Origin of the sequence: Pseudomonas sp. 30_B (assembly GCF_017491605.1) — a bacterium.
Taxonomy (GTDB): Bacteria; Pseudomonadota; Gammaproteobacteria; order Pseudomonadales; family Pseudomonadaceae; genus Pseudomonas.
Genome location: NZ_JAFGYY010000008.1, coordinates 57672 through 112979 on the forward strand (window position 1 = coordinate 57672; position 55308 = coordinate 112979).

At 65.5% G+C, this 55308-nt stretch carries 55 protein-coding genes (2 of these 55 running past the window's edge); 26 read left to right on the forward strand and 29 right to left on the reverse strand.

Features of this window, described 5'->3' with window-relative positions:
- On the forward strand, positions 1-1167 hold the 3' portion of the coding sequence (locus J5M67_RS10905) for an HlyD family type I secretion periplasmic adaptor subunit (RefSeq protein ID WP_207885328.1). The gene continues 186 nt to the left of window position 1, outside the view; the window shows 1167 of its 1353 coding nt (coding positions 187-1353); the start codon falls outside the window, past its left edge; the stop codon is at positions 1165-1167.
- 80 nt (positions 1168-1247) lie between these two features.
- Here the strand turns inward: J5M67_RS10905 and soxR are convergent, their stop codons facing one another.
- On the reverse strand, positions 1248-1709 hold the full coding sequence (soxR, locus tag J5M67_RS10910) for a redox-sensitive transcriptional activator SoxR (RefSeq protein ID WP_207885329.1): 462 nt from the start codon (positions 1707-1709) through the stop codon (positions 1248-1250).
- A 73-nt stretch (positions 1710-1782) separates the two neighbouring features.
- Here soxR and J5M67_RS10915 point away from each other — a divergent pair, with 73 nt between their 5' ends.
- Positions 1783-2139, forward strand: a complete 357-nt coding sequence (locus tag J5M67_RS10915; RefSeq protein ID WP_207885330.1) for an antibiotic biosynthesis monooxygenase — start codon at positions 1783-1785, stop codon at positions 2137-2139.
- Positions 2140-2292: 153 nt separating this feature from the next.
- Here the strand turns inward: J5M67_RS10915 and J5M67_RS10920 are convergent, their stop codons facing one another.
- The 4 genes from J5M67_RS10920 to J5M67_RS10935 form a co-directional block, all read right to left on the reverse strand.
- On the reverse strand, positions 2293-2739 hold the full coding sequence (locus tag J5M67_RS10920) for an acetyltransferase (RefSeq protein WP_207885331.1): 447 nt from the start codon (positions 2737-2739) through the stop codon (positions 2293-2295).
- 176 nt (positions 2740-2915) lie between these two features.
- Positions 2916-4526, reverse strand: a complete 1611-nt coding sequence (locus J5M67_RS10925) for an ABC-F family ATP-binding cassette domain-containing protein (protein WP_207885332.1) — start codon at positions 4524-4526, stop codon at positions 2916-2918.
- Positions 4527-4973: 447 nt separating this feature from the next.
- Complete coding sequence (locus J5M67_RS10930) at positions 4974-5573, reverse strand: tRNA-uridine aminocarboxypropyltransferase (RefSeq protein WP_207885333.1); 600 nt, start codon at positions 5571-5573, stop codon at positions 4974-4976.
- Positions 5570-6466 (reverse strand): LysR family transcriptional regulator, encoded by an 897-nt coding sequence (locus J5M67_RS10935; RefSeq protein ID WP_207885334.1) that lies wholly within the window; start codon positions 6464-6466, stop codon positions 5570-5572. Before J5M67_RS10935 ends, J5M67_RS10930 begins: the two co-directional genes overlap by 4 nt.
- Positions 6467-6753: 287 nt before the next feature.
- On the opposite strand from J5M67_RS10935, the gene speB reads away from it, so the two are divergent.
- From speB to J5M67_RS10965, 6 genes are all read left to right on the forward strand, one after another.
- Positions 6754-7713 (forward strand): agmatinase, encoded by a 960-nt coding sequence (gene speB, locus J5M67_RS10940; protein WP_207885335.1) that lies wholly within the window; start codon positions 6754-6756, stop codon positions 7711-7713.
- 16 nt (positions 7714-7729) lie between these two features.
- Positions 7730-8140 (forward strand): nuclear transport factor 2 family protein, encoded by a 411-nt coding sequence (locus J5M67_RS10945; protein ID WP_207885336.1) that lies wholly within the window; start codon positions 7730-7732, stop codon positions 8138-8140.
- A 25-nt stretch (positions 8141-8165) separates the two neighbouring features.
- Positions 8166-9680, forward strand: a complete 1515-nt coding sequence (locus J5M67_RS10950) for a cytosine permease (protein ID WP_207885337.1) — start codon at positions 8166-8168, stop codon at positions 9678-9680.
- A gap of 126 nt (positions 9681-9806) precedes the next feature.
- Positions 9807-11186, forward strand: a complete 1380-nt coding sequence (locus J5M67_RS10955; protein ID WP_207885338.1) for a sodium:solute symporter — start codon at positions 9807-9809, stop codon at positions 11184-11186.
- Between the two features lie 86 nt (positions 11187-11272).
- Entirely contained in the window at positions 11273-12874 is a 1602-nt protein-coding gene (locus tag J5M67_RS10960; protein WP_207885339.1) for a 5-guanidino-2-oxopentanoate decarboxylase, read from the forward strand.
- A 270-nt stretch (positions 12875-13144) separates the two neighbouring features.
- On the forward strand, positions 13145-13870 hold the full coding sequence (locus J5M67_RS10965; protein ID WP_207885340.1) for an MBL fold metallo-hydrolase: 726 nt from the start codon (positions 13145-13147) through the stop codon (positions 13868-13870).
- Between the two features lie 59 nt (positions 13871-13929).
- Here J5M67_RS10965 and J5M67_RS29760 read toward each other — a convergent pair whose 3' ends face one another.
- The 4 genes from J5M67_RS29760 to J5M67_RS10980 all read right to left on the reverse strand — a co-directional run bounded on the left by J5M67_RS29760 (position 13930) and on the right by J5M67_RS10980 (position 17572).
- Positions 13930-14064, reverse strand: a complete 135-nt coding sequence (locus tag J5M67_RS29760; RefSeq protein WP_279381562.1) for a PA1414 family protein — start codon at positions 14062-14064, stop codon at positions 13930-13932.
- Between the two features lie 176 nt (positions 14065-14240).
- Positions 14241-15161 (reverse strand): DMT family transporter, encoded by a 921-nt coding sequence (locus J5M67_RS10970; RefSeq protein WP_207885341.1) that lies wholly within the window; start codon positions 15159-15161, stop codon positions 14241-14243.
- A gap of 171 nt (positions 15162-15332) precedes the next feature.
- Positions 15333-16430: an extracellular solute-binding protein gene (locus J5M67_RS10975; protein WP_207885342.1), complete on the reverse strand. Its 1098-nt coding sequence runs from the start codon at positions 16428-16430 to the stop codon at positions 15333-15335.
- Positions 16431-16531: 101 nt separating this feature from the next.
- Positions 16532-17572 carry a histone deacetylase family protein gene (locus tag J5M67_RS10980; protein WP_207885343.1) on the reverse strand — a complete coding sequence of 347 codons (1041 nt, stop codon included), beginning with the start codon at positions 17570-17572 and terminating at the stop codon, positions 16532-16534.
- A gap of 252 nt (positions 17573-17824) precedes the next feature.
- Here J5M67_RS10980 and J5M67_RS10985 point away from each other — a divergent pair, with 252 nt between their 5' ends.
- The 3 genes from J5M67_RS10985 to J5M67_RS10995 all read left to right on the forward strand — a co-directional run bounded on the left by J5M67_RS10985 (position 17825) and on the right by J5M67_RS10995 (position 21454).
- Complete coding sequence (locus J5M67_RS10985; RefSeq protein ID WP_207885344.1) at positions 17825-20245, forward strand: DUF3772 domain-containing protein; 2421 nt, start codon at positions 17825-17827, stop codon at positions 20243-20245.
- Positions 20246-20399: 154 nt separating this feature from the next.
- The gene (locus J5M67_RS10990) at positions 20400-20966 is read left to right on the forward strand and encodes a hypothetical protein (RefSeq protein WP_207885345.1); all 567 of its coding nucleotides are present in this window, start codon (positions 20400-20402) and stop codon (positions 20964-20966) included.
- Positions 20967-21058: 92 nt separating this feature from the next.
- Positions 21059-21454 carry a VOC family protein gene (locus J5M67_RS10995; protein ID WP_207885346.1) on the forward strand — a complete coding sequence of 132 codons (396 nt, stop codon included), beginning with the start codon at positions 21059-21061 and terminating at the stop codon, positions 21452-21454.
- 4 nt (positions 21455-21458) lie between these two features.
- Here J5M67_RS10995 and J5M67_RS11000 read toward each other — a convergent pair whose 3' ends face one another.
- The 4 genes from J5M67_RS11000 to J5M67_RS11015 form a co-directional block, all read right to left on the reverse strand.
- Entirely contained in the window at positions 21459-21671 is a 213-nt protein-coding gene (locus J5M67_RS11000) for a DUF3079 domain-containing protein (RefSeq protein ID WP_207885347.1), read from the reverse strand.
- A gap of 92 nt (positions 21672-21763) precedes the next feature.
- Positions 21764-22783 (reverse strand): AraC family transcriptional regulator, encoded by a 1020-nt coding sequence (locus J5M67_RS11005; RefSeq protein ID WP_207885348.1) that lies wholly within the window; start codon positions 22781-22783, stop codon positions 21764-21766.
- Positions 22784-23008: 225 nt separating this feature from the next.
- Complete coding sequence (locus J5M67_RS11010; protein WP_207885349.1) at positions 23009-24190, reverse strand: VWA domain-containing protein; 1182 nt, start codon at positions 24188-24190, stop codon at positions 23009-23011.
- Between the two features lie 179 nt (positions 24191-24369).
- Positions 24370-25215, reverse strand: coding sequence for a MoxR family ATPase (locus tag J5M67_RS11015; RefSeq protein WP_015476360.1), 846 nt, complete (start codon positions 25213-25215; stop codon positions 24370-24372).
- A gap of 298 nt (positions 25216-25513) precedes the next feature.
- Between J5M67_RS11015 and cysK the strand changes: the two genes are divergently transcribed.
- The 3 genes from cysK (at position 25514) to J5M67_RS11030 (ending at position 29133) form a co-directional block, all read left to right on the forward strand.
- On the forward strand, positions 25514-26488 hold the full coding sequence (gene cysK / locus J5M67_RS11020) for a cysteine synthase A (RefSeq protein WP_207885350.1): 975 nt from the start codon (positions 25514-25516) through the stop codon (positions 26486-26488).
- A gap of 211 nt (positions 26489-26699) precedes the next feature.
- Positions 26700-27794, forward strand: a complete 1095-nt coding sequence (locus J5M67_RS11025) for a polyamine ABC transporter substrate-binding protein (protein ID WP_207885351.1) — start codon at positions 26700-26702, stop codon at positions 27792-27794.
- 436 nt (positions 27795-28230) lie between these two features.
- A complete protein-coding gene (locus J5M67_RS11030) occupies positions 28231-29133 on the forward strand; it encodes a DMT family transporter (protein WP_207885352.1) in 903 nt (300 codons plus the stop codon).
- Between the two features lie 51 nt (positions 29134-29184).
- Here J5M67_RS11030 and J5M67_RS11035 read toward each other — a convergent pair whose 3' ends face one another.
- On the reverse strand, positions 29185-30090 hold the full coding sequence (locus J5M67_RS11035) for a DMT family transporter (RefSeq protein ID WP_207885353.1): 906 nt from the start codon (positions 30088-30090) through the stop codon (positions 29185-29187).
- 85 nt (positions 30091-30175) lie between these two features.
- Entirely contained in the window at positions 30176-30673 is a 498-nt protein-coding gene (locus tag J5M67_RS11040; protein WP_207885354.1) for a GNAT family N-acetyltransferase, read from the reverse strand.
- Positions 30674-30823: 150 nt separating this feature from the next.
- Between J5M67_RS11040 and aceK the strand changes: the two genes are divergently transcribed.
- Positions 30824-32560 carry a bifunctional isocitrate dehydrogenase kinase/phosphatase gene (gene aceK / locus J5M67_RS11045; RefSeq protein WP_207885355.1) on the forward strand — a complete coding sequence of 579 codons (1737 nt, stop codon included), beginning with the start codon at positions 30824-30826 and terminating at the stop codon, positions 32558-32560.
- Between the two features lie 442 nt (positions 32561-33002).
- Here aceK and J5M67_RS11050 read toward each other — a convergent pair whose 3' ends face one another.
- From J5M67_RS11050 to J5M67_RS11065, 4 genes are all read right to left on the reverse strand, one after another.
- Positions 33003-33527: a DUF2937 family protein gene (locus J5M67_RS11050; RefSeq protein ID WP_207885356.1), complete on the reverse strand. Its 525-nt coding sequence runs from the start codon at positions 33525-33527 to the stop codon at positions 33003-33005.
- 113 nt (positions 33528-33640) lie between these two features.
- Positions 33641-34414, reverse strand: a complete 774-nt coding sequence (locus tag J5M67_RS11055) for a class II glutamine amidotransferase (RefSeq protein WP_207885357.1) — start codon at positions 34412-34414, stop codon at positions 33641-33643.
- Positions 34415-34417: 3 nt separating this feature from the next.
- Positions 34418-34864: an HIT family protein gene (locus tag J5M67_RS11060; protein WP_207885358.1), complete on the reverse strand. Its 447-nt coding sequence runs from the start codon at positions 34862-34864 to the stop codon at positions 34418-34420.
- Between the two features lie 66 nt (positions 34865-34930).
- On the reverse strand, positions 34931-35401 hold the full coding sequence (locus J5M67_RS11065; RefSeq protein ID WP_207885359.1) for an MFS transporter: 471 nt from the start codon (positions 35399-35401) through the stop codon (positions 34931-34933).
- 100 nt (positions 35402-35501) lie between these two features.
- Here J5M67_RS11065 and J5M67_RS11070 point away from each other — a divergent pair, with 100 nt between their 5' ends.
- Together J5M67_RS11070 and J5M67_RS11075 are read left to right on the forward strand one after the other, a co-directional pair.
- The gene (locus J5M67_RS11070; RefSeq protein WP_207885360.1) at positions 35502-37562 is read left to right on the forward strand and encodes a S9 family peptidase; all 2061 of its coding nucleotides are present in this window, start codon (positions 35502-35504) and stop codon (positions 37560-37562) included.
- Complete coding sequence (locus tag J5M67_RS11075) at positions 37562-37897, forward strand: CPCC family cysteine-rich protein (protein WP_207885361.1); 336 nt, start codon at positions 37562-37564, stop codon at positions 37895-37897. Before J5M67_RS11070 ends, J5M67_RS11075 begins: the two co-directional genes overlap by 1 nt.
- 18 nt (positions 37898-37915) lie before the next feature.
- Here the strand turns inward: J5M67_RS11075 and J5M67_RS11080 are convergent, their stop codons facing one another.
- A complete protein-coding gene (locus tag J5M67_RS11080) occupies positions 37916-38365 on the reverse strand; it encodes a YcgN family cysteine cluster protein (protein WP_207885362.1) in 450 nt (149 codons plus the stop codon).
- Between the two features lie 247 nt (positions 38366-38612).
- Here J5M67_RS11080 and J5M67_RS11085 point away from each other — a divergent pair, with 247 nt between their 5' ends.
- Positions 38613-39206 (forward strand): nitroreductase family protein, encoded by a 594-nt coding sequence (locus tag J5M67_RS11085; RefSeq protein ID WP_207885363.1) that lies wholly within the window; start codon positions 38613-38615, stop codon positions 39204-39206.
- A gap of 115 nt (positions 39207-39321) precedes the next feature.
- Here the strand turns inward: J5M67_RS11085 and J5M67_RS11090 are convergent, their stop codons facing one another.
- From J5M67_RS11090 to rnd, 3 genes are all read right to left on the reverse strand, one after another.
- On the reverse strand, positions 39322-40254 hold the full coding sequence (locus tag J5M67_RS11090) for a D-2-hydroxyacid dehydrogenase (protein ID WP_207885364.1): 933 nt from the start codon (positions 40252-40254) through the stop codon (positions 39322-39324).
- A 249-nt stretch (positions 40255-40503) separates the two neighbouring features.
- Positions 40504-40797, reverse strand: a complete 294-nt coding sequence (locus tag J5M67_RS11095; RefSeq protein WP_207885365.1) for a YcgL domain-containing protein — start codon at positions 40795-40797, stop codon at positions 40504-40506.
- Positions 40798-40812: 15 nt separating this feature from the next.
- Positions 40813-41946, reverse strand: a complete 1134-nt coding sequence (gene rnd / locus J5M67_RS11100) for a ribonuclease D (protein WP_207885366.1) — start codon at positions 41944-41946, stop codon at positions 40813-40815.
- A gap of 138 nt (positions 41947-42084) precedes the next feature.
- Here rnd and J5M67_RS11105 point away from each other — a divergent pair, with 138 nt between their 5' ends.
- Complete coding sequence (locus tag J5M67_RS11105; RefSeq protein ID WP_207885367.1) at positions 42085-43146, forward strand: SMP-30/gluconolactonase/LRE family protein; 1062 nt, start codon at positions 42085-42087, stop codon at positions 43144-43146.
- Between the two features lie 4 nt (positions 43147-43150).
- Here J5M67_RS11105 and J5M67_RS11110 read toward each other — a convergent pair whose 3' ends face one another.
- Positions 43151-43954: a 1-acyl-sn-glycerol-3-phosphate acyltransferase gene (locus J5M67_RS11110; protein ID WP_207885368.1), complete on the reverse strand. Its 804-nt coding sequence runs from the start codon at positions 43952-43954 to the stop codon at positions 43151-43153.
- A 78-nt stretch (positions 43955-44032) separates the two neighbouring features.
- On the opposite strand from J5M67_RS11110, the gene J5M67_RS11115 reads away from it, so the two are divergent.
- From J5M67_RS11115 to J5M67_RS11130, 4 genes are all read left to right on the forward strand, one after another.
- Entirely contained in the window at positions 44033-44887 is an 855-nt protein-coding gene (locus J5M67_RS11115) for a sulfurtransferase (RefSeq protein WP_207885369.1), read from the forward strand.
- Positions 44888-45001: 114 nt separating this feature from the next.
- Positions 45002-45655 carry a tetratricopeptide repeat protein gene (locus J5M67_RS11120; RefSeq protein WP_207885370.1) on the forward strand — a complete coding sequence of 218 codons (654 nt, stop codon included), beginning with the start codon at positions 45002-45004 and terminating at the stop codon, positions 45653-45655.
- A gap of 181 nt (positions 45656-45836) precedes the next feature.
- Positions 45837-46316, forward strand: a complete 480-nt coding sequence (locus J5M67_RS11125; protein WP_207885371.1) for a hypothetical protein — start codon at positions 45837-45839, stop codon at positions 46314-46316.
- 187 nt (positions 46317-46503) lie between these two features.
- Complete coding sequence (locus J5M67_RS11130; protein ID WP_207885372.1) at positions 46504-47781, forward strand: outer membrane protein transport protein; 1278 nt, start codon at positions 46504-46506, stop codon at positions 47779-47781.
- Between the two features lie 66 nt (positions 47782-47847).
- On the opposite strand, the gene J5M67_RS11135 is transcribed toward J5M67_RS11130, so the two are convergent.
- Complete coding sequence (locus tag J5M67_RS11135) at positions 47848-48417, reverse strand: MarR family winged helix-turn-helix transcriptional regulator (protein WP_207885373.1); 570 nt, start codon at positions 48415-48417, stop codon at positions 47848-47850.
- Between the two features lie 113 nt (positions 48418-48530).
- Here J5M67_RS11135 and J5M67_RS11140 point away from each other — a divergent pair, with 113 nt between their 5' ends.
- Positions 48531-48755 carry a thioredoxin family protein gene (locus tag J5M67_RS11140; protein ID WP_207885374.1) on the forward strand — a complete coding sequence of 75 codons (225 nt, stop codon included), beginning with the start codon at positions 48531-48533 and terminating at the stop codon, positions 48753-48755.
- Between the two features lie 16 nt (positions 48756-48771).
- Positions 48772-49050: a Rho-binding antiterminator gene (locus tag J5M67_RS11145; RefSeq protein WP_207885491.1), complete on the forward strand. Its 279-nt coding sequence runs from the start codon at positions 48772-48774 to the stop codon at positions 49048-49050.
- Between the two features lie 18 nt (positions 49051-49068).
- Here the strand turns inward: J5M67_RS11145 and J5M67_RS11150 are convergent, their stop codons facing one another.
- Positions 49069-49608 (reverse strand): DUF2058 domain-containing protein, encoded by a 540-nt coding sequence (locus tag J5M67_RS11150; protein WP_207885375.1) that lies wholly within the window; start codon positions 49606-49608, stop codon positions 49069-49071.
- Positions 49609-49758: 150 nt separating this feature from the next.
- Between J5M67_RS11150 and J5M67_RS11155 the strand changes: the two genes are divergently transcribed.
- The gene (locus tag J5M67_RS11155) at positions 49759-50691 is read left to right on the forward strand and encodes an aspartyl/asparaginyl beta-hydroxylase domain-containing protein (RefSeq protein ID WP_207885376.1); all 933 of its coding nucleotides are present in this window, start codon (positions 49759-49761) and stop codon (positions 50689-50691) included.
- A 149-nt stretch (positions 50692-50840) separates the two neighbouring features.
- On the opposite strand, the gene mazG is transcribed toward J5M67_RS11155, so the two are convergent.
- The 3 genes from mazG to rlmD all read right to left on the reverse strand — a co-directional run.
- Positions 50841-51674, reverse strand: coding sequence for a nucleoside triphosphate pyrophosphohydrolase (gene mazG / locus J5M67_RS11160; RefSeq protein WP_207885377.1), 834 nt, complete (start codon positions 51672-51674; stop codon positions 50841-50843).
- A complete protein-coding gene (gene relA, locus J5M67_RS11165) occupies positions 51667-53925 on the reverse strand; it encodes a GTP diphosphokinase (RefSeq protein WP_207885378.1) in 2259 nt (752 codons plus the stop codon). The genes mazG and relA overlap by 8 nt, the downstream gene beginning before the upstream one ends.
- 92 nt (positions 53926-54017) lie before the next feature.
- On the reverse strand, positions 54018-55308 hold the 3' portion of the coding sequence (gene rlmD, locus J5M67_RS11170) for a 23S rRNA (uracil(1939)-C(5))-methyltransferase RlmD (protein WP_207885379.1). 62 nt of this gene lie beyond the right edge of the window; 1291 of the gene's 1353 nt are visible here — the last part of the coding sequence; its start codon lies off the right edge, out of view — the gene reads right to left on this strand; its stop codon occupies positions 54018-54020.

Here is a 55308-nt window from a genome sequence, read left to right on the forward strand (position 1 = left end):
GTGACCAAGGGCGAAGGCAAGGCCATCCCCTCCTCCAAGGTGCAGACCATCCAGAACCTGGAAGGCGGCATCGTCTCGGAAATCTTCGTTCGCGAAGGCCAGGTGGTGAACAAGAACCAGCCGCTGCTGCGCCTGGACGACACCCGCTTCGTCTCCAACAAGGGCGAAACCGAAGCCGACCGCAACTCCCTCGAAGCCCGCGTCGAGCGCCTGAGCGCAGAAGCCGAAGGCCGCGAACCGGTGTTCACCGATGCGCTGAAGAAAGACGCTCCACAGGTGGTGGAAGACCAGCTGGCCCTCTACCAGACCCGCCAGCAGCGCCAGAACAGCGAGCAGAACATCCTCCAGGAACAGCTGCGGCAGAAGAGCCAGGAACTCCAGGAGTTCCGCGCCAAGCAACAGCAGTACCGCTCGAGCCTCGGCCTGGTGCAGCAGGAGATCAACATGTCCGAGCCGTTGGTGAAAAGCGGCGCCGTCTCTCCCGTGGAGCTGCTGCGCCTGCGCCGCAGCGCCGTGGAGATCAACGGCGACCTCAACGCCACCAGCCTGGCCATTCCCCGCGCGGAAGCGGCGGTGAACGAAATCCAGCGCAAGGTCGAGGAGTCGAAGCTGGGCTTTCGCAGCGACGCGCTGAAGGAGCTCAACGAAGTCCGTACCGACTTCAACAAACTCACCGCCACCAGCCGCGCCATCGACGACAAGGTCAATCGCACCCTGGTGGTCTCGCCCATGCGCGGCATCGTCAAGCAGCTCAAGGTCAACACCATCGGCGGCGTGGTGCAGCCGGGCAGCGACATGATCGAAATCGTCCCGCTGGAGGACAACCTGCTGGTGGAAGCGCGGGTGCGCCCGCAGGACATCGCCTTCCTCCACCCCGGGCAAAGCGCCACGGTGAAATTCACCGCCTACGACTACACCATCTACGGCGGGCTCAAGGCCAAGCTGGAGCTGATCAGCGCCGACACCATCACCGACGACAAGGGCAACAGCTTCTATCTGATCCAGGTGCGCACCGACAAGAACCACCTGGGCACCGACGCCAAGCCGCTGCTGATCATCCCCGGCATGGTGGCGACGGTGGACATCATCACCGGTGAGAAGAGCGTGCTCGATTACATCCTCAAGCCGGTGCTCAAGGCTCGGTGGGAAGCGTTGCGGGAGCGGTGAGACATACTTTCGCGAGCAAGCTCGCTCCTACATGAAGAGCACCGTCACCTGTAGGAGCGAGCTTGCTCGCGAACCCTCCATCACTCGTCCCCTCGCCAATGCGCTCCCGGTCCCTCCTCCGCCAGCCGATCCCCCGGATTGCGCAGCGGGCAAGCCTCCATCGACAGACAACCGCAGCCGATACAGCCGTCCAGCTGATCGCGCAACAACAGCAATTTCTCGATCCGCTCATTCAGATCATCCCGCCAGCGCGCCGACAATCGCGCCCAGTCCGCCGCCGTCGGGCTGTGGCCCCTGGGCAGTGAATCCAGCGCCGCGGCAATTTCCCCCAGGGGAATGCCAACCCTTTGCGCGACCTTGATCACCGCCACCCGCCGCAGCGTGTCGCGCGGATAACGACGCTGGTTGCCGGCATTGCGGCTGCTGCTGATCAGCCCCTTGGCCTCGTAGAAATGCAGGGCCGAAACCGCCACGCCAGCGCGCCTGGCCAGCTCGCCGACACTCAGCTCCCGATGGAGCGAACAGGAAGAAGATTCTTTCATGGGCTATTGACCTCAACTTAAGTTGAGGTTTTACCCTCGCCGGGCATTCGGTTCAAGACAGGAGCCAAGAACCATGACCCAGCCCAGCCTGACCCACACCTGCGTGGACAATCCGCATTTCGTCCTGCAGATCGAGATCGGCGTGACGCCGCAGCAGCGCGCACAGATCGCCGCGAAACTGGGTGACTACCTGGAGCATCTCCAGCAACTCTTCCACCAGCGCCCCGGCTACCTCACCAGCGAACTGCACGCCGAAGGCGAACCGCAACGCCTGGTCGGCCGCCTGCACTGGCGCCGCCGGGAAGACTGGGAAGCCGCCTGGGATTGCCGCAGCACCGCCAGTGACCTGTTCGCCGACAGCCTGCTCAAGCTCGGTGCGCGGAGTATTCGATTCGGCAGCGGGGAGACCGGGATGGAGCACCCGCTGTGAACAGCCGATAGCGGCGAAGGATTTCCGCCCTGCGCGCGGAATCGCTCCCACGGTACCGGGACCCGGCGGCGCATTTTTTGTAGGAGCGAGCTTGCTCGCGAACCGCCCGAACACCGAAATGGCCGGCGAATCCGTTCGCGAGCAAGCTCGCTCCTACACAGAGCCACCCGGCAGGCTCATGTGCAACAACGGGAACGGTCGCCCCTCCCCATCGGTGGGCGAACATCCGGTCTGCACGAAGCCGTAGTGCAGATAGAACCCCACCGCCTGCGGGTTCTGCTCATTGACGTCGACACTCAGCGAGTCGCGCGACTCGCGCAGGAAATCGAGCAGCCGGGTGCCGATGCCCTGGCCGCGCACCTTGGGATCGATGAAGAGCATTTCCACATGGTTCTCGTTGAGCCCGATGAAGCCCAGCGGCTGGTCGTCGCTGTCCACCGCCACCCACACCTCGACGGCGGGCAGGTACAGGTCGCGGACCTGCGGCAGCAGCGCGTCGATATCCGACGCCTGGAGGAAGTGATGGGTGGCGCGCACGGCGCGCAGCCAGATGTCGAGCAGGCGCGGATTGTCCGCGGCGATGCGTTGGCGAATGAGCATGAAATCATCCCGATTCAGCTGATCAACAAGGAATAGCACGCCAGCAGTGGGCGGCCGTAGGAGCGTCGGCAGCATGAATGCCCGCTTCGCGATTCAACGCCTGGGCGGAGCACGGCAGAGGCAGCCGGAAAAGAAGGGACGTCGATCCTAACCAGCCTTTCCCGGCGGGTAAAGCCTCACTCGCGGTGCCAGCGCCAGCCGTCTTCCCTGCACTCCAGGCGCGCCTCCAGTTCCAGCCGGGCAAGGAACGCGTCGTCGTGGGAGACCACCAGCAGCGCCCCCCTGTATTGCCGCAGCAGGGTCTCCAGCGCCTCGCGGGACGCCAGGTCCAGGTGGTTGTCCGGCTCGTCCAGCAACAGCAGCTGCGCCGGTTGTTCCGCGTAGATTTCGCACGCCAGCGCCGCCTTCAATCGCTCGCCGCCGCTCAGCACGCCGGCCGGCTGATCGACCCGCGCGGCGGGCAATCCCAGTTGCGCCAGTCGCGTGCGCAGCACGGACTGCCCCACCACTCGATTGCGCGCCTGCAGTTGCTCCAGCACCGAGCGCCCGGGCAGCAGCGCCGTCAGATGCTGATCCAGATAGGCACCGCGCACCTTCACCTCGCACGCACCGGACACGGGGCTCAGCTGGCCGGCCACAATCCTGAGCAAGGTCGACTTGCCGCTGCCATTGCCTCCGATCACCGCCACGCGGCGCGGCCCCATGAGTTGCAGATCCAGCGGCGCGGCATTGCCGAACGGCAAGCGTACCGCCTCCAGCGAGAGTACGCCGCGCTGCTCGGGCAGCTCGCAGTCCGGTGCGTTGAGCACCACCTCGACCGCCTCGCGCAGCTGCCCGAATGCCTCCCGCACCTCGCGCGCCAGCTGCTCGCGGCGATCGCCGTGCTGGGTGTTCAGGCGGGCGATGCTGGCCTGACTACGCTCCTTTTGCCGGTCGACGAGGATCTTCGCCTGGTTGGCCTCACGCGCTTCCTTCCGTCCTTTTGCCTGCCGATGTTCCTGGCGCTCGCGCTGCTCCTGCATCGCCCGTAGCTGCCGGTCGCGCTCCAGCTTGCGGTGCTGCAATTGGCGCTGCGCGTTGTCCTGCTCCTGCTGGCGAACGTCGCGATAGAAGCCGTAGCCGCCGGCGTAGCTGCGCAGCCCGGCGCAAGACAGTTCGACGATGCGCGGCAGGTCGTCCAGCAGCAGGCGGTCATGACTGATCAGTACCACCCCGCCGCGCCAGCGCTGCAACTGTTCACGAAGCGCTTCGCGCCCGGCACGGTCGAGGTGGTTGCTCGGCTCGTCGAGGATCAACCAGTCCGCTCCGCTGAGCCAGGCGCCGAGCAGCGCGACCCGCGTGCACTCGCCGCCGCTCAGTTGTGCGGCCGGCGTGTCGGGTCGCAGGTGCCCAAGTCCGCTGACTGCCAACTCGGCCTCCAGGCGCGCGCAGATATCCCAGCGCCCGTCGAGGCACTCGAAATCGGTGGGGTCGACGCCGCCTGCCTCGACCCGCGCCAGCGCATCCAGCAAGGGCTGTACGCCGGCAAGATCGGCCACGCTGCGAAACGCCTGCGGTTCGATGCGTTGTGGCAGGTAATGCGCAGGCCCCGAACGCAGGCAGCGCCCGCCGCTGGGCTGCAGCTGGCCGGCCATGATGCGCGCCAGCACGGACTTGCCCGCGCCATTACGCCCGACCAGCGCGGTGCGGCGATCGTCGAAGGTTTCGTTGAGGTCGCTCAGCAGCGGTTCGCCACTGGGCAGATGGAACGAGACGCCGTGCAGCGCCAGGGTGAGAGGGCTCGTCATATGCCATCCAGATTGATGCCGGAAATCCCCCAGGCAGAACCCGGGACGGAAACGGGCCGTGAAACCACGGCGGCATCAATTGCGCATCGGACGAACACCTCGCGAAGTGAAATGAGGGTGCAGTATAACAATCCTGCGCCCGTGGCAGGAACGCCGGCCTGCCGGCCGGTTCGCGGGCATGGCCCGCTCCTACGAGATCAAGAGCCCCTCACCCTAACCCTGGCTGCGCGCCCCGCTCCTCAAGCGGGAGAGGGGACCGTCCGGTGCAGGATGAAACCATGACGTCAGCTGGCACGATCTGCCCCCTCTCCCTCTGGGAGAGGGCTGGGGTGAGGGGGCGTGTCGGCACAGATTGTCCAGAAGAAGACAGTTGCTCCTGCAAGAGACGCGCGGTGCCAAATTGTAGGAGCGTGCCATGCACGCGATGGCGGACAAGGTCCGCCGTTGTCAGGATGAAGGACGCGGCCCGTGATTACGCTGGAAGATCTCCTCTCCCATCGCGGCAATCTGCCCTTCGATCAGCGCATCGAACGGACGCAGCAGTTCGGCATGGGACTGCGGCGCATCCAGCGCATCGAGGGCATGCACCACCGCCTCGATGGTCGACAGCGCGCCTTCGGCCGGCGCCTTGCGCAGGCGATAGCGCGAGGTCAGCCCCTCCGGCAGGACGACTCGCGGGAGCGCTGCAAGATCGGGGTTGAGGTGCAACAGCTTGCGCGCCTTGCGCCAGGTGCCGTCGGGCACCACCAGCAGGCGCGGTTTATCCACAGGCCGCGCCGCCACTTCGGCAAGCGTGACGGCAGACTCGCCAGGGAACAACAGCCAGGCATCCCAGCCCGACAGGTCCAACCCGCTGAAGTCCTCCCCCACCAGCAACTCCGCATTGGCCAGGCCGAGCGCCGCCAGCCGCGCGGTGTTCAGCGCATGGCCGACCTCGCTCGGGTGCTGCAGCAGGAGCACACGGGTGCGGTTGTCCAGATGCGGGATCAGCGCGCACAGACAGTGCGTCAAAGGGCGCTCGCAACGCGGGCAGCGGGCGCGGCTCATGGCGTGTTCGGCTGCGTACGCAGCAGGTCGCGGAAGTTCTGGATCAGCGGCTCGCGGGAGCGGCCGCGACGCAGGATCAGGGAGAACGGTGCCTGGTAGCCGAAGGTGGTCGGCAGCAAGGCCCGCAGGCGGCCCTGCTCCACCCAGGGGTGGGCGTAGTGCTCGGGCAGGTAGCCGATGTAGCCGCCGGAGAGGATCAGGATCAGCTGCGCCTCCATACTCTCCACGGTGCCGGCACTGTGCTTGAAGCCGTGCCGCGCCAGCTCCGCCTGGCTCCAATAGCCGCGGCCGACCATGCGCTGCTGGGTGATCAGCTCGGCGGGAATGCGCCGGCCATCGAACAGCGGGTGGCGGTCGCTGCAGTACAACCAGTGCTGCTCCCTATAGAGAGGCTGGTAGACCAGGCCGTTCATCCGGCTGAAGAAGGAGCCGATGGCCAGGTCCAGGCGGTTGTCCAATACCGCCAGCTGCAACTCGTAGGGGCTCTGCACCTGCAGGTGCAGGTGCACCGCCGGGTGCAGGCTGCTGAAAGAGCCGATGACGTCGGCCAGCGGCAACGCCGGGTCGCTCACGGTGGAGTCCAGCACGCCGAGGTTCAGGGTGCCACGCAGCTCACCTTTCAAGGTTGCCGCATAACGCTCGAAGCCTTCCAGTTCACCGAGGATGCGCAGGGTTTCCTGGTAGAACAGCTCGCCTTTGCTGGTCAGCCCGAAGCCGCCACGGCCGCGGTGGCAGAGCACGATGCCCAGCTGGTTCTCCAGCTGGCTCATGTAGGTGCTGATCGCCGAGGTCGACAGGTTCAGCTCCTGCTGGGCGGCGGCGAAGCCCTGGCTGCGCACCACGCAGGCAAAGATCCGCAGCAGCTTGATGTCAGGCAATGCACTGGCGGTCATGTGGACTCCGTAAAACGGCGGCAAAGCCGCTCTAGTTCAGTACTTTCTGCACCAGCGAAACGAACGATAGCAAGCTGCCTATCGATCCGCAGGTCAGGTCCCATGCGCCCGGCAACCCTACCCCTGCGACGAGGTGGCGCAGTCTAGCGCTCAGGGAAAGTTTAGAAAACTCTGAACTGATTATTTGTAGCCAGCGATTTTTCCCACTACCCAACCTGATGAGAATCCGACCTCAGTATCAACAAGCCTGTTTCCACGAAGACAGCGATCAGCCTGAGGCCCTCCCCATGGACAAGAAACTTCACCAGCCCCTGGGCGGTAACGAAATGCCGCGTTTCGGCGGCATCGCCACCATGATGCGCCTGCCGCATATCCAGTCCCCCGAAGAGCTCAACGAGCTCGATGCCGCCTTCGTCGGCGTGCCCCTGGACATCGGCACCTCCCTGCGCTCCGGCACTCGTTTCGGGCCGCGCGAAATCCGCGCCGAATCGGTGATGATCCGTCCGTACAACATGGCCACCGGCGCCGCGCCGTTCGACTCGCTGAACATCGCCGACATCGGTGACGTGGCGATCAACACCTTCAACCTGCTGGAAGCCGTGCGCATCATCGAGGAAGCCTACGACGGCATTCTCGACCGCGGCATCATCCCGCTGACCCTGGGTGGCGACCACACCATCACCCTGCCGATCCTGCGTGCCATCCACAAGAAGCACGGCAAGGTCGGCCTGGTGCACATCGACGCCCATGCGGACGTCAACGATCACATGTTCGGCGAGAAGATCGCCCACGGCACCACCTTCCGCCGCGCGGTGGAAGAAGGCCTGCTCGACTGCGACCGCGTGGTGCAGATCGGCCTGCGCGCCCAGGGCTATACCGCCGAAGACTTCAACTGGAGCCGCAAGCAGGGCTTCCGCGTGGTGCAGGCCGAAGAGTGCTGGCACAAGTCGCTGGCCCCGCTGATGGCTGAAGTACGCGAGAAAGTCGGCGGCGGCCCGGTTTACCTGTCCTTCGACATCGATGGTATCGACCCCGCCTGGGCGCCCGGTACCGGCACCCCGGAAATCGGTGGCCTGACCACCATCCAGGCCATGGAAATCGTGCGTGGCTGCCAGGGCCTGGACATCATCGGTTGCGACCTGGTGGAAGTCTCCCCGCCCTACGACACCACCGGCAACACCTCGCTGCTCGGCGCCAACCTGCTGTACGAAATGCTCTGCATCCTCCCGGGCGTAGAGCGCCGCTAAGCGCGCGAGACCACCGATGAACAACGATGCCTGCGTAGCACAGGTGTTGGAGGCTGCCCGCGATCTCGTGGCAGCCTTCGCGCGCACCGACACCGAGGCCTACTTCGCGGCCTTCAGCGAAGACGCCAGCTTCATCTTCCACACCTGGCCGCAGCCGCTGCTGTCGCGCGCGGCGTATCGCGAGGTGTGGGAAGGCTGGCTGCGTGACGATGGCTTCGAAGTCCTCGAATGCCAATCCAGCAATACCTTTGTCAGCCTGCAGAGTGACGATGTGGCCGTGTTCTGCCACGACGTCGCCACGCGGCTGCGCATCCAGGGAGAGGAAAGCCTGAACCACGAACGGGAGACCATCGTCTTCCGCCGTGATCCGAAACAAGGCCGCTGGCTGGCCACGCACGAGCACCTGTCACCGTCTCCGACGCCATAAAGACAGGGCATCCCGGGAGGAAGTCATGGATAACAAGAACAACGCACACGCCATTACAACGATCGAGACATTCGGGGTCGAGCAGATCCCGGATCACGAACGTAACGCCACGCCCACCGATCTGTTCCGCATGATCTTCGGCGGCGCCAACACCTTCGCCACCGCTGTGCTCGGCAGCTTCCCGGTTCTGTTCGGGCTGTCGTTCCAGGCGGGCGTCTGGGCCATCGTCCTCGGCGTGCTGGTCGGTTCGCTGATCCTCGCCCCCATGGGCCTGTTCGGCCCGCTCAACGGCACCAACAACGCGGTCTCCTCGGGCGCCCACTTCGGCGTGCACGGGCGGATCGTCGGCTCGTTCCTGTCGCTGCTCACCGCCGTGGCCTTCTTCTCCCTCTCCGTATGGAGCTCGGGCGATGCGCTGATCGGCGGCGCCAAGCGCCTGTTCGACCTGCCGGAAACCGACCTGACCCTGGGCCTGGCCTACGGTCTGTTCGCCGTGCTGGTGCTGATCGTCTGCATCTACGGCTTCCGCTTCATGCTGATGGTCAACAAGATCGCCGTGTGGGCCGCGAGCCTGCTGTTCCTGCTCGGCCTGTTCGCCTTCTCCGGTCCTTTCGATGCCAGCTACGCCGGCACCGTGCAGATGGGCGGCGAAGGTTTCTGGGCCGCCTTCATCGGCGCCGCCCTGCTGGCCATGAGCAACCCGGTGTCGTTCGGCGCCTTCCTCGGTGACTGGGCGCGCTACATCCCGCGCGAAACCTCGCAGAAGCGCATCATGCTGGCGGTGATCTGCGCCCAGCTGGCGACCCTGATCCCGTTCCTGTTCGGCCTGGCCACAGCCACCATCGTCGCGGTCAACGCCCCGGACTACATCGCGCAGAACAACTACGTCGGCGGCCTGCTGGCGGTATCGCCGAGCTGGTTCTTCCTGCCGGTGTGCCTGATCGCGGTGATCGGCGGCATGTCCACCGGCACCACCTCGCTGTACGGCACGGGCCTGGACATGTCCAGCGTGTTCCCGCGCCTGCTCAACCGCGTACAGGCCACCCTGCTGATCGGCGTGCTGTCCATCGCCTTCATCTTCATCGGTCGCTTCGCCGCGAACCTGGTGCAGAGCGTGTCCACCTTCGCCGTGCTGATCATCACCTGCACCAGCCCCTGGATGGTGATCATGATCCTCGGCCTGGTGATTCGCCGTGGCTTCTACCACGCCGACGACCTGCAGGTGTTCACCCGTGGCCAGGAAGGCGGCGCCTACTGGTTCCACAACGGCTGGAACTGGCGCGGCATGGGTGCGTGGATCCCGAGCGCGGCCCTGGGCCTGTGCTTCGTCAACCTGCCGGGCCAGTTCGTCGGTCCCCTGGGCAACCTGGCCGGCGGCATCGACATCAGCCTGCCGGTCACCCTCGGCATGGCCGCCCTGCTCTACATCGCCCTGCTGCGCACCTTCCCGGAATCCGCCGGCGTGTATGGCCCCAAAGGCCCGCGCTGGGTAGGCAGCCATGATCGTCCGGTACTGGACATCAGCGAGCCGGCAGCCTGATCGACCGCCCGCCCGAGGCGGAGCGATACCCCAAAGCCCCATCGGACCGACCTCCGTCGGTCCGGTGAATCACCGCACGCCACAAGCGTGCGGCAACAATGACAATGCAAGTGTGAGGAGCCGATCATGGCCTTGGATATATTCGTTGTTCTGATCTATGCCGCCGGCATGTTGGTCCTGGGCTGGTACGGCATGCGCCGCGCCAAGACCCATGAGGAGTTCCTGGTGGCCGGTCGGAACCTCGGCCCGTCCTTCTACATGGGCACCATGGCTGCCACCGTACTGGGTGGCGCGTCCACCGTGGGCACCGTGCGCCTGGGCTACGTCCACGGCATCTCCGGCTTCTGGCTGTGCGCGGCCCTCGGCGCCGGCATCATCGCGCTGAACCTGTTCCTGGCCAAGCCGCTGCTCAAGCTGCGCATCTTCACCGTCACCCAGGTCCTGGAGCGTCGCTACAACCCGATGGCCCGCCAGGCTTCGGCAGTGATCATGTTCGCCTACGCCCTGATGATCGGCGTGGTCTCCACCCTCGCCATCGGCACCGTCATGCAGGTGCTGTTCGGTCTGCCGTTCTGGGTCTCCGTCCTGCTGGGCGGCGGCGTGGTCGTGGTGTACTCCACCATCGGCGGCATGTGGTCGCTGACCCTGACCGACATCGTGCAGTTCATCATCAAGACCGTCGGCCTGATGTTCGTGCTGCTGCCGATCTGCCTGTACCGCGTGGGCGGCTGGGATGAGCTGGTGGCGAAACTGCCGGCCAGTGCCTTCAGCTTCCACACCATCGGCTACGACACCATCATCACCTACTTCCTGATCTACTTCTTCGGCATCCTGATCGGCCAGGACATCTGGCAGCGCGTGTTCACCGCCCGCGATGAGAACGTCGCCAAGTACGCCGGCACCACCGCGGGCGTGTACTGCGTGATCTACGGTCTGGTCGGCGCCCTGATCGGCATGTGCGCCAAGGTGCTGCTGCCTGACCTGGACAACGTCAACAACGCCTTCGCCGCCATCGTTCAGTCCGCCCTGCCGGATGGCATCCGTGGCCTGGTGATCGCTGCCGCCCTGGCCGCCATGATGTCCACCGCCAGCGCCGGCCTGCTCGCCGCCTCCACCACCATCACCGAAGACCTGCTGCCCAAGCTGCGCGGCGGCAAGGAATCGAGCCTGGGCACCAGCCGCCTGTTCACCGCCCTGACCGGTCTGGTGGTACTGGCCATCGCCCTGGTAGTGAATGACGTGATCAGCGCCCTGACCCTGGCCTACAACCTGCTGGTAGGCGGCATGCTGATCCCGCTGATCGGTGCCATCTACTGGAAGCGCGCCACCACCGCCGGCGCCATCACCAGCATGGCCCTGGGCTTCATCACCGCCCTGGTGTTCATGCTCAAGGATGGCTTCGACGCCAACACCCCGATCTACTACAGTCTGGCCGTCGGCCTGGTCAGCTTCATCGTCGTCAGCCTGCTCTCGCCCCGCCCGGTTGCGGTCGCCGACGCAGCCTGATCGAGCACCACACAAAGAATGGGGCGCGGCGAGTCGATCACCGCGCCCCGTTTCATTTCACGACCTCTCCCTGTAAGGAAACTGCCATGACCACCTGCGGCGAATTCCTCGTCAAGCAACTCGAAGCCTGGGGCGTCGACACCGTCTTCGGTATCCCCGGCGTGCACACCGTCGAGCTGTACCGTGGCCTGCCCCACAGCGATATCCGCCACATCACCCCGCGCCACGAACAGGGCGCCGGCTTCATGGCCGACGGCTATGCCCGCGTCACCGGCAAGCCGGGCGTGTGCTTCATCATCACCGGCCCGGGCATGACCAATATCCTCACCGCCATGGGCCAGGCCTACGCCGACTCCATCCCCATGCTGGTGATCTCGAGCGTCAACGAGCGCTCGCGCCTGGCCCACGGCAACGGCTACCTGCACGAGCTGCCGAACCAGCGCGCCATGGTCGCCGGCGTCAGCGCCTTCAGCCACACCCTGATGAGCGTCGACGAGCTGCCGGCCGTGCTGGCCCGCGCCTTCGCCGTGTTCGACAGCGAGCGTCCGCGTCCGGTGCACATCGAGCTGCCGCTGGACATCATCACGGCTCCGGCCGACCACATGCAGGTGCGCCCGCGCGTGCAACTGGCCCGCCCGGCCCCGGCGCGCTCGCCGCTGCACGAGGCCGCCGCCAAGCTGGCCAAGGCGCAGAAGCCGCTGCTGCTGCTCGGTGGCGGCTGCGTCGAAGCCCAGGCCGAAGCCCGCGCCCTGGCCATCGCCCTGGATGCGCCGACCGCACTGACCATCAATGCCAAGGGCCTGCTGCAGCCGGACCACCCGCTGCTGATCGGCAGCAACCAGTCGCTGATCCCGGTCCGTGAACTGGCGCTGGAGGCCGACGTGGTCCTCGCCATCGGCACCGAACTGGGCGAGACCGACTACGACGTGGTGTTCGACGGCAACTTCAAGATCGGCGGCGAGCTGATCCGCGTCGACATCGACCCGCAGCAGCTGATGCGCAACCAGACGCCGAAGATCGCCATCCACGCCGACGCCCGCACCGCCATGCGCGGCCTGCTGGAACTGCTGCCGGCCCGCGAAGCCGATACCAACAGCCCCGGCGCCCAGCGCGCGGCCAAGGTGCGTGCGCAACTGGCCGAGGACTTCAGCGGCTGGGAGCACTACCGCACCCTGTTCGCCAAGATCCTCGAAGTGCTGCCCGATGCCCGCTTCGTCGGCGACTCCACCCAGACCGTCTACAGCGGCAACCACCTGGTGGAACTGGACGGCGGCCGCCGCTGGTTCAACGCCTCCACCGGCTACGGCACCCTGGGCTACGGCCTGCCGGCGGCCATCGGTGCCAAGCTCGGCGAGCCGGGTCGCCCGGTGATCAGCCTGATGGGCGACGGCGGCCTGCAGTTCACCATGACCGAACTCGCCAGCGCCGTGGAAGCCAAGGTAGGCATCGTCGTGCTGCTGTGGAACAACTACGGCTACGGCGAGATCAAGCGCTACATGGAACGCCGCGACATCACCCCGCTGGGCGTGGACATCTACACTCCGGACTTCCTCGCCATCGCCAAGGGCTTCGGCTGCGCCGCCGAGCGCGCCCGCGACCATGACCACCTGCAGGAGCTGCTGCGCAACGCCCCGAGCGATCGCCCGCTGATCGTGGAAGTGATGGAAGCGGCGCCCTTCGCGCCGTAACGTTGGACCGGGCGTATGACGTTCGACGTCGTACGCCGTTTCACCCCGACCTCAGGGCGCTCCGGGCTTGGCCCTGACGCCAATGAATGGCACGGAGTATCGGCGTACAACCGCGAACGGTTGTACGCCCTACGCTCCTTTCTCCGGGTTCCCGCGTTCGCGGGAATGACGGCGTCGAGCGCAGTGTTTCCTGGCGTCATTCCCGCGAACGCGGGAACCCGATAGACAGCTGCTGCAGCACACACCAACGCCACAGAACAAGGTCTCGCCATGAAAATCGTCACCCGTGACCGCTGGTTCGAAGTCCGCCACTGCTACGACGGCGTCAGCCTGATCCACGAGCCCTACGTCCGCCCCTTCTACCGCTGCAACCTGTGGCACATCCAGGGCCGCGACCGCGACGTGCTGGTGGACAGCGGCTCCGGCCTGGTCAGCCTGCGCGAGCAACTGCCCTGGCTCACCGAACGCCCACTGCTGGCGGTCGCCAGCCATACCCACTTCGACCACATCGCCGGCCACCACGAGTTCGACGAACGCCTGGTGCATCCGGCCGAAGCCGACATCCTCGCCAACCCCGACGGCGAACGCACCCTGGCCACCGCCTTCGTCGGCGACGAGATGTTCGACGCCCATCCCGACTGCCCGCTGTGCTACGCCGAATACCGGGTCAAGGCCGCGCCGGCGACGCGCACCATCGACGAGGGCGACGTGCTCGACCTGGGCGACCGGACCCTGCAGGTACTGCACACGCCGGGGCATTCCCCGGGCGGCATCAGCCTGTGGGAAGAGAAGACCCGGACGCTATTCTCCGGCGACATCATCTACGACGGCCCGCTGATCGAGGATGCCTACCATTCGAACCTCGATGACTACGCGAAAAGCCTGGCGCGCCTGCGCGAGCTGCCGGTGCGCACCGTGCACGGCGGGCATTTCCCGAGCTTTTCCGGAGAGCGCCTGAAGTCGATGATCGACGACTGGTTCAAGGCTCACGAATAGCGGGCAAGAAAAAACCCGCCATCAGGCGGGTTTTTCTTCAGCGGTTGGCCGAGGCGCGATCAGTAGCGCCGACGCTGCTCCATCAGGCGACGCTGTTCGTCGCTGCGGATGGGGATGGGTTGCATGCGTGGAGGCTCGATCAGTCCGAGCGTGACAGCCAGTTTCCACGCGATGCCTTGCAGCCAGACTTTCATGGGATGCCTCCTCATTCCAATTCGGGTCGGGCGGCCCGTACCACCATGGGCCACCCTGGGAAAGAATAGCTCGGCGTCCCACTCTCCGCCCGCGCTACTCATTCCTTGATACAAAGCCTATCGGTTACCGCCGCCGCGACGCCTGACCTGAATCAAGGGCGCGGCACATCGGCCGATCACCGGCGCAGCTTTCGCCGTATCCACTGCTCGCTGCTGACCAGGGTGATGCCGGCCAGCACCAGCACCGCGCCGCCGACAAAGTTCAGGCTCAGCGGTTCACCCAGGATCAGCACGCCGAAGGCAATGCCGAACATCGGCGTCATGAAGGAAAACACCGCCAGGTTCGACGCCAGGTAACGACGCAGCAGCCAGAACCAGCAGAAATAGCTGAAGAACGACACCACCACACCCTGGAACAGCACGCTGCCCACGCCGATGGCGGTGAAGCTGACCTCATGGGTCTTGCCCAGCGCCAGTGCGGCGAACGGCAGCATCAAGGCGGCGACGAACATCTGGTAGAACAATGTCAGGCTCGGCGGTGCCTCGGACAGGCGCGTCGTACGCACCGCCACCGTGGTCATGCCCCAGGACAGGCCGGCGAGCACGCCGAAGAGATCGCCCAGCAACATGCGGCCATCCACCCCGGCGAGGTCGAAACCGCCACCAAAGCACAGCAGGATGCCGCCGAAGCACACCGCGATACCCAACCACTGCAAGCGCCGCAGGCGTTCGCTGGGGAGCAGGAAGTGCAGGGCCAGCGCGGAGAAGATCGGCGCCGTGTAGAGGAATACCGCCATGTGCGAGGCGGAGGTGTATACCAGCCCCTGGGCAATGAAGAAGAACTCCGCGGCGCACAGCACCCCGGCCAGCATGCCGCCCTTCAGCGTGCCCTGGCGCAGCCCTTCCCAGCCGCCGCGCCAGCACATCCACAAGCCCAGCAGCACGGCGGCGATCAGGTTGCGCCCGAAGGCCTGCATGATCGGCGCGACATCCGGCGCCGCCAGCTTCACCGCCACCTGCTGGATGCCCCAGATCACGCACAGTCCGGTCATCGTCTGGATGGCGAACGCATCGGCGTTCTTGCGTTCGGGAATCATGGGCGCCTCCGGGCATCGGCGCGGTCGACAGTCGGACTGGGCATGGCAGGGCTCGTCAGTGAGGGAGGAACGTCCTGGGAAAAATCAGCGCAACTAACGCCCGCCGATTATTTCAGTTCACGACGACTGGCCGCCAACGGAAACCCGCTGTCCAGCCAGCCACCAGCGACATCACTTGCCCGACTTCACCTGGCTCCAGGTGCGGGTGCGGATGCGTTCCAGCTTCGGCGGGAGCATCTCCACCGAATACAAGCGGGCCTGTACCTCGGCCGACGGATAGACGTTGGGGTTGTCGCGCAGCGCCGCCGAGATCAGCTGGTCCGCCGCCTGGTTGGGGTTGGCGTAGGCAACGTAGTCGGAGATCGGCGCCACCACTTCCGGACGTAGCAGGTAATTGAGGAAGGCATAGGCCTGATCGACATTCCTGGAGTCCTTCGGAATCGCCAGCACGTCGAACCAGACCGGCGCGCCCTCCTTGGGAATGCGGTATTCGATGTGGACGCCGTTGCCGGCTTCCTTGGCGCGAGCGGCCGCCTGCATCGCGCCACCGGACCAGGCCAGGGCGACGCAGATATCGCCATTGGCAAGATCGGTGAAGAACTTCGAGGAACTGAAGTAGGTGATATGCGGACGCAGCTGCATCAGCAACGCCTCGGCCTTCTTGTAGTCCTCGGGATTGCGGCTGTTCGGCGACAGGCCCAGGTAGAACAGCACCTGCGGGATCACTTCGGTGGGCGAGTCGAGGAAGGCCACGCCGCAGGATTTCAGCTTGGCGAGGTTCTCCGGCTTGAAGACCAGGTCCCAGGAATCCACCGGCGCATCGTCGCCGAGCACGGCCTTGACCTTGTCGACGTTGTAGGCGATGCCGTTGGTGCCCCACATGTAGGGCATCACGTACTGGTTGCCCGGGTCCTTGGCCTGAAGCACCTTGAGCAGCGCGGGGTTGAGGTTCTTCCAGTTCGGCAGCTTGCCCTTGTCCAGCGGCTGGAACACGCCGGCCTTCAGGTAGTTGGGCAGGAAGCCGTCGCTGGGCACCACCACGTCATAGCCGGAATGGCCGGAAAGCAGCTTGGCCTCCAGCACTTCATTGCTGTCGAAGACGTCGTACTGAGGCTTGATGCCGGTTTCCTGCTGGAAGCCCTTGAGGGTATCCGGACCGATGTAGTCGAACCAGTTGTAGATGCGAACTTCGGGCTCGGCGTGGGCAGCGCAGGCGATAACGAGGGTAGCCGCGGCGAACAGGCCGCGCAGCACTTTATTCTTGTTCATGTCCTTCACCATTGGATGCGCCCGCGCAATGCCTTACGAGCAAAAATGCCTTGCGAGCGAGAATGCCATCGAGCGGACTCTCGTCCGCCCGATGGCATCTGTCAACGCGCGCGGCCTTCGTAGCCTTGCAGCACGTTCACCGCGTTCACGCCGATGGCCTCGACCGCGTACCCACCTTCCATGATGAACAGGGTCGGGATGCCCATGGCGGCGATGCGCTCGCCCATCTTCAGATAGTCGGGGCTGTCCAGCTTGAACTGGGAGATCGGGTCGTCCTTGTAGGTGTCCACGCCCAGCGAGACCACCACCGCGTCCGGCGCGTAGGCGGCGATCCTGCGGCAGGCGTCTTCCAGCGCGGCGGACCAGCCATCCCAGCCGGTGCCGTGGGCCAGCGGGTAGTTGTGGTTGTAGCCTTCACCGGCGCCTTCGCCGTGCTCGTCGGCATGGCCGAGGAAGTACGGGTACTCCACCAGCGGGTCGCCATGGATCGAGGCGAACAGCACGTCGTTGCGGCGGTAGAAGATGTCCTGGGTGCCATTGCCGTGGTGGTAGTCCACGTCGAGGATGGCCACGCGCCTGGCGCCCTGGTCGAGGAAGGCCTGGCTGACGATGGCGGCGTTGTTCAGGAAGCAGTAGCCGCCCATGAAGTCGCTGCCGGCGTGGTGGCCCGGCGGACGGCACAGGCCGAAGGCCATGTTGGCGCCCTGACGCATATGGTCCTGGGCGGTCAGCGCGACCTGGGCCGAGCTGTAGATGGCCTGCCAGGTACCGGCGGTGATAGGTGCCTCGGTGTCGAAGCTGTAGTGGCCCAGCTCGCCCATCAGCGCGGTGGGGATCGGACCGTCACGGCGCAGGCGGCGGCCCGGGAAGGTGGTGGAGACCAGGTCGCCGGTGTGGCCTTCGGCCGCCCAGCGGGCCCAGGCGCCCTTGAGGAATTCTACGTAGCGGGTGTTGTGGGTGCGCAGGATCGGGTCCAGCCCGAAGTCCTTCGGCGCAATGACCTCGCCGAGGTTCTGCGACTTCACGCGGGCCAGCACGGTGTCCGCGCGGCTGGGCATTTCGAAGCAGGGCTGGAGTTTGCCATCGACCAGTTCGGACTGGCCGAAGTGCAGGCGGTGATCGTCGCTGTATACCGTGAGCATGGGTGACCTCGCAGGGATTCTTGTTCTCGGGTGGCAGGATTCTGCCCAGCCTGGACACGACGCAGAACAGCGTGGGCGGCCAAAAGGGGATCGATATGGCCAGAATTTATGACCCTTAACCAACCGCACTCACCAACAGTTCACCACGAAACCCTCCCCTGCGGCACCCCGCCTCGCTATGCTTCAGGAAATCGCCACGGCGGGAACCGGTCTACTCCCGGTATCACGCCATGATCAAGGGATGAGGGGAAGATGCGGAATACCATCGCACGGGCATGCTGCCATGCCCTGTTGGCACTGCTGTTGTCGCTGGCAGGCGCTACTGCCGTGCAGGCGGACGAGCCGACCGAAGCGACGCCGGCGCCCTCCCTCGAGCTGCCGGACCTGCCCGATACGGCCGACCTGGACCAGTTGGGCGATCGCCTGGAACTGATTCGCCAACGCGTCTCCGCCGACATCGACGACAGCCTCCTCTCCAGCTTGCGACAGGCCGCGTTGCAGGTCCAACTGCACGCCGAGCAGAGCGCGGGGGACCTCAGCACCAACCTGGCGCGCACGGAAGACCAGCTCAAGGTCCTCGGTCCGGAAGTGCCCGGCGAAGCGGAAAACCTCACCCGCCAGCGCAACGACCTGCAGTCGCAGCAGACGGCACTGGCCAAGCAGGTGCAGCGCGCCACCCAACTGGACAGCGCCGCCCAGGACCTCGCCGCGCAGATCGTCAACCTGCGCCGCAGCCAGTTCAACTCGCAGATCGCCACGCGCTCCTCACCCCCGTTCAGCCCGCGTTTCTGGTCCAACCTGATCCGCCCCACCGACGATGACCTGGCGCGCCTGAATACCGTCCACGACCAGATTGCCGAGGGTTTCGCCCAGGCCTGGCAGCCCGCCAACCGTACGCCCTTCATTGCCTGCCTGATCGCCGCCGTGCTGTTGTGGATACCGGGACGGCGCCTGCTGGAAGGGCTGCTGACCCAGGTGATGATCCGCTGGATCCCCGTAGGCCGGCTGCGCCGGAGTGCCCTGGCCCTGTCGGTGAGCCTGGCGACCATCCTCACCCTGGGGGGTGGCGCCGCGCTGATCCGCGAAGGGCTGGACTGGCACGAACAGCTCAACGGCGCCATGTCCAACCTGGCGGACCAGTTTCTCGCCCTGGAAGTTTTCTGCACCTTCACCGCCGGTCTCGGACGCGGCCTGCTGGCGGTGCAGCGCCCGTCCTGGCGCCTGCCGAACCTGCCCGACCCGGTGGCCAAGGCCCTGTCGCCCTTCCCCTGGCTGATGGCCTGGATGCTCCTGCTGCTTGGCACCCAGGAACGCCTGAACAGCGCCAGCGGCGCCAGCCTTGCCCTGACCGTCGCGGTCAACGGTGTCACCGCCCTGGCCACGGCGGCGCTGTTCGCCGCCGCGCTGTATCGCTACCGTCGCAGCTGCCGCGAAGCGGACGAGCATGAGACCTCCCCACTCGCCAACGTGATCGCCCTGGCCATCCTTTTCACGGTATTGCTGATCCTGCTGGCGCTCATCACCGGCTACCTCTCGCTGGCCTATTTCCTCGCCGGCAAGCTGCTCTGGGCCAGTGTCATCTGCGCCAGCGGCTACCTGCTGACTGCGCTGTTCGGCGACCTCTGCGAAGCCCTGCTGTCACCCAAGCACCCGCTCGGCGAGCGCCTGGCGCAGAACCTCGGGGTCAATCCGCAGCATCAATCGCAGTTCACCACCCTGCTGATCGGTGCCGGCCGTACCCTGCTGGTGCTGTCGACCCTGCTGGTGGCCTTCTCCACCTCCGGCACCAGCCCCGGCGAACTGCTGCAGGGCATGCTGCAGCTGGTGGAAAGCGGCCAGTCGCTGGGGCGACTGAACATCGTCCCGCAGGACATCCTGCTGGCCCTGGCGACGCTCGGCGGCGGCCTGTTCGGCCTACGCCTGCTCAAGCGTTGGCTGGCCGACGAACTGCTGCCGGAAACCAGCATGGACGTGGGCATGCGCGCCTCGCTGGTGACCCTGGTCGGCTACATCGGCATGGTCATCCTGGTGCTGCTGGTGCTCTCGGCGCTGCGCATCAACCTCACCAGCCTGACCTGGGTGGTCAGCGCCCTGTCGGTGGGCATCGGTTTCGGCCTGCAGGCCATCGTGCAGAACTTCATCTCCGGCCTGATCCTGCTCACCGAGCGCCCGGTGAAGGTCGGCGACTGGGTCAGCCTGACCGGCGGTGTCGAGGGCGACATCCGGCGGATCAACGTGCGCGCCACGGAGATCCAGATGTCCGACCAGTCCACGGTGATCGTCCCCAACTCGCAGTTCATCTCGCAGAACGTGCGCAACGTGACCATGAGCAACGCGCTGGGGGTGGTCAGCATCAGCCTGACGCTGCCGCTGGATACCGATGTGCTGAAGGTCCGCGAAGTGCTGCTCGCCGCTTTCGCCGAACACGAATCGATCACCGCCTCGCCGGCCCCGTCGGTGACGTTCAAGGAGCTCGGCGCCACCGGGCTGACCCTGGGCATATCGGGCTACGTGAACAGCCCGCGAGCGGTGGCGACGGCGCGCAGCGACCTGCTGTTCACCATTCTCGGCCGCCTGCGTGAGCTGGGCATCCCGCTGTCCTCGCCGCAAAGCATGGTGCTGCAGCAACCACTGCCTGTCCCGGAAAAAACCGCGCCGGACCCGGCAGAATGAGCCGGCCGCAGGTCGGCCGTCCTTTCAAGCTGATTCAGGAAACGCGCCCGACCTTCGGCAACCGCCGGCGCGCACAAATCGTTCATCTACCCGTCATCACCCCGTTACAAACGCTGGCGACACTCCCTGACTTTCAACCTGGGGAGGTAAACCGATGTTCAACAATAAAGTGTTCAAAGCCGCATCCATCGCGCTGCTCGTCGCCGGCCTCGGCGCCTGCACCATGCAGCCGCCGGTCGCCAGCAAGGAAGTCACCCCGAACAACGATGACTGGTACCTGGTGCGCACCGACGAGACCCTCTACCTGTTCGACGACGCCACCGTCTACCGCGACTACCTGGTGACCGGCAAGACCACCTACACGAGGGATGTAGGCGAGAAGGACAAGTTCGGCCAGAACGTCGTGCTGGTCGTACGCGCCGAGGACAAGGACAAGGATCCGAAGAAGATCGCCTCCTACCAGTTCTACAAGCAGAGCCTGCCGCCGGCAGCCGGCTTCTACGGCGAAATCCGCAAGGATGGCGTGATCTTCGTGGCCCAGCGCTACGGCGACATGATCGACATGAACAACCTGGGCGAACCGATCTTCCGCCACACCGAGATCGCCAGCGGCCCCAACGGCGAGCGCGTGGTCTACCTGATGCAGAAGGAAGAGTCCAAGCCGGTCGCCCTGATCAGCAAGTTCCAGAAGATCTACGGCATCACCCCGGCCAAGGGCTGATCCGACCAGCCGCATCCGGCCCGACCAAGGGCCGGATGCGCGCTTTGCAGGGGCGTAGACTCTGCTCAGGGGCATCCGTACTGGAGGCAACCATGAGCGTCGAGCTGGATCACCTGCAGGTACCCGCCGCCGACAAACTGGCCGCGGCGCAGCAACTCGCGGAACTACTGGACGTACCCTGGGCCCGCGAAGGCGTCGGCCCATTCGTGCCGGTGTTCGTCAATCCCGGGCTGACCCTGGACTTCGACCAGTGGGCAGAGCCCTTCCCCCGCCTGCATTTCTGCTTCCGGGTCAGCGAAGCGGAATTCGATGCGATCCTCGGACGTCTGCGCGACGCGGGAATCCCCTGGCGCAGCCGCGTGCACGGGCCGGTGGATCATCAGGTCGACACGGAGAACGGCGGGCGCATCCTCTACTGGAACCAGCCGGACGGCCACCAGTGGGAAATCCTCACCGTCAGTTACGCGCGCCAGGACGGCGCGGCATAAGGCGCTAGCTGGAAGGCTCCAGCTGCACGGCAATCTTCTCCGGCACCTCGATGTTCCAGTCGCCGAACTGGTACCAGTCCTCGCCGAGCATCTCGGCCGGGTGCATGGTGCGGTCCGCGCCGTTGCCGCAGGCCAGGTTGGTGGACGGGCAATAGCGGTCGCAGCCCCAGCAGATACGCTCGGGGTGCGGCGGATTGAGGGGGAATTTCTTGGCCATGGTCAGGCCCTCGGGTTTCCTTGTGGGATTCCTGAAGGCTATGCCCGCGCGCCCCGCCGATACCTTGACCTGCGACAGGTCCGAAGGAAATTTCAGGCGCGGAAGTGGCTCGGCGGCTGGCCGCTCCAACGCTGGAAGGCGTGGCGCAGACTGGCCGTTTCGCTGAAGCCGAGCTCCTCGGCGATGCGGTAGATGGGCATGTCGCCGTCCTGCAATAGCTCCTTGGCGCGGGCGAAGCGCAGCTCGTCGAGCAGTTGCTGGTAGCTGGTCTGCTGTTGCTGCAGATGGCGGCGCAGGCTGCGTGAGGAGCAGTTGAGGCGGCGCGCCAGCTCTTCCAGGCCCGGCGGCTCCTGCAGGCGCTCGCCGAGGATCGCCCGGACCTTGTCCAGCCAGGCGCGGCGGGCGGCCAGGTCGATGTTCTGGCGGCGGCACTGTTCGAGCATCTCGCGATGGGTCACGGCGTCGGCCAGGGGCAGGCGCATGTCCAGCCAGGAGGCCGGGAAGCCAATGGCGCTGCGCTTGCTCCCGAAGGCCAGCTGGCAGCCGAACAGGGTCGCGTAGGCGGCGCGGCGGTCCTCGGGGCCGTCATAGTCGAACTCGGCGCGCACCAGCGGCAACGGTTGGCCGAGCAGGTCGGCGCAGGCCACTTTCAGCGAGCCCAGGCACAGCTCGGTGTTGAACGGCCGCATCGACTCGGTTTCGCCGTAGCCGGTGGCGACCAGCCAGGCCATGTCGCCGTCCACTTCCAGCACAAGGTGGAAGTAGGTGCCCAGCAGCACCGGGTAGCTCAGGCCAATGCGCAATGCCTCGCCCAGGGTCGGCGCGGAAAGCAGCGCGTAGCCCAGCAGGCCGTAGGCGGTGATCCGCGTGCGCACGCCCAGGCGCAGCCCCAGCGCGGCTTCGCCGGCAAGGTTCTGCACGTTGATGAACACCTGCTGCTCCTGCCACGGGCTGACCAGCCGGCGCAGGTCGAGCAGGTCGTCGCCGGTGATGCCGCTGCCTTCCAGGATCGACTCGCGGCTGTGCCCTTCCGACTCCATCAGCGCGACGGTCAGCGAGGTCATGTGCAGGGAGTTGAGCCAGGTGGAGCGGGAGAAGGTCAGCGGAGTCATGTCATGCCCAGGGTAGACGCGATGGCGTGCCCGTCGGTGTTACCGCGACAGGCGCAGCTCAGGGGCAGGCAAGTTGCGTGCCGGCCACCCAGCGTGGCCGGATCGATCCCCGCGCTACGGGGCGTACAACGCAAGTCGGCAGATTCGAGCCTCCGCCGGAAGGTTACCTTTGCGGACATCGGGACGGTGCGCGTGCACCATCCCGGCGCTCAACCGCGGGAAAGCTCAACCGCGAGAGAGGAACCGCATGCCCTCTTCCAGGCCACTCAGGGTCAGCGGGTACATCTGCTCCTTCACCAGCTCGCGAACGAGGCCCGTGGAGGCGGTGTAGTTCCAGGTGTCCTTCGGGTAGGGGTTGATCCAGATGAGCTTCTTGTACTTCTCCATGAAGCGCTGCATCCAGACGTAGCCGGCTTCCTCGTTCCAGTGCTCGACGCTGCCGCCGGCCTGGGTGATCTCGTAGGGCGCCATGGCGGCGTCGCCGACGAACACCACCTTGTAGTCCGGCCCGTACTTGTGCAGCAGGTCGAAAGTGGAGGTACGTTCGCTCCCGCGACGCAGGTTGTTCTTCCACACCGACTCGTAGATGAAGTTGTGGAAGTAGAAGTACTCCAGGTGCTTGAACTCGGTCTTGCAGGCCGAGAACAGTTCCTCGCAGACCTTCACGTGGGCGTCCATGGAGCCGCCGATATCCAGCAGCAGCAGGAGCTTCACGGTGTTGCGGCGCTCGGGGCGCATCTGGATGTTGAGCAGGCCGGCATCCTTGGCGGTGTGGTCGATGGTGCCGTCGATGTCCAGCTCTTCCGCCGCACCCTCGCGGGCGAACTTGCGCAGGCGGCGCAGGGCGATCTTGATGTTGCGCGTGCCCAGCTCGACCTGGTCGTCGAGGTTCTTGTACTCACGCTGGTCCCATACCTTGACGGCCTTGCCCTGGCGCTTGCCGGCGTCGCCGACACGGATGCCCTCGGGGTTGAAGCCGCCGGAGCCGAACGGGCTGGTGCCGCCGGTGCCGATCCACTTGTTGCCGCCGGCGTGGCGTTCCTTCTGCTCTTCCAGGCGCTTCTTGAACTCCTCGATGAGCTTGTCCAGCCCGCCCAGGGACTGGATCTGCGCGCGCTCCTCGTCGGTCAGCAGGCGCTCGAATTCCTTGCGCAGCCACTCTTCGGGGATCAGCGCCTTGAGGTGGTCGTCGAGCTTTTCCAGGCCCTTGAAGTAGGCGCCGAAGGCCCGGTCGAACTTATCGAAATGGCGCTCGTCCTTCACCATGATGGTGCGGGCGAGGTAGTAGAACTCGTCCATGTCGGCGAACACGACGCGGTGCTTGAGCGCATCGATCAGGTCGAGCAGCTCGCGCACCGACACCGGCACCTTGGCCGCGCGCATTTCGTTGAACAGGTTGAGCAGCATGGCTGCACCCTCGTTGATTCATTGATGCAGGAGCGATGCTCCTTCTGCACTCGGTGCAAGGGCTTGCGAGCTAGAGCCAGGCAAGGCGGAATCAGACGAGGAAGCGGAGTTTACGACTGTAAATGAGCATTCCGAGTCTGATTCCAACGCAGCATGGCCGACGCGCAGCAGCCCGATAGTTAACGACTGGCGCGGCGGCTCATGAAGGCGAGGCGTTCAAGGAGCTGAACGTCCTGCTCGTTCTTCACCAGGGCCCCGGCCAGCGGCGGGATGGCCTTGGTGGGGTCGCGCTCGCGCAGCACGGCTTCGCCGATATTGTCGGCCATCAGCAGCTTCAGCCAGTCCACCAGTTCGGAGGTGGAGGGCTTCTTCTTCAGGCCCGGCACCTTGCGCACGTCGAAGAAGATGTCCAGCGCCTCGCTGACCAGCGTGCCGCTGATCTTCGGGTAGTGCACGTCGACGATCTTCTGCAGGGTCTCGCGATCCGGGAAGGCGATGTAGTGGAAGAAGCAGCGGCGCAGGAAGGCGTCCGGCAGTTCCTTCTCGTTGTTGGAGGTGATGATGATGATCGGGCGCTGCTTGGCCTTGATGGTCTCGTTGGTCTCGTAAACGAAGAACTCCATCTTGTCGAGTTCCTGCAGCAGGTCGTTGGGGAACTCGATGTCGGCCTTGTCGATCTCGTCGATCAGCAGGATCACGCGCTCCTCGGCCTCGAAGGCCTCCCAGAGCTTGCCCTTCTTGATGTAGTTGCGCACGTCGTGGACCTTGTCCACGCCCAGCTGCGAGTCGCGCAGACGGCTCACCGCGTCGTACTCGTACAGGCCCTGGTGGGCCTTGGTGGTGGACTTGATGTGCCAGGTGATCAGCTTGGCACCGAAGGACTCCGCCAGCTGTTCGGCCAGCATGGTCTTGCCGGTGCCCGGCTCACCCTTCACCAGCAACGGACGCTGCAGGGTGATGGCGGCGTTGACCGCCAGCTTGAGGTCGTCGGTGGCGACGTAGGACTGAGTGCCTTCGAACTTCATCGGGAAATCCTCGAACGGTAGCGGCCGGGGTCTGACCCGGGCGGAGAGGTGCGTTTGGGAGACTGCGACTATAACGCGCATGGCGTTCGACTGTGAACGCAGGACGGGCATTCAGTCACTGAATGCCCGGTCACCGCGTGCCCGGCCATTTCTCGCCAATCCAGCCTCCCGGACACTCATTGAGGCCCGCGCCAGGCGCCGCGGCGACCGATCTTTCCGCCGGTTCTGCGTCTGGACTCGGAGGCGGGCGGGGAATAGGCTTTCGGGTCTACTCAAGAGCGACAAGGACTCTCTCCCCATGAGCCGTATCTACGCAGACAACGCGCAGTCCATCGGCAATACGCCGCTGGTCCAGATCAACCGTATCGCCCCGCGCGGCGTCACCATCCTGGCCAAGATCGAAGGGCGCAATCCCGGCTACTCGGTGAAGTGCCGGATCGGCGCCAACATGATCTGGGATGCCGAGTCGAGCGGCCGCCTCAAGCCGGGCATGACCATCGTCGAGCCGACCTCCGGCAACACCGGTATCGGTCTGGCCTTCGTCGCCGCCGCCCGAGGCTACAAGCTGGTGCTGACCATGCCCTCCTCCATGAGCCTGGAGCGCCGCAAGGTGCTCAAGGCCCTGGGCGCGGAGCTGGTACTGACCGAGCCGGCCAAGGGCATGAAGGGCGCGATCGCCAAGGCCGAGGAAATCGTCGCCAGCGACCCGGCGAAGTACTTCATGCCGGCGCAGTTCGACAACCCGGCCAACCCGGCGATCCACGAGAAGACCACCGGCCCGGAAATCTGGAACGACACCGACGGCGCGGTGGACGTGCTGGTGGCCGGCGTTGGCACCGGCGGCACCATCACCGGTGTGTCGCGCTTCATCAAGAACACCAAGGGCAAGCCGATCCTCTCGGTGGCCGTGGAGCCGGTCAGCTCGCCGGTGATCAGCCAGACCCTGGCCGGCGAGGAAGTCAAACCCAGCCCGCACAAGATCCAGGGCATCGGCGCCGGCTTCGTGCCGAAGAACCTCGACCTGTCGCTGGTGGACCGTGTCGCCACCATCGCCGATGACGACGCCAAGGCCATGGCCCTGCGCCTGATGCAGGAAGAAGGCATCCTCTGCGGCATCTCCAGCGGCGCCGCCATGGCCGCCGCGGTGAAGCTGGCCGAGGAGCCGAACATGCAGGGCAAGACCATCGTGGTCATCCTGCCCGACTCGGGCGAACGCTACCTGTCGAGCATGCTGTTCGAAGGACTGTTCGACGAACAGGACCTGGTCCAGTAAGACGCCTCCGCCCCGCTCCGGGGCGGATTCCTACCTGCGGTTCCGACCCGGCGCGACCCGGGTCACGGTGGCTGTCTGCGGACCCGCAAGCAGCCACCGCCCCTCGCCATGTTCCGGCAAAACGGTTAATTCTTGCGCAGCCCGTCACAGCTTGCCGACCGCCCTGCGCGGACGGCGCCGGGCATCCCGCACCGCCGTCAGGAACACAAGAATGAAAATTTCCGCCCCGTTGCTCTCCACCCTCGCGCTGTCCCTCACCGTGTCCGCAGGCGCCGCCCAGGCCGACACCGTGAAGATCTACAACTGGTCCGAATACATCGCCCCGGAAACCGTGCCGAACTTCACCAAGGAAACCGGCATCCAGGCGACCTACGACGTCTACGACAGCAACGAGACCCTCGACGGCAAGCTGATGACCGGCAAGTCCGGCTACGACGTCGTCTTCCCGTCCAACCACTTCATGGCCAAGCAGATCCAGGCCGGCGCACTGAAGAAGCTGGACAAGAGCCAGCTGCCGAACTGGAAGAACCTCAACCCGGTGCTGATGAAGGCGCTGGAAGTGAACGACCCGGGCAACGAACACGGCTTCCCCTACCTGTGGGGCACCACCGGCATCGGCTACAACTCGGCGAAGATCAAGGAAGTGCTGGGCGACAACGCGCCGATCGACTCCTGGGACATCTTCTTCAAGCCCGAGTACATGGAGAAGCTGGCCAAGTGCGGTGTAGCGGTACTGGACAACGGTCCGGAACTGCTGCCGATCACCCTGAACTACCTGGGCCTGCCGCACCACAGCCAGAAGCAGGAAGACTACAAGAAGGCCGAGGAAGCACTGCTCAAGGTGCGTCCGTACATCCGCTACTTCCACTCCTCCAAGTACGTCAGCGATCTGGCCAACGGCGAGATCTGTATGGTGGTCGGCTTCTCCGGCGACATCCTGCAGGCCGCCACCCGCGCCAAGGAAGCCAAGAACGGCGTAGACGTGCAGTACTCCACGCCGAAGGAAGGCTCGCCGCTGTGGTTCGACATGGTCGCCATGCCGGCCGATGCGCCCGATGAGAAGGCCGCCTATGCCTTCATGAACTACCTGCTGCGTCCGGAAGTGATGGCGGGCGTGAGCAACTCGGTGCACTACGCCAACGGCAACCTGGCCGCCGATCCGCTGGTGGACGCGGCGATCAAGGCCGACCCGGCGATCTACCCGCCGCAGGACAAGATGGCCAAGCTGTTCGCCCTCGAATCCATGCCGCAGAAGATCGACCGCCTGCGCACCCGTATCTGGAACACCATCAAGACCGGCAAGTAAGCGTCACCTTGCCTGGCAGCGCGCGGCCCCGGCCGCGCGCTGTCGTTTCTGTCGCCGGGCTCGCGCCTTGCCGCAAGACTCGCGCAAGGCTCGCCTCGACGCACATCAGCCGCTATAGTCAGCCCACGCAGCGCGTCGCTGCCTTACTGATGCAGGTTCCCGTCCATGTCCCGATACCCGTTGCCCACCCAGGCAATCATCGCTGCAGCCTCCCCGGCCCGCGGCGCGGGTATGGGTGCGGCCTGCCCTCCCCCTCCTGTCGTCGCCATTGCGTCGCCTCCGCCTCCCGGTGCGGCCTACCCGCCGCCCGGCGTGCGCTTCTGACGCTTAACGGGTTTCCCGACATCCGGTTCTCCGCGCTCATCTGACGCGGCTCCCGGCTTGTGGCCGGCCGCCTGAAGGCCGGTCGTGATCTGCCTGACGACAGGTAAATGGCATGATTTCGTTCAATCGTTCGTCCCTGGCCGCCCTGGCCAGTACCTCGCTGTTCGTGCTGCTGTGGAGCAGCGCCGCCATCATCAGCAAATGGGGCCTGGCCCACGCCTCGCCCATGGTCTTCCTCATCGCCCGCTTCGGCACTGCGCTGGTGGCACTGCTGATCCTCTCGCCGCTGATCGGCCTGCGCTGGCCACGCGAACGCCGGCAGGTTCGCCACGCCGTGCTCACCGGCCTGGTGATGCTGGGCATCTATCCGATCTTCTACCTGATGGCTTTGGACCTGCACGTCACGCCCGGGGTCATCGCCACGGTGCTCGGCGTGCAGCCGATGCTGACCAGCTTCCTGCTGGAACGCCGGCACTCGCCAGCTCGCCTGGGCGGCCTCGCATTGGGACTGATCGGGCTGATGATGGTGGTCTATCAGAGCATAGGGCTGTCCGGCCTGACCTTCGCCGGCCTGGCCTGTTGCCTGCTGGCGCTGCTATCAATCACCGGCGGCTCGATCCTGCAGAAGAACATCCGCGAGAATCCGCTGGGTACCCTGCCCCTGCAGTACATAGCCGGCCTGATCCTGTGCCTGGCGGTGGCACCCTTCCAGCCGCTGCACGTGGAGTGGAATGCTGCCTTCATCCTCAGTGCGCTGTGGATGGGGCTGATGGTCTCGGTACTGGCTACCGTGCTGCTCTACCGGATGATCGCCGCGGGTAACCTGGTCAACGTCACCAGTCTGTTCTACCTGGTGCCGGCGGTTACCGCGCTGATGGACTACCTGGTATTTGGCAATCGCCTGTCCGCGCTGGGTTTGCTGGGAATGGGACTGATCGTGGTGGGGTTGATGCTGGTGTTTCGCAAGGCGGCTCCGGCGCGTACGTCAGAGACCGCGCAGGCAGTCGATAGCTGATTGCCTGGCATGCCAGCCGGAGGCGAGGATTTCTCCTCGCCTCCGGCTCACTCAGCTCGTTGCCTCCACCTTCGCCATCGGCGCCGGCCGCAGCACCAGCCACAGCGCCACGGCAATCAGAATCCCACCCTCCAAGTGCGCCCAGGACAGCGACTCATCCAGCAACAGCACGCCCCAGAGCACGCCGAACAGCGGGATGAGGAAGGTCACCGTCATGGTCTTCAGCGGACCGATACTGGCCAGCAGGCGGAAGTACAGGACATAGGCGAAGGAGGTGCAGAGGAAGCCCAACCCGGCCAATGCCAGCACCACCTTCGGCTCGATCAGCGGCGCAAGCGGCATGTCCAGGCTGGTGCCGAGGAAGAACGGCAGCAGGCACAGCGTTGCGCCGATCTGGCTGCCCAGCGCCGAGATGCCGAAGTCCAGGCCGCCCTGGTCGTTGATCCAGCGCTTGGTGATGAACCCGGCGAAGCCGTAGCACATGGTCGCCACCAGGCAGGCGCCGGCGCCCCACAGTACGGCAGCCTCCAGCGGCACCGGGCCGGCGCCGGTCAGCACCGCCACACCGCCGAGGCCAAGCAGCACGCCCAGCGCCTTGGAACCGCTCAGCGACTCGCCGAAGAACAGCGAACCAATGAGTACGCCCATCAACGGCGTGGTGGCGTTGAAGATCGCCGAATAGCCCGCCGGCAACACCCGCGCCGCCAGGCTGTACATCAGCACCGGGATGCCCGAGCTGATCACCCCGATCAGCAACAGACGGCCGAACTTGCCGCGAAAATCCCAACGCGTACGCAGCGCCAGCAGGATCGCCACCAGCCCGATGGCTGAGAGGAAGACACGGAAGAACGCGGTCGGCATCACCCCGATGACAGGCACCAGCTGGCGCATGAACAGGAAGCTGGCACCCCAGATGGCGGCCAGCCCGAGCAGGTTCAAGAGTGCGGCGGGACTCATCGCGAATGGCTCCTTGGCGAAGGAGCCACCAGACTACGCCGCTGACGCCTTCCGTCCATCCACAGCTGACTTTCAAACTCCATGCTCAGCTCCTGCGCAGGCGCGCCATGCTCAGAACATCGGCAAAAGCGCCCTCGCGGAAGGCATAGTCGCGCAGCTCACCCTCCACCTCGAAACCGAACTTGCGGTAGAGCGCGATGGCCGGCTGGTTGTCGGTATAGACCGTCAGCTCCACCCGGCGCAGGTTCATCCAGTTATCGGCGATTTCCAGCAGCTCGGCCAACAGCCGGGTGCCGAGGCCGCGCCCCTGCCAGGCGACCGCCACGCCCATGCCGATGGCGCCGCAGTGGCTGCGGCGCACGCGTGGGTACTGTTCCAGGCTGGCGCTGCCGACCACTTCGTCCTGATGCAGCGCCACCAGGGTCACCTGGCGCTCGCTGTCCTGGGACAGCCGCTTGCGCCACAGCTCCGGTGCCTGGTACGGCATCTGCAGCACCTGGCGGGCCACGGCGCGGTCATTGTAGAGGGCGGTCAGGCCGTTGATGTGCTGCTCCGTGCAGCGTTCGATGCGGATGGCGTCCATCGTGTCAGCTCCTTGCCGAGGCTCTTATCAACGAGATCGAGTGGGCCAGCATACGCAACTTCCCCCGGTGCGGGCTGTACGAAATCGTCCTTTCCCTCCCCGTTTCCCGTGGCTAAGCTCGCTGCACAGACGATGTAAGGAGGCGTTCCCATGGCTGAGCACTGGCCAGCAACCGAGATCGCAACCCTGATCCTCGAAGGATTCGACGACTACCGCGCACGCTTCCATCAGATCACCGACGGGGCGCCTGCGCGCTTCGAGCAGGCGCTCTGGCAGGAGGCGCAGCGAGCCTCGGCCGAGCGCATCAACCTGTACGAGGAAAAGGTCGCCGAGACCGTGGAGCGCCTGACCCGCACCATGGCTCACATCGACCTGGTGGACGTGGAGCGCTGGCCCATCGCCAAGAGCGCCTATATCACCCTGATCGACCCGCGACTGGACGACGAACTGGCGGAAACCTGGTTCAACTCGATCTTCTGCGGCCTGTTCAGCCACGACAACATCAGCGACGGCACCATGTTCGTGCACACCACCCGGCCGTCCCTGCGCGCCCACGCCCGCGACCCGCACACCCGCCTGTACCGCCCCGGCGGCCACCTGCGCCCGACCCTGGAACAGATCTTCGACGACTACCGTTTCGCCGTGGACTACGACGACCGCGAGCGCGACCTGGAGCGCATGGACAGCCTGCTGCACGCCAACCTGCCGGACTGGGTGTGCAAGGACCCGACCCTGAGCATCGAGCTGATCGGCTCGGTGTTCTACCGCAACAAGGGCGCCTACCTGGTGGGCCGGCTGTTCACCCCGGAGGAGCAATGGCCGCTGGTGTTCCCGCTGGTGCACCACGAAGGGCGCGGCATCCAGTTCGACACGGTGATCACCGACGAGGCGGAAGTCTCGATCATCTTCTCCTTCACCCGCTCCTACTTCATGGTCGACGCGCCGGTGCCGGCGGAGCTGGTGGCCTTCCTCAAGCGCCTGCTGCCGGGCAAGCACATCGCCGAGCTGTACACCTCCATCGGCTTCTACAAACAGGGCAAGAGCGAGTTCTACCGTGCGCTGATCAACCACCTGGCGACCACCGACGACCTGTTCGTCATGGCGCCGGGCGTGCGTGGCATGGTGATGAGCGTGTTCACCCTGCCCGGCTTCAACGTGGTGTTCAAGATCATCAAGGACAACTTCAACCCGGCCAAGACCGTGGACCACGCCACCGTGATCCAGAAGTACCAGCTGGTGAAGAACCACGACCGCGTCGGCCGCCTGGCCGATACCCAGCAGTTCGCCGACTTCCGCTTCCCGGTGCGCAAGTTCGACCCGGACTGCCTCGCCGAACTGCTGGACGTGGCGCCCTCCACCGTGAAGCTGGAAGGCGACGTGGTGCTGATCCGCCATTGCTGGACCGAGCGCCGCATGACCCCGCTGAACATCTACCTGGAACACGCCACCGAGGCGCAGGTGGAGGAAGCGCTGAACGACTACGGCCTGGCGATCAAGCAACTGGCGGCGGCGAACATCTTCCCCGGCGACATGCTGCTGAAGAACTTCGGCGTCACCCGCCACGGCCGCGTGGTGTTCTACGACTACGACGAGATCAGCTACCTGACCGAGGTGAACTTCCGCCACATCCCGCCGCCACGCTACGAAGAGGACGAGATGTCCTCCGAGCCCTGGTATTCGGTGGGTCCGATGGATGTGTTCCCCGAGGAATTCCCGCGCTTTTTGTTCGTCGACCTGAAGCAGCGCCGGCTGTTCGCCCGGCTGCACGGCAACCTGTTCGACGCCGATTACTGGAAGGGTTTGCAGGAGCAGATCCGGGCCGGCAAGGTCATCGACGTCTTTCCCTATCGCCGACACGAGTCGCCGGAAGAGGCGCTGGCGCGTTAGCCCCACGCGGAGCAAGGCCTGTAGGAGCGAGCTTGCTCGCGAACATCGGTGCCTCGCCTGACACCATTTCATCCGGCAAACGGAGGTTCGCGAGCTCGCTCTGCGAAGAACTGCCGATACGCGGCAACGGCAAAGCGCGATGCGCTCCCGTAGGAGCGGACCTTGTCCGCGAAATCCATCGCGAAGGACTCCGTGCCTACCCAGGAAAATCCCGGCAATGCGCCTGCGTTGTTTTCTGGGTGATACCCCTTCGGGCCAGCGCAAGCGCTGTTCGCGATGGAGCCGCGTCCCGCGTTCGCGGGGATGACGTGTGCTGGGGACGATGCACGACACCGTCACTCCCGCGAACGCGGGACAGCGCTTGCGCTGAACGCACTTCAGTGCGGCCCGAAGGGTGAGCGCAGCGAATAGCCCAAAAGACAGTTGCTGCTATGAAAAGGCATCAGCTCCAGTGCCGGCGCGAAGCCCGGCGGTTGTCCCCCAACCCAACCAGCGCCGCCAGCGAAGCCATCAGCACCTCGGCAATCCACGCCAGCACCAGCCCACCGCCCAGCCCCCAGCCGATGGCCTCGGGCTCCAGCACCACCTGGTAGCGGTAGTTGGCGTAAGTTTCCTGCAGCAGCTCGGGGTTCGGCGCCGTCAGCATGTGCCAGGCGCGCTGGAACCAGCTGCCCTGCAAAGCGCGCCATTCGTTCTCGAACAACTGGGCACGGCGCAGCAGACGCTCGATGTTGTCGGCATCGCGCTGGAATACCGGGTCCGCGCTGCCGCGATAATGCGCCACCAGCGCATTCAGATCGCCCTTGAAGAATTGCCCGGAGGTGTCCTTGAAGCCTTGCAGCGCCTGGGCGGCCTCGATGCGGTGGGCATCGATGCGCTGGGCGTAGTCCTTGATGAAACCCGGCACCTGTACCGCGACCATCAGGCCCAGCGCGAACAGCACCATGCGAATGTAGCTGCGCAACATCGTCTCCCCCTTTCGTTCTTGTCGTATTGGTATCGCCCGCGAGGCGCCGCCGATTGTCATCGAAGGCGCCCGCCGGGTCCGGGCCTGCGTCGCACGGATGCGCGCAGGCCTCGTCAGATGCGTCCCTGGTCGACGATTTCGCCGCGCCACCAGAGCATCCACTCGCCGCCCTGCATCAGGGTCCAGTTCTCGTTGTCGGTCAGCGGTTCGGTGGCGATTACCGTGACCACGTCATCGGGCGTGGTCTCGGACTGGAAGTCGACGGTCAGGTCGGCATCCTTCAGGCGCGCCGGACCGAACGGCGCGCGACGGGTGATCCAGGCCAGCTTGGTGCTGCAGAAGGTGAACAGCCAGTCGCCGTCGCTGAGTAGGCAGTTGAACACGCCCTGCTCGCGGTAGGCGGCGCAGGCACGTACCAGGGTCGGCAGCAGCACCTCCACCGGTACCGGCTCGGGGAAGGCGCGGCGCACACGGTTGAGCAGGTCGCAGAAGGCCGCCTCGCTGTCGGTGTCGCCCACCGGGCGATACAACCCCGGCTCGGGATGGAAGTCGGCGAGCTGGCCGTTGTGGGCGAAGGTCCAGTAGCGCCCGCCCATCTCGCGCACGAACGGGTGCGTATTGGACAGGCAGACCTTGCCGACGTTGGCCTGGCGAATGTGGCCAATCACCGTTTCGCTCTTGATCGGGTAGCGCTGCACCAGGCGCGCTACCTCCGAATCGATACTCGCCGATGGGTCCTGGAACAGTCGCACCCCGCGCCCTTCGTAGAAAGCGATGCCCCAGCCATCACGGTGCGGGCCGGTGCCGCCGCCGCGCTGCATCAGCCCGGTGAAGCTGAACACGATGTCCGTCGGGACGTTGGCGCTCATGCCGAGCAACTCGCACATGAATCAGTTCTCCTCCAAGAGTGCCTCGCGCAGCTGATGCAGCTCGCGCTCCAGGCGATTGTGCATCCTGCGCCGCCCCAGCGGCAGGAAACGTGTGAGCAGGCGCAGCACTATGGCCGGCAGATCATTCAACTCACGCGGAATCAGGTGCAGATGAAAATGTGGAACATGCTGGTTGGCCGCGGGGCCGTCGTTGACCAGCAGGTTGATGCCGATCCGGCCGTAGCCGGCCCTGCGCAGTACGCGCTGCATGCGATCGGCCAGCGGCACCAGGCTCTGCTGCGCGCCTTCGGACAGCTGGTGCAGGAAGGTCACGTGCTCCCGCGCCACCACCAGCAGATGCGCGGGACGCAACGGGTAGATATCCAGCAGCACGATGAAATGGTCGTCTTCGCAGAGGACGTGGGCCGGCACGCGACCGGCCGCGATGGCACAGAACACGCAGTCCATGGGAACTCCTCGAAAGGCCGTTCAGTTCATGCTGGACGCGTGTCGGTCAGGACGCAAGGCGCGATGCTACAGGCGCGGCTCGATGCGCATGCGGCGGTCGCCGTTCTCGTCGGTGCGGGTATCCACGTCCGGCATCAGCTCCGGCTGCATCAACTTGCGCAGGGTCGGCTCGTCTTCCGGCGCCGGTACCTTGCGGCGCTGCTTCAGCGCACGCTCGATGGGCCAGCGGACCAGCACGAACAGCAGGTACACGCCGAACGCCGCCAGCAGCACCAGCGCCAGGTCCGAAACCGCGCGCCAGGCGTTGTTGCCGACCTTGAACACCACGTCCAGCGCGGTGATCGCGATGGCCGGGGCGTACAGGTTGTTCGCCGGGTCCACCGGGGTCGGGGTGAACAGCAGGACGATGACGATCACCCGCAAGGGTTCGCGCAGCCAGCGCCACATCCAGCCAGTCATCAGGAACCAGACCAGAGTCAGGCCGAGACCGGCGCCAAGATAAGCGCCCCAGGCGAGCAGGTAATCGTGTTCGTTCATGCGCGTGCGTGCGGTAGCGGCAGAGGGGGGCTTATGATAGCCGCTTTTACCCATGGGTGCGCAGCCGGGCGTCATCCATGCCGCCCAGTAAGGAGTCGTCATGACCGACCGTCAGCCCCCCCTCGCCCGCCGCGAAGCCGCCGCCGATCCCTATGCCTGGCTGGAAAACCGCGATGCCGAGGACGTCCTCGATTACCTGAAAGCGGAAAATGCCTACCTTGAGGATCAGCTTCTTCCTCAGACGAAATTGCGCGAAACGCTGTTCCAGGAGATCAAGGGGCGCATCCGCGAGACCGACCTGTCGCTGCCCACGCCCTGGGGCCCGTGGCTCTACTACCAGCGCACCACCGCTGGCGACGAATACCCCCGCCACTACCGCTGCCCGCGTCCGGCCGACGGCTCGCTGAGCGTCGATGAAGCCGCCGAAGAGCTGCTGCTGGACCCGAATGCCCTGGCCGGCGACGGTTTCCTGTCAGTGGGTGCCTTCAGCATCAGCCCCGATCATTCGAAACTGGCCTACAGCCTGGATACCAGCGGCGACGAAATTTACACCCTGTACGTGAAGGAGTTGGCCGACGGCAGCGTCACCACCCTGCCCTTCGAGGACTGCGACGGCAGCCTGACCTGGGCCAACGACAACCGCACCCTGTTCTTCGGCGAGCTGGACGACACCCACCGCCCGCACAAGCTGTATCGCTACCGCCTGGGCGAGAGCGGCGCGCAACTGGTCTTCGAGGAGCCCGACGGGCGCTTCTTCCTGCATTGCTACCGAGCCAGCTCCGAGCGCCAGCTGATCCTGCTGCTGGGCAGCAAGACCACCAGCGAGGCCTGGGTACTGGACGCCAATACGCCCGACGGTGAGTTCACCTGCCTGGCGCCGCGCGAGGAAGACCACGAGTACTACCCCGACCATGGTAGTCTGAACGGCGAATGGACCTGGCTGATCCGCAGCAACCAGGCCGGCATCAACTACGCCCTGTACCACGCCAGCGAGGCGCAACCGACCCGCGAGCACTGGCAGACGCTGATCGCGCACCGCGACGAGGTGATGCTCGAAGGCCTCACCCTCAGCGCCAGCGCCCTGACCCTGAGCCTGCGCGAAGGCGGCCTGCCGATCGTCGAGGTGCAGCCGCAGGGCCAGCCGGCGCACCGCGTGCAATTGCCGGACGCCGCCTACAACCTCTACGTGCAGGACAGCTTGGAGTTCGACAGCCCGGTGATCCGCCTGCGCTACGAGGCGCTCAACCGCCCGGCGCAGATCCGCCAGCTGGAACTTTCCAGCGGCGAACAGAAGGTGCTCAAGGAAACCCCGGTGGAAGGCCCGTTCGACGCCGACGCCTATGAAAGCCGTCGCCTCTGGTCCACCGCCGCCGACGGCGTGCAGGTGCCGATCAGCCTGGTCGGCCGACGCGACGTGCTGGAAGACGTCGCGCGCGGCAAGCCGGCGCCGCTCTATCTCTATGGCTACGGCGCCTACGGCGAGAGCCTCGACCCCTGGTTCTCCCACGCCCGCCTGAGCCTGCTGGAACGCGGTTTCGTCTTCGCCATCGCCCACGTGCGTGGCGGCGGCGAACTGGGCGAAGCCTGGTACCGCGCCGGCAAGCTCGAACACAAGCAGAACACCTTCAGCGACTTCATCGCCTGCGCCGAACACCTGCTCAGCCACGGCTACAGCACCCCGGAGCAGCTGGCCATCAGCGGCGGCAGCGCCGGCGGCCTGCTGATCGGCGCGGTACTCAACCAGCGTCCGCAGCTGTTCGCCGCCGCCATTGCCGAGGTGCCCTTCGTCGACGTGCTCAACAGCATGCTCAACCCTGACCTGCCGCTGACCGTCACCGAGTACGACGAGTGGGGCAACCCAGAGGAGCCTGCGGTCTACGAGCGCATCCGCGCCTATGCGCCCTACGAGAACGTCAGCGCCCAGGACTATCCCGCGCTGCTGGTGGTGGCCGGCTACAACGACAGCCGCGTGCAGTACTGGGAAGCCGCCAAGTGGGTGGCCAAGCTGCGGGTGAGCAAGACCGACGACCGCCTGCTGCTGCTCAAGACCGACCTGGGGGCCGGCCACGGCGGCATGAGTGGCCGTTACCAGGGCCTGAAGGACGTGGCGCTGGAGTACGCCTTCCTGTTCAAGGTGCTGGGCATCGAAGGCAATCGCTGATGCTCTACACCTGCCCCTGCTGCGGCTATTTCAGTTTCGGCGACCCTCCGGGGTCGTACGAAATCTGCGAGATCTGCTTCTGGGAAGACGATCACCTGCAACTCTGCTTCCCCGATGCACGTGGCGGCGCCAATGCGATCAGCCTGATCGAGGCGCAGGTCAACTTCGTGCAGTGGGGTGCCTGCGAACGACGCTTCCGCGCGCAGGTGCGCCCGGCGACCATCGAGGACGTGAAGGACGACCGCTGGTTCCCGCTGTGGGAGAAGCGCGTGGAACTGCCGGACGCGGAGAAACCCTTGTCCGGCGAAGAAGCCTGCTACTGGCTGCGCGGTTGACGGAGCCGCCGGCGGGGGTCAGCCGGCGCGGAAGATCAGGTGCTCTTCCCAGTCATCCTCGGGCACCGAGCCCTCGGCAAGCATGCGGCCGGACTGGGAAATGCGTTCGTGATGCACGGCATCGCGATCACCGCAGACAAGGTGGTGCCACAGCGGCAGGTCCTTGCCCTCGGACACCAGGCGGTAGCCGCAGGTCGGCGGCAGCCACTGGAACTCGTCGGCCTGCGCCGGGGTGAGCTGGATGCAGTCGGGCACGCTGGCACGGCGGTTGGCGTAGTCGGTGCAGCGGCAGGTCTTCAGGTCCAGGAGCTTGCAGGCGATGCGCGTGTAGTAGACGGTGCCGTCGTCCTCGTCTTCCAGCTTCTGCAGGCAGCACAGGCCGCACCCGTCGCACAGCGATTCCCACTCGTCCTGATCGAGCTGGTCGAGGGTCTTGCGTTTCCAGAAGGGTTCGACTTTGGCGGCCATTTTTTGTACAGGGGCTGTTTCACGGGGCGCAAAGTCTAAGCCCGTAGCGCCGGAAGGCCAAGCGCAGGCGACCATTGACCGCGGGATGCTTGCCAGAGCGGGCCGCGCTGGTTAGTTTGATCGCCCCACGGGTGCGGTCCGCTTGCCCTCTACCAGTGCCGCGCGACCCGCCAAGCGCCCGATCCCACCGCGATGCCCGGCCGACCACGGCACCATCGGCAGATTCCACGCCCTTCAAGGAGCCACCATGAGCGCCAATCCTCGCGTTTCCGAGCACCCCATTGACCCGCAGTTCATCAATCGCTGGTCGCCCCGCGCGTTCAGCGGCGAAGCCATTCCCGAAACCACCCTGCTGAGCTTCATCGAGGCCGCGCGCTGGGCGCCCTCCTCGTTCAACTCGCAGCCCTGGCGCTTCCTCTACGCGCGCCGCGACACGCCGAACTGGCAGCGCTACCTGAACCTGCTGGGCGAATTCAACCGTGGCTGGGCGCAGCACGCGTCGGCGCTGGTGGTGGTGCTGTCCAAGACCACCTTCGCCCCGCCCGGCTCCAGCGAGGAGAAGCCCGCCCTGTGGCACAGCTTCGACACCGGCTCTGCCTGGGGTTTCCTGGCGCTGCAGGCAAGCCTGGCCGGCTGGCACACCCACGGCATGGCAGGCTTTGACCGCGAGCTGGCACGCACCGAGCTGAAGGTGCCGGCAGACCACGAAATCCACGCGGTGATCGCCATCGGCAAGCTGGGCGACAAGTCGATTCTCTCGGAGAGCCTGCAGGCCCGCGAAGTGCCCAATGCCCGCCGCCCGCTGGCCGAAATCGTCGCCGAGGGCGATTTCTCGCTCTGACGGGCAATTCTCCTTGTAGGAGCGAGCCATGCGCGCGATCGCGGGCATGGCCCGCTCCTACAGAAAAGCCAAAAGAAAAAGGCCCCGGATGGGGCCTTTTTCATGTTCGCAGCGGTCAGTAACCGCGCGCGAAATCCACTTCGCCGCGCATTTCCTGGCCGGCCCAGAAGCGCGTGAGGTTGTCGCGGAACAGTTCGATCAGCGGCCCCGGCAGCGTCGGCGCGGCGGTGTGCCCGGTGAGCAGCAGGCGCGGGGTATGCCAGAACGCATGCTGCGGCGGCAGCGGCTCTTCACGGCAGACATCGATCACCGCACCGGCGATCTGGTTGGCCTCCAGCGCCGACACCAGATCGGCATCGACCACCGCGTTGCCGCGCCCGGCGTTGATGAACAGAGCCGTCGGCTTCATCCGATTGAACAGCGGCAGGTTGTAGATATCGCGGGTCTGCTCGGTATCGGGCAGCAGGTTCACCACGTAATCGGCGGTCTGCAGCAGGCGCGGCAGGTCCTCCAATGCGCCCACGCGGCTGAACGGCAGCAGCGGACGCGGATTCTTCGCCACGCCCACCAGGTCCACACCGAAAGGCGCCAGCATGTGCGCCACCGCCTGGCCGATCTCGCCGGTGCCGACGATCAGCACCTGGCGGCCGTGCAGGCTGCCGGGCAGGCGGTCATCCCACTGCACGCCGACCTGGCTGGCCAGGCGGCCGAGCATCTGCCGTTCATGGGCCAGCAGGTAGGTAAGCAGGTATTCGGTCATGACCTGGCCGAAGATGCCCACGGCGCGGGTCAGCGCGTAATCCTTGGGCAGGTCGTCCGCCAGCAGCGGGGTGATGCCCGCCCAACTGGACTGTATCCACACCGGATGCACGCCCTGGCGCAGCAGTTGCGCGGCGAGATCGGGTTGGGCAAGCCAGACGGGGCATTCGGCGGCGGCTTCGAGAAGGCTGTCCGGCTTGTCGCCGGCGACCACCGTAATTCGCGGTTCCGCCGCCATGATCAGGGCGGCGTACAGGGCATGGTCTCGATCGAGAACGAGCAGGCGCATGATTCAGGACCTTCGCTTCGATCGGTGGAATGTATCCGGCTGGCGCATCTGGACTCGCTTGAAGGGAGCTTCCCGTTGATATCGGCACAGGTTCGAGGGAAGACAGGCCGCTATAGACACAGCCAGAGACCAAGCGTTCCTTCCTTTGAACCCTTTTTCTCCACGCATAATGCGCCCAAGCCGCGAACTTGCACAGTGCCACCACCGTACCCGCCCGCGGCTTGCAGGGAATTGCTCTACGGCAAGGCGTCAGAGCGGATCGTTCATCCGCAGCAGCTCCTCGGGCAGGTGCTCGATGTACTCTTCTTCGCCCGGCGGCATCTGTAGGTGGTAGCCCTGCTTCTCGATGTTCTCCAGGACCTTGTTGATGTCCTCGCGGGCCAGCTGGCGTTCCGGGCTGAGCACCAGGTCGAAGGTGTGCTGCGGCGGGCCGAACGCGGCGATCAGCCCTTCGGGGACGCGGGTCAGCGCCTCGCGCTTGTCGACGTACAGGTACATCTCGTTCTTGCGCGGACTCTTGTAGATGGAGCAGATGCGTTTCATGGCGTGTCTTCCGCGTTATTCGTGGGTCTGGACGGCGAGGCAGTCCAGCAGGGCCTGGCCCATCAGCTCGCGGCGCCAGCCCTGCAGCGATTCGGGCAGTTGGTAGGGGCCGTTTGGCCAGCCGGTCTTGAGCAGCGCTTCGAGGACCTTCTTGCGCAGCATCAGCTCGGGGGCCATGTTGAGGCGCTCGGCCTCCTTCTGGCCGACTTCGCGCAGCTGCTTGAGCAGCGGCGTGACCTCTCGCGGCAGCGGTTCGGGCAGCGTCCCGGGGCGATCGGACTCCGGCAGCTTCGCCGCGTGGGCGATCAGTGCGATCAGGGTATCGCCATCCTGGCGCACGGTGCGCGGGTGCATGTCGTCGATGCGTGCCAGGGCCACCTTGTCGGCGGGCTGGAAGCGCGCCAGCGGCCAGAGGGTGTGCTCGCGCAGCACGTGGTTGCGCGGCTTGTTGCGCAACCGCGCCTGTTCCTCACGCCAGGCGCACAGCTCGCGCAGCACGGCCAGTTGCTGCGGATTGAGCTTCCACGCCAGCTTCACGTCGAGGTAGGCGTCCTGCGGATCGCTGACGCGGGTCTGGTTGGCGGCCAGGTCCGCACCGTCGGCCAGCAGCCACTGCAGCTTCTCGTCGCTCAGGCGCGGCGCCAGCTTCACATAGACCTCGGCCAGATGCTGTACGTCCTCGGCGGCATAACGGACCTGCATCTCGGTCAGCGGGCGCTGCAGCCAGTCGGAGCGGGTTTCGTCCTTGGGCAGGTCGATCCCGAGGATCTCCAGCACCAGCTTGGAGTAGCCCATCGAGTGCGGCATGCCCAGATAGGCGGCGGCCAGCTGGGTGTCGAACAGCGGTAGCGGCAGACTGCCGGTCAGGCGCTGGAAGACTTCCAGGTCCTCGCCGCAGGCATGGAAGACCTTGACCACCAGCGGTGACTCCAGCACGGCGGCGAACGGCGACCAGTCGCGGATCAGCAGCGGGTCGATCAGCCACACGCCAGTGCCGTCGCCTACCTGCACCAGGCCGGCTCCGGGGTAGAAGGTATCGACACGCATGAACTCGGTATCGAGCGCGAGGTACGGCAGTTCTTTCCAGTCCTGGCACTTGTGCGCCAGGCTGGCATCGTCGCGAATCCACTGAATATCGAGAGCGGTCACGAACATCTCCTTCGTTTCGGTGCGCGCATTATATAGAGATGCATGATGTGCGAGCATTCCACTCGGCCATCGGCTGTCGACTGTCACGCGCAGCGACTAGGCTGGGCCCGCCCCATAACAACAACAAGGCAACTCCCCATGAAGAAGCTTCTCGGGCTGGTCGTCCTGCTGGTCGCCGCCCTGGCCGTCTACCTGGCATTCACCCCCAGCCCCATCGATCCGCTGGCCTGGATACCGCCCAAGGCCCCGCCGATGACCGGCGTGATGGAACCCAACGACACGCTGATGAAGGCCGAGCTGATCGCCCAGGGGCAGATAGTCGGGCCGGAAGACACCGCGGTGGACAGCCAGGGTCGCCTCTTCGCCGGCCTGGCGGACGGCCGCATCGTGCGCATCGGCGCGGACGGCAAGGCGCAAACCTTCGTCGAAACCGGGGGCCGGCCGCTGGGGCTGGCGTTCGATAAAGCCGGAAACCTGATCGTCGCCGACGCCTGGAAGGGCCTGCTGGAGGTCGATCCACAAGGGAAGATCCGCGTGCTGAGCGATTCCGCTGACGGCATTCCGTTCGCCTTCACCGACGACCTGGACATTGCCAGCGACGGGCGCATCTATTTCAGCGACGCATCCAGCCGTTTCCACCAGCCGGACTACCTGCTCGATCTGCTCGAAGCCCGCCCCCACGGCCGTCTGCTGCGCTATGACCCGGCTACCGGCAGGACCGAGACGCTGCTCAAGGACCTGTATTTCGCCAACGGCGTGGCGCTGTCGCAGAACGAGGACTTCGTGCTGGTCAACGAAACCTATCGCTACCGCATCACCCGTTACTGGCTCAAGGGCGAGAAAGCCGGGCAGCACGAGGTATTCATCGACAACCTGCCGGGGCTGCCGGACAACCTCGCCAGCGACCGCAAGGGCACCTTCTGGGTCGCCCTGCCCTCGCCGCGCAAGGCCGACGCCGACCTGATCCAGCAATTGCCCTGGCTCAAGCGCCAGTTGACCAAGCTGCCACGCGCCTTCCTGCCCAAGCCGGTGCCCTACGGCCTGGTGATCCAGGTGAACGAGAATGGCGAGATCGTCCGCAGCCTGCATGACACCAGCGGCCAGCACCTGCGCATGGTCACTTCGGCCAAGCCGGTGAATGGCGCGCTCTACCTGGGCAGCCTGGAGAACGACCGTATCGGGCGTCTGCAGATCCAGTAACGCCTCAGGCCGGCGTCTGCTCCTTGCGAGCAATCGCCGGGGCGGGCTCGGCGGACGGATCCAGCAGTTCCTGCATGCGCCCGCGCACCTCGGCCATCAGGGCCTCCACGCCGTCCTCGGCAAACTGGGTGGAATCGATCGGCGCGCCGACGTGCACCTCCACCGGCATCCCCAGGTTCAGCTTCAGGCCGCCGGCCGGCAGCAGTTTCTGGATGCCACGGATCGCCACTGGGACTATGACCGCATCGGTCTGCTGCGCCAGGCGGAAGCAGCCTTTCTTGAACGGCTGCAGCTTGCCGTCCTTGGAGCGCGTGCCCTCGGGCGCAGCCCACAGCACGATGCCGCTTTCCATCATTTCCCGCGCCCTGGCCAGGTCGGCCAGGGCCTGGTGGCGGTTGTGCCGGTCGATGGAGGGGAACTCCGCCGCCCGCATCGCCGCGCCCCAGATCGGCACCGCAAACAGCTCCTTCTTCGCCAGCATGCGGATCGAGCCGGGCATGGTCACGAAGATCGCCGGGATGTCATAAAAACTGGAATGAGTGCAGAGGATCATGTAGCGGCGGCCATCGCCGAAGTCCGGCACCTCGCCGTGTCGACTCAGGCGTGCGCCGGTCAGGCGCAGGAGGCTGCCTGACCAGTCGCGGGTGAAGCCATCGACCTTGCTGCGGCGCAGCCGGCCGACGGCGCCGAGCGCCAGCACACGGACGCTGTAGCCCAGGGTGATCAGGACGGTCGCGAGGCCCACCAGGGCGACGCGCAGCGGGCCGGCCTTGCGCGGCTCCGATTGCAGGTTGAGCTTGTTCGCCATTTCCCCACCGACAGTAACTTGTTCGCGATACAAGCCTTATGATGCGCCCAAGCCCCGTCACGACACAGGAATGCGCCCATGACCCATGCCCGCCTGCTCACCCCCGAGCAACTGGCCGCCCGCCTCGATGACCCGAATCTCGTCCTGCTCGACTGCCGCTTCTCCCTCGACGATCCCGGCTACGGGGCGCGCAGCTATCAGGAAAACCACATTCCCGGCGCCCACTTCGCCGACCTCAACAAGGACCTGTCCGCGCCCGTCGTTCCGGGCGTGACCGGCCGCCACCCACTGCCAGACCCGCAGCTACTGCTGGAGCGCCTGCGCACCTGGGGGCTGAATGCGGAAAGCGAGGTGGTGCTGTACGACGACGGCCCCGGCGCCTTCGCCGCCCGCGCCTGGTGGCTGCTGCTGTGGCTGGGCAAGCGCGAGGGCGTCTACCTGCTCGACGGCGGCCTCGGCGCCTGGCGCGCCGAGGGCCAGCGCCTGACCACTGCCGAGACGCCCGTGCGTCCCGGCGACTTCAAGGGCACGCCGGACAACAGCCTGCTGATCGACGCCGACACCCTCGGCACTCGCCTGGGCGAGCCCGACCTGCCGCTGGTGGATGCCCGCGGGCTGCCGCGCTTCCGTGGCGAAGTCGAACCCATCGACCCGGTCGCCGGCCACATCCCCGGCGCCCAGTGCGCGGCCTTCACCGACAACCTGGGCAGCGACGGTCGCTTCCTGCGCCCGGAGCACCTGCACCAGCGCTTCGCCAGCCTGCTGCGCGGCCGCCCGGCGCAAGACCTGGTGGCCTACTGCGGCTCCGGCGTCACCGCCTGCCACAACCTGTTCGCCATGAGCCTGGCCGGCTATCCCGTGGGGCGCCTGTACGCCGGCTCCTGGAGCGAATGGATCACCGATGCGAAACGTCCGGTGGCCAAGGGCGACTGATCGCCCGCCGCACCGGCAAAAACGGAAGGCACGCCACACCGGGCGCGTGTCTTCCGATGGATAGGTAACCGGGCATACGTCAGACTCATGCCCATTTTTCAAAGGAGTGAACCCATGCCCACCCGCCTTCGTCACACCCTGCTCGCCAGCGCGCTGCTGTGCCTGTGGGTTGCCACGCCGCTCCAGGCCGCCACGCTGGAAGCCACACCCTGCGCCATTACCGACCAATGGTCCGACCTCTACGGCGACGAGTTGGTGGCCGCGGCCAACGCCGGCCACGCTACCGCCCAGTACAGCCTCGGCCTGGAGTACGACGCCGGCAGCGACGAGTTCGAGCAGAACTACGAACAGGCCGCGTACTGGTACCAGAAGGCAGCCGAACAGGGACACGCCTGCGCCCAGTACAACCTGGGCAACGCCTACGACAGCGGCGACGGTGTGGAGCAGAGCGCCGAGAAGGCCGTGTTCTGGTACCAGAAGGCGGTCGATCAGGACGACAAGGACGCCGAATACAACCTCGCGATCATGTACGAGAACGGCACCGGGGTGACCCGCAGCTACAAGAAGGCCTTTGCGCTTTACAAACGTTCCGCGGAGCAGGGCGACGTGGATGCCCAGTTCGCCGTGGCCGAAGGTTATGCCAAGGGCCGCGGGGTGGCGAAGAACCCTGCGCAGGCCCGTCTCTGGTACCAGCGCGCCGCCGACCAGGGGCATGAAGAAGCCGAGGAAAAACTCGAGGCAATGCCCGAGTTGCCGGCGAGCATCTAATTTCCGGACGGAATATGGATTATTCCTGCACCATCAAAACAATTTAAAAACAGGCCTTTACAGCACAATTATCGCACTACACTTCAAATCGAGCGGCTAAGTCCGCTTCCGGCGGGGCCAGGAAAATCATTAAAAGCTGCCAAGTCGCCCCGCCCCGCCGGTCACCGAGGACGAGGATGTCATGGGAATTGCCGCCAACGACCTGTGCCACTACGTAATCCGGCCTACCCTGCTCTATCTGGGACGGCATAGTGTCGCGGCGGAAGCACTGCTGCTGGGGGCAGCAGCCTGTCAATCGGCGCTGGGGAGTGCGCTGGGCGACAGCCATGGCCATGGGCTGTACCGCATCGGTGAAAGCCGTCACCAGACCCTCTGGGACTGCTATCTGGCCTGCGACCCGGAGTTGGCCAGCCGGGTTCGCGGGCTGGCCAGTCAGCACGCTTTCCTCGACGCCCCCCACCTGGAACTCACGGTGAACCTGCGCTACAGCACCGCCATCGCCTGGATGATGGTCGAGGCCGAACGCATCCCCCTGCCCCATGCCGACGATCCCCTGGGCCTGGCCCGGGTCTGGCGTCGGGTTTTCCATCCCCACGGACGCCTGCACGATTTCGTCGACGCCTGGCACAGCTACGTCGGAAATCTCAGCCAGGTAGCCTGAGCGGAGCGAGAAGTCCCAAACTGACCGATTGGTCATATATTTTTCATCAACAGCGACGAACGGCAAGCATGCCGATAGAACGCTTGTTTGAGCGCTGAAGCCCAAACTAGAGCGCTTTACGGACACTACCCAAGACCTGGGAATCTTGATAGCTTGCGCGCCGGTATACACAGGAGTTGCTCTTACAATGAAAACAACATGGCTCAAAACCACGCTCGCACTGACCATTAGCGCCGCCTCTGCCCAGGCTCTGGCCAACGGCATCGCAATCAACGAGCAAAGCGCCAGTGGCGCCGGTACCGCTTATGCCGGTCGCGCCTCCTCCGCACTCGACGCCAGCACCATCTACGGCAACCCGGCCGGCATTTCCAAGCTCAAGCGCACCGAAATCAGTGGCGGTCTCGCCATCGTCGATGCCAAGGACGACATCAGCCAGGCCCACAGCGCCGCCACCGGCACCAACAAGGGTGACTCCGTCCCGCTGGCGGCCGTGCCCTTCGGCTACATTGCTACCCCGCTGGACGACAAGGTCAGCGTCGGCCTGGGCATCTACGTCCCCTACGGCATCATCAACGACTACGAAGGCAGCTTCCAGGGCCGTTACCACGGTTCCTACAGCAAGGTCCAGGTGATCACCGTCCAGCCGACCATCAGCTACAAGTTCAACGACATGGTGTCCGTCGGCTTCGGTCCGACCTTCAACCGTATCGACGGCAAGCTGGAGAACAACCTGGCCACCAAGGGTCTGTTCGGCGCGCCGGATGACACCGAGATCAGCATCAAGGGCGACGACACCGCCGCTGGCTTCAACGTCGGCGTGCTGTTCACCCCGACCGAGATGACCTCCCTGGGCGCGACCTACCACTCCAAGGTCAAGTACGAGCTCGAAGGCCACACCACCATTTCCGGCTCCCCCATGGGCCTGTTCGACAAGCGCATGGATGCCAGCCTGGACATCACCCTGCCCGAGTCTCTGGACCTGTCGATCACCCAGAAGCTGGACGACCGCTGGACCGTCTACGGTGGCACCACCTGGACCCGCTGGAGCCGTCTGCAGTCCATCGAGGTGCAGAACGAAAACGCGCCCCTGCCGAACCTGGAAACCATCGGCGAAGACCTGAGCTGGCATGACACCTGGTCGGCCGCCATCGGTACTTCCTACCAGTACAACGACCAGTGGGTGCTGCGTACCGGTTTCGCCTACGACCCGTCGCCAACCACCAACGACCACCGCAACGTGCGTATCCCGGTGGGCGATCGCAAGATCTTCACCCTGGGTGCCGGCTACTCGCCGAACGCCGACATGACCTTCGACTTCGCCTACGCCTACCTGTGGGAATCCACCGCCGGCGTGAACCAGCAAAACGGCGAGAGCCTGGCCGGCGTGGAACTGCAGCCTGCCTACAGCGCCAAGTACGACAACAGCGCCCACGGCCTGACCGCACAGATGACCTATCGCTTCTGATAGCCTCACCGACGTGGCATGAAAAAGCCGGGCATCTGCCCGGCTTTTTCATGCCCGCGGCTTCTGTCATGCCGCCTGGTCAGGCTCCGCGTGCTCGCGGCAGATCAGCTCGCCTTCGCGCGTTTCCAGCCGTTCCCCGGTCAGCCCGCAGAGCGCGCCGTCGTCCAGCCTCTGGTGGAAACGACAGGTGCGGCACAGGCCGAAACCGGGCACGTCCTCCTGGCGCTGGATGGCCGTCAGCAGTTCGCGCAGCAGCGAGACCAGCAGTTCGCGCCGTTCGCCCAGAGCGTCTTCCGCGCGACTCAGGAAAGCCGGTGGCACCAGCGCCCCGATCAGCTCCCGCCCCGCATCCGTCAGCTCCAGATGCACGCTGCGACGGTCCTGCGCATCCGGACGCTTGCAGATCAGCCCCTTGGCCTCCAGCGCCTTGAGTGACTGCGACACCGTACCCTTGGTCAACCCAAGGAAATCCGTGACCGCCAAAGGCGTATTCGAATAGCGGTTGCAGCGCGCCAGGTAGTTCAGCGCGCTCAGCTGGATCGGCTGCAACTCGGCCATCAGCGGCTGCTCGCGGGCCCAGGCGCGCATCAGGCTGGCGATGCGTTCGAGGTAGTCGTACAGGGTCGTATCGGTCATGGGCTCATCCTCCCGACAAATAGTATCGATCAAAAACAAATTTGACAGAAGGCTTCCTTCAATCGCAGACTTAAATGGTATCGATTCGATACATTAAAATCAGGAGCAGGATCATGAGCAAAACCGCCTATTACCATGCCGGCTGCCCCGTCTGCGTCGAAGCCGAACGCACGCTGCTGCCATTGCTGAACCGGGAAGTTGAAGTGGTGCACCTGGGCGAGCAGTCGCCGCGCATTGCCGAAGCCGAGGCCGCCGGGGTCAAGTCCGTGCCCGCCCTGGTGGTCGATCGCCAGGTGCTGCACCTGAACTTCGGTGCCGCCATCGCCGACCTGAAGTAAAGGCATGCCCAACGACATGGATGCCTACCGGCCGCTGCACTGCGATCTCCATGATTACCTGGAGATCGCCTGCCTGCACCGCTATTGGCTGCGCATCGAACTGCGCGACGGCCTGGTTTTCGACGCCCAGGCCTTCACCACGCATACGCAGCGTACGACGGCAGGCGAGGTGGAAGAGTATCTGGAAGTGCGGGTGGACGATGCCAGCCGGGAGCTCCGGCTGGATCGCCTGCACGCCATCACGCCGCTGGCGGCGGAGGCGCGCTTCGCCAGGGTGGTCTTGAGCCCGGCCTGAGATCCGGCCGGGGAGACCTCACCACATGAGGTCGTCGGGCACCACGTAATCCTTGTACGGATCGTCCTCGTCCGGCTCGCCACTGGGCTCGTTGAGCAGCACGATGCGACGCTCGTCGCGCTCCTGGATGCGCAGCGCGGCATCACGGGGGACGATTTCGTAGCGGCCGTCGTAGCTGACGATGGCCAGGCTGCCACGACTGAGCTTGTCACGGATCAGGTCATTGACCGCAATGCGCTTGACCTTCTTCGCGTCGACGAAATTGTAGTAGTCCTCGGTATCCAGCTTCGGAAGACGGGTGCCTTCGATCAGTTGCTTGATCTGGGCAGTTCTGGCTTTTTTGTCAGCCTTTTCCTGCTGCTGGCGATTCAGCTCGGCATCACGGGCCTGCTTCTCGGCTTGCGCCTGCAGGGCGGCCTGACGCTGGCTGTCATCCTTCTCCACCTGGCCCTTATGCTCCAGGCGTTGCTGCTTCTGCTTCTGCTTGCCGGCCTGCTTGGCCTGCTTCTCGCTGACCAGCCCGGCTTTCATCAGCTGGTCACGTAACGACATGCTCATTCGATAAGACTCTCGACAGTCCTTGATTGACGCGGGACAGATTTCCTGGTGGCACAACGGCCCGCGCTCGCGCCCACAGGGGGTATAATCCTCGGGCCTGTGCGTGCGCTGCGCAAGTGCCCAGCTCGATTTCACTCATTCAGGGCCCATATGATCAAGCTCATCGTTCTCGCGATCCTTGCCATATTCCTAGTCGCCATCCTCTACGTGCACCTGCGCGGCAAGGTGCGCCTGCCCCTCCTGCGCCAGGTCGTGAACCACTCCGCCTGGTTCGCCCCGTACAACTCGCTGATGTACCTGAACTCCAGCGTACCGTCCAAACCCTACCTGGACCGCGAGCGCTTCCCCGAGCTCGACAAGCTGCGCGACAACTGGCAAATGATCCGCGAAGAAGCCGAGAAGCTCTTCGACGAGGGCTACATCCGCGACGCCCTGAACAACAACGAAGCCGGCTTCGGCTCCTTCTTCAAGAAGGGCTGGACCCGCTTCTACCTGACCTGGTACGACGGCCCCCTGCCCTCCGCCCAACAGCTCTGCCCGAAGACCGTGGAGCTGGTAAGCAGCATCCCCAACGTCAAGGGCGCAATGTTCACCCGCCTGCCGCCGCGCAGCCACCTGAACAAGCACCGCGATCCGTACGCAGGCTCCTTGCGCTATCACCTTGGCCTGGCCACGCCGAACTCCGAGGCGTGCCGCATCTTCGTCGACGGCCAGCCCTACGCCTGGCGCGACGGCCAGGACGTGATGTTCGACGAAACCTTCGTGCACTGGGTCAAGAACGAGACCGACGAGTCCCGCCTGATCCTCTTCTGCGATATCGAGCGCCCGCTCAAGTCGTCGCTGTTGACCCGCATCAACCGCCGTGTCAGCGCCTTCCTCGGTCGCGCGACCGCGCCGCAGAACGTCGACGGCGAGCGCGTCGGCGGCATCAACCAGGCCTATTCGGTGCTGATCCACCTGGGCAATGCCGTGGGCAGCAAGGTGAAAGTATTCAAGCGCCGCTATCCGAAGGCCTACCGCATCGGCCGGCCGGTGCTGGCGGTGATCCTGCTGGTGTGGCTGCTGCGCTGGCTGTTCGGCTGAGATACCTGTAGGAGCGAGCTTGCTCGCGAACAGAGTTTCCGGCAGCGCCGGCATCAAGCGGTTCGCGAGCAAGGACTGGGCGTCCCCCTCGGTCCTACGAAGAACAAAAAAGCCCCGCGATTGCGGGGCTTTTTCATGGCCGGGAGAATTTATCCACAGCTGAGCGGGTTCTTCTCGTCGCGCTTGGCAGCACCCCAGAGTTCGTCCATTTCTTCCAGGCTGCTGTCTTCGAGGCTACGCCCCTGGTCACGCAAGGCCGTCTCGATGTAGCGGAAACGCCGCTCGAACTTGGCGTTGGCCGCACGCAGGGCGGTTTCCGGGTCGACCTTGAGCTTGCGCGCCAGGTTGACCACCACGAACAACAGGTCGCCCACCTCTTCTGCCTGGGCCTCGGTGTCGCCGCCGGCCATGGCTTCGAGCACCTCGTCCAGCTCCTCGCGGACCTTGTCCACCACCGGCAGGGCGTCAGCCCAGTCGAAGCCGACCTGGGAAGCACGCTTCTGCAGCTTGTTGGCGCGGCTCAGCGCCGGCAGAGCGTGAGGCACGTCGTCCAGCAGGGACAGCTGCACCGGCTCGGCGGCCTTGGCGGCGCGCTCCTCGGCCTTGAGCTCTTCCCAGCGCTGCTTGACTGCGGCTTCCTCAAGCTTTGCCTTGTCCGGCTTGCCGTAGAGGTCGCCGTCGGGGAACACGTGGGGATGGCGACGGATCAGCTTTGTGGTGATGCCATCGACCACCGCGTCGAATTCGAAGCGCCCCTCCTCCCGAGCCAGCTGTGCGTAGTAGACAACCTGGAACAGCAGGTCGCCCAGTTCCTCGCGCAGGTGATCGAAGTCGCCGCGCTCGATGGCGTCGGCGACTTCGTAGGCTTCTTCGAGGGTGTAGGGAACGATGGTCGCGTAGCTCTGCTTCAGGTCCCACGGGCAACCGTGCTGCGGGTCGCGCAGACGGGCCATCAGGTGCAGCAGGTCGTCGAGCTTATACATCCTTGCCACCCGCGCGGTCGCGGCGCGCCTCGATGATGTTGGGCAGCTGGGAGACCCGCGCCAGCAGGCGGCCCAGTGCGTCAAGACCCGGAATCTCGATGGTCAGGCGCATGACCGCGGTGTTGTCTTCCTTGTCCGAGCGGGTGTTGACCGCCAGGACGTTGATGCGCTCGTTGAGCAGCACCTGGGAGACGTCGCGCAGCAGGCCTGAGCGATCGTAGGCGCGGATGACGATATCCACCGGATAGGTGCTGACCGGCACCGGCCCCCAGCTGACCTGGATGATCCGCTCCGGCTCGCGGCCAGTCAGTTGCAGCGCGGTGGCGCAGTCCTGGCGGTGGATGGTGACGCCGCGGCCGAGGGTGATATAGCCGACGATCGGGTCGCCCGGCAGCGGCTGGCAGCAGCCGGCCATCTGCGTGAGCAGATTGCCGACGCCCTGGATCTGGATGTCGCCGCGCTTGCCATGGCCGATCTTGCTCGGCTTGCGCGGGATGAGTTCGAGTTGCTCGGTGCCGCGCTCGGGCTCCACCAGCTGCTGCGCATAGCTGACCACGTGGGCCAGGCGCAGGTCGCCGGCGCCCAGGGCGGCGAAGAGGTCTTCGCCGGTCTTGTAGTTGGCCTTCTCGGCGAGCTTCTCGAAGTCCACCGGCGGCAGCGCCAGACGGCCCAGCTCGCGTTCGAGCATGGCCTTGCCGGCGGCGACGTTCTGGTCGCGCGCCTGCAGCTTGAACCAATGGACGATCTTCGCCCGCGCCCGCGAGGTGGTGACGTAGCCCAGGTTCTGGTTCAGCCAATCACGGCTCGGCCCGCTCTGCTTGCCGGTGATGATTTCCACCTGCTCGCCGGTCTGCAGGCTGTAGTTCAGCGGCACGATGCGGCCGTTGATCTTGGCGCCACGGCAGTTGTGGCCGACCTCGGTGTGCACGCGGTAGGCGAAGTCCAGCGGGGTCGCGCCCTTGGGCAGGTCGATGGCGTGGCCGTCGGGAGTGAAGACGTAGACCCGGTCGGGCTCGATATCCACCCGCAGCTGTTCAGCCAGTCCGCCGATGTCGCCCAGTTCCTCGTGCCACTCCAGCACCTGGCGCAGCCAGGAAATCTTCTCTTCGTAGTGGTTGGAGCTGGCCTTGACGTCGGTGCCCTTGTAGCGCCAGTGCGCGCACACGCCCAGCTCGGCTTCCTCGTGCATGGCGTGGGTGCGGATCTGCACTTCCAGCACCTTGCCCTCGGGACCGATCACCGCGGTGTGCAGCGAGCGGTAGCCGTTTTCCTTGGGGTTGGCGATGTAGTCGTCGAATTCCTTGGGGATGTGCCGCCAGAGGGTGTGCACGATGCCCAGCGCGGTGTAGCAGTCGCGCATTTCCGGCACCAGCACGCGCACGGCGCGCACGTCGTAGATCTGGCTGAAGTCCAGGCCCTTGCGCTGCATCTTCCGCCAGATGGAATAGATGTGCTTGGCGCGGCCGGAGAGATCGGCCTTGATGCCGGTAGCGGCCAGGGCGTCCTTGAGCTGCTGCATCACGGTGGCGATGTACTGCTCGCGGTCCAGCCGGCGCTCGTGCAGCAGCTTGGCGATCTGCTTGTACTGGTCGGGTTCCAGGTAGCGGAAGGACAGGTCCTCCAGCTCCCACTTGATGTGGCCGATCCCCAGGCGGTGAGCCAGCGGCGCGTAGATGTCGAACACCTCGCGGGCGACGCGCATGCGCTTTTCATCGTCGCCGTTCTTCACCGCGCGGATGGCGCAGGTGCGCTCGGCCAGCTTGATCAGCGCGACGCGTACGTCGTCGACCATGGCCACCAGCATCTTGCGCAGGTTCTCGATCTGCGCCTGGGTGCCGAGCACCAGCGACTGCCGGGGGTTGAGGCTGGTGCTGATCGCCGCCATGCGCAGCACGCCTTCGATCAGCTTGGCGACCACCGAGCCGAAGCGCTGCTGGACCTCTTCCAGCTTGACCTTGCCCTCGCGTACGCCACGGTAGATCACCGCGGCGACCAGGGATTCCTGGTCGAGCTTGAGGTCCGCCAGTATCTCGGCGATCTCCAGGCCCGTCTGGAAGCTGGAGGTGCCGTCCGCCCAGGAGTTGTCCGCCTTGCTGGTTGCCTTGTTTTCGACCTCGCGGGCGAATTCGCAGGCGTCCAGCAGGACCTTGCGATCCAGTAGCGGGACCAGGGTCTGGACATGGTCCAGCCAGGCCTCGAGGTTGATGCTGCCGTCAGTGTTGACCGGCTGGTGCGCTCTCACCTGTACCATCGTGTCTACCCTTCCCCACGGTGCCCCACGGTGCACCGCTCACAGCGCCGGCCTTTCTTCTTGCCTGGGCCGGTCGGATTGCGCGAGCCGTCCTAGCTCGCCTCGAACAAAGCCATCGCCTCCACATGCGCCGTCTGCGGGAACATGTCGAGGATGCCGGCGCGCTTCAGCCGATAGCCCTGTCGGGCCAGTTCGCCTGCATCGCGCGCCAGGGTCGCCGGGTTGCAGGACACATAAAGTACCCGCTCGGCGCCCAATGAACGCATTTCCCGTGCCGCCTCGAAGGCTCCGTCGCGCGGAGGGTCGAGCAGCACAGCGGTGAAATCCTCCGCCGCCCAGAGGGCGCCGGCAAGCGGTTTCGAAAGGTCCGCCTGGTGGAACCGGGTATTGGCAAGGCTATTGGCCCGGGCATTGGCCGCGGCGCGCTCGACCATCGCCTGCACACCTTCCACTCCGACCACTTCACGCACCTGGCGCGCCAGCGGCAGGGCGAAGTTGCCCAGGCCACAGAACAGGTCCAGCACGCGCTCGTCGGCCGTGGGCTTGAGCCAGTCCAATGCCTGGACGACCATCGCCTCGTTGACCGGCGCGTTCACTTGCACGAAGTCGCCGGGACGATAGGCCAGGGTCAGGTTCCAGGTATCGAGCCGGAAGCCGAGGTCGGCGTTACCGGCATGCGGCGTCGGTTCTCCGTCGCCCTGCAACCACAATTGCACATCGCGTGCCGAACAGAATTCCAGCAGTCGTGCCAGGTCGCCATCGGACAAAGGTTCGATATGCCGCAGCAGTAGTGCGCTGGCAGTGCCCTGGAACAGCTCGACGTGGCCGAGGGCCTGCGGTTTGGCAAAGCCACGCAGCAGCTCCGGCAACTCGCGGGCCAGCGATTGCAGTTCAGGCACCAGCACCAGGCAGTCGTCGAACGCGACGATGGCCTGGCTGGCGGCGGCGCGGAAACCGACTTCCAGACGCTTGGCCTTGACGTCCCAGCGCACGGCGAGGCGCGCACGGCGACGGTAACCGAATTCCGGCCCCACCAGCGGCGCAGCCCACTCCTGCGGAACCAGCCCGGAGAAACGCTCCAGTTGCTCGGCAAGGGTGCGCTGCTTGAGCGCCAGCTGATCGGCGTGGGGCAGATGCTGCAGGCTGCAGCCGCCGCAGATGCCGGCCACCGGGCACGGTGCGCTGCGGCGGTTCTCGGCGGCGGTAAAGATGCGCTCGCTGCGGGCTTCCACGATCTGGCTGCGGGCAGTCAGCACACGGGCCTCCACCGCTTCGCCTGGCAGGGCGCCGGCGACGAACCAGGTGCGTCCATCGGCATGGGCGATGCCACGGCCATCATGGGCCAGGCGCTCGATGCTCAGACGCTGCTTCTTGCCCACCGGT

Coding starts and splice junctions, on each gene's coding strand:
- J5M67_RS10955 (WP_207885338.1), top strand. CDS start 9,807: ATGGCCTTGGATATATTCGTTGTTCTGATCTATGCCGCCGGCATGTTG.
- mazG (WP_207885377.1), bottom strand. CDS start 51,674: ATGTATAAGCTCGACGACCTGCTGCACCTGATGGCCCGTCTGCGCGAC.
- cysK (WP_207885350.1), top strand. CDS start 25,514: ATGAGCCGTATCTACGCAGACAACGCGCAGTCCATCGGCAATACGCCG.
- J5M67_RS11145 (WP_207885491.1), top strand. CDS start 48,772: ATGGATGCCTACCGGCCGCTGCACTGCGATCTCCATGATTACCTGGAG.
- J5M67_RS11120 (WP_207885370.1), top strand. CDS start 45,002: ATGCCCACCCGCCTTCGTCACACCCTGCTCGCCAGCGCGCTGCTGTGC.
- J5M67_RS11005 (WP_207885348.1), bottom strand. CDS start 22,783: ATGACTCCGCTGACCTTCTCCCGCTCCACCTGGCTCAACTCCCTGCAC.
- J5M67_RS11025 (WP_207885351.1), top strand. CDS start 26,700: ATGAAAATTTCCGCCCCGTTGCTCTCCACCCTCGCGCTGTCCCTCACC.
- J5M67_RS10970 (WP_207885341.1), bottom strand. CDS start 15,161: ATGATTCCCGAACGCAAGAACGCCGATGCGTTCGCCATCCAGACGATG.
- J5M67_RS11055 (WP_207885357.1), bottom strand. CDS start 34,414: ATGTGCGAGTTGCTCGGCATGAGCGCCAACGTCCCGACGGACATCGTG.
- J5M67_RS11110 (WP_207885368.1), bottom strand. CDS start 43,954: ATGGCGAACAAGCTCAACCTGCAATCGGAGCCGCGCAAGGCCGGCCCG.
- J5M67_RS10990 (WP_207885345.1), top strand. CDS start 20,400: ATGTTCAACAATAAAGTGTTCAAAGCCGCATCCATCGCGCTGCTCGTC.
- J5M67_RS11130 (WP_207885372.1), top strand. CDS start 46,504: ATGAAAACAACATGGCTCAAAACCACGCTCGCACTGACCATTAGCGCC.
- J5M67_RS11030 (WP_207885352.1), top strand. CDS start 28,231: ATGATTTCGTTCAATCGTTCGTCCCTGGCCGCCCTGGCCAGTACCTCG.
- J5M67_RS11080 (WP_207885362.1), bottom strand. CDS start 38,365: ATGGCCGCCAAAGTCGAACCCTTCTGGAAACGCAAGACCCTCGACCAG.
- J5M67_RS11085 (WP_207885363.1), top strand. CDS start 38,613: ATGAGCGCCAATCCTCGCGTTTCCGAGCACCCCATTGACCCGCAGTTC.
- soxR (WP_207885329.1), bottom strand. CDS start 1,709: ATGAAAGAATCTTCTTCCTGTTCGCTCCATCGGGAGCTGAGTGTCGGC.
- J5M67_RS10975 (WP_207885342.1), bottom strand. CDS start 16,430: ATGAACAAGAATAAAGTGCTGCGCGGCCTGTTCGCCGCGGCTACCCTC.
- J5M67_RS11140 (WP_207885374.1), top strand. CDS start 48,531: ATGAGCAAAACCGCCTATTACCATGCCGGCTGCCCCGTCTGCGTCGAA.
- J5M67_RS10930 (WP_207885333.1), bottom strand. CDS start 5,573: ATGAGCCGCGCCCGCTGCCCGCGTTGCGAGCGCCCTTTGACGCACTGT.
- J5M67_RS11150 (WP_207885375.1), bottom strand. CDS start 49,608: ATGAGCATGTCGTTACGTGACCAGCTGATGAAAGCCGGGCTGGTCAGC.
- J5M67_RS10960 (WP_207885339.1), top strand. CDS start 11,273: ATGACCACCTGCGGCGAATTCCTCGTCAAGCAACTCGAAGCCTGGGGC.
- J5M67_RS29760 (WP_279381562.1), bottom strand. CDS start 14,064: ATGAAAGTCTGGCTGCAAGGCATCGCGTGGAAACTGGCTGTCACGCTC.
- J5M67_RS11125 (WP_207885371.1), top strand. CDS start 45,837: ATGGGAATTGCCGCCAACGACCTGTGCCACTACGTAATCCGGCCTACC.
- J5M67_RS10995 (WP_207885346.1), top strand. CDS start 21,059: ATGAGCGTCGAGCTGGATCACCTGCAGGTACCCGCCGCCGACAAACTG.
- J5M67_RS11010 (WP_207885349.1), bottom strand. CDS start 24,190: ATGCTGCTCAACCTGTTCAACGAAATGCGCGCGGCCAAGGTGCCGGTG.
- J5M67_RS11015 (WP_015476360.1), bottom strand. CDS start 25,215: ATGAAGTTCGAAGGCACTCAGTCCTACGTCGCCACCGACGACCTCAAG.
- J5M67_RS11050 (WP_207885356.1), bottom strand. CDS start 33,527: ATGTTGCGCAGCTACATTCGCATGGTGCTGTTCGCGCTGGGCCTGATG.
- J5M67_RS10920 (WP_207885331.1), bottom strand. CDS start 2,739: ATGCTCATTCGCCAACGCATCGCCGCGGACAATCCGCGCCTGCTCGAC.
- J5M67_RS11155 (WP_207885376.1), top strand. CDS start 49,759: ATGATCAAGCTCATCGTTCTCGCGATCCTTGCCATATTCCTAGTCGCC.
- J5M67_RS11090 (WP_207885364.1), bottom strand. CDS start 40,254: ATGCGCCTGCTCGTTCTCGATCGAGACCATGCCCTGTACGCCGCCCTG.
- J5M67_RS11075 (WP_207885361.1), top strand. CDS start 37,562: ATGCTCTACACCTGCCCCTGCTGCGGCTATTTCAGTTTCGGCGACCCT.
- J5M67_RS10925 (WP_207885332.1), bottom strand. CDS start 4,526: ATGACGAGCCCTCTCACCCTGGCGCTGCACGGCGTCTCGTTCCATCTG.
- J5M67_RS11035 (WP_207885353.1), bottom strand. CDS start 30,090: ATGAGTCCCGCCGCACTCTTGAACCTGCTCGGGCTGGCCGCCATCTGG.
- J5M67_RS11040 (WP_207885354.1), bottom strand. CDS start 30,673: ATGGACGCCATCCGCATCGAACGCTGCACGGAGCAGCACATCAACGGC.
- speB (WP_207885335.1), top strand. CDS start 6,754: ATGGACAAGAAACTTCACCAGCCCCTGGGCGGTAACGAAATGCCGCGT.
- J5M67_RS11105 (WP_207885367.1), top strand. CDS start 42,085: ATGAAGAAGCTTCTCGGGCTGGTCGTCCTGCTGGTCGCCGCCCTGGCC.
- J5M67_RS10945 (WP_207885336.1), top strand. CDS start 7,730: ATGAACAACGATGCCTGCGTAGCACAGGTGTTGGAGGCTGCCCGCGAT.
- J5M67_RS10985 (WP_207885344.1), top strand. CDS start 17,825: ATGCGGAATACCATCGCACGGGCATGCTGCCATGCCCTGTTGGCACTG.
- J5M67_RS10915 (WP_207885330.1), top strand. CDS start 1,783: ATGACCCAGCCCAGCCTGACCCACACCTGCGTGGACAATCCGCATTTC.
- J5M67_RS10965 (WP_207885340.1), top strand. CDS start 13,145: ATGAAAATCGTCACCCGTGACCGCTGGTTCGAAGTCCGCCACTGCTAC.
- J5M67_RS10980 (WP_207885343.1), bottom strand. CDS start 17,572: ATGCTCACGGTATACAGCGACGATCACCGCCTGCACTTCGGCCAGTCC.
- J5M67_RS10950 (WP_207885337.1), top strand. CDS start 8,166: ATGGATAACAAGAACAACGCACACGCCATTACAACGATCGAGACATTC.
- J5M67_RS11000 (WP_207885347.1), bottom strand. CDS start 21,671: ATGGCCAAGAAATTCCCCCTCAATCCGCCGCACCCCGAGCGTATCTGC.
- J5M67_RS11070 (WP_207885360.1), top strand. CDS start 35,502: ATGACCGACCGTCAGCCCCCCCTCGCCCGCCGCGAAGCCGCCGCCGAT.
- J5M67_RS11115 (WP_207885369.1), top strand. CDS start 44,033: ATGACCCATGCCCGCCTGCTCACCCCCGAGCAACTGGCCGCCCGCCTC.
- J5M67_RS11095 (WP_207885365.1), bottom strand. CDS start 40,797: ATGAAACGCATCTGCTCCATCTACAAGAGTCCGCGCAAGAACGAGATG.
- J5M67_RS11065 (WP_207885359.1), bottom strand. CDS start 35,401: ATGAACGAACACGATTACCTGCTCGCCTGGGGCGCTTATCTTGGCGCC.
- J5M67_RS11135 (WP_207885373.1), bottom strand. CDS start 48,417: ATGACCGATACGACCCTGTACGACTACCTCGAACGCATCGCCAGCCTG.
- J5M67_RS11060 (WP_207885358.1), bottom strand. CDS start 34,864: ATGGACTGCGTGTTCTGTGCCATCGCGGCCGGTCGCGTGCCGGCCCAC.
- aceK (WP_207885355.1), top strand. CDS start 30,824: ATGGCTGAGCACTGGCCAGCAACCGAGATCGCAACCCTGATCCTCGAA.
- relA (WP_207885378.1), bottom strand. CDS start 53,925: ATGGTACAGGTGAGAGCGCACCAGCCGGTCAACACTGACGGCAGCATC.
- J5M67_RS10935 (WP_207885334.1), bottom strand. CDS start 6,466: ATGACCGCCAGTGCATTGCCTGACATCAAGCTGCTGCGGATCTTTGCC.